Origin of the sequence: Heliobacterium mobile (assembly GCF_009720735.1) — a bacterium.
GTDB classification, from domain to species: domain Bacteria; phylum Bacillota; class Desulfitobacteriia; order Heliobacteriales; family Heliobacteriaceae; genus Heliobacterium; species Heliobacterium mobile.
Genome location: NZ_WNKU01000021.1, coordinates 1 through 57,671 on the forward strand (window position 1 = coordinate 1; position 57,671 = coordinate 57,671).

Annotated in this window: 57 protein-coding genes and 1 riboswitch; of the genes, 4 read left to right on the forward strand and 53 right to left on the reverse strand. The window is 50.6% G+C overall.

The annotated features are described in order from the left end of the window. Positions 1-229: hypothetical protein (locus GJ688_RS20765; RefSeq protein ID WP_235911008.1), on the forward strand; the 229-nt coding region annotated here is incomplete at its 5' end. Between the two features lie 13 nt (positions 230-242). On the opposite strand, the gene GJ688_RS20770 is transcribed toward GJ688_RS20765, so the two are convergent. The 5 genes from GJ688_RS20770 to GJ688_RS14665 form a co-directional block, all read right to left on the reverse strand. Then, positions 243-422, reverse strand: a complete 180-nt coding sequence (locus GJ688_RS20770) for a helix-turn-helix domain-containing protein (RefSeq protein ID WP_235911009.1) — start codon at positions 420-422, stop codon at positions 243-245. A 373-nt stretch (positions 423-795) separates the two neighbouring features. Next, positions 796-1,623 (reverse strand): methyl-accepting chemotaxis protein, encoded by an 828-nt coding sequence (locus GJ688_RS14650; protein ID WP_170292027.1) that lies wholly within the window; start codon positions 1,621-1,623, stop codon positions 796-798. 416 nt (positions 1,624-2,039) lie between these two features. After that, the gene (locus GJ688_RS14655) at positions 2,040-3,476 is read right to left on the reverse strand and encodes an ATP-binding protein (protein ID WP_155477308.1); all 1,437 of its coding nucleotides are present in this window, start codon (positions 3,474-3,476) and stop codon (positions 2,040-2,042) included. A 246-nt stretch (positions 3,477-3,722) separates the two neighbouring features. Next, positions 3,723-5,420, reverse strand: a complete 1,698-nt coding sequence (locus GJ688_RS14660; RefSeq protein ID WP_155477309.1) for a methyl-accepting chemotaxis protein — start codon at positions 5,418-5,420, stop codon at positions 3,723-3,725. Positions 5,421-5,693: 273 nt separating this feature from the next. After that, positions 5,694-6,863 carry a hypothetical protein gene (locus GJ688_RS14665; protein WP_155477310.1) on the reverse strand — a complete coding sequence of 390 codons (1,170 nt, stop codon included), beginning with the start codon at positions 6,861-6,863 and terminating at the stop codon, positions 5,694-5,696. Between the two features lie 247 nt (positions 6,864-7,110). Here GJ688_RS14665 and GJ688_RS14670 point away from each other — a divergent pair, with 247 nt between their 5' ends. After that, entirely contained in the window at positions 7,111-8,373 is a 1,263-nt protein-coding gene (locus tag GJ688_RS14670) for an Nramp family divalent metal transporter (RefSeq protein ID WP_155477311.1), read from the forward strand. An 87-nt stretch (positions 8,374-8,460) separates the two neighbouring features. Here the strand turns inward: GJ688_RS14670 and GJ688_RS14675 are convergent, their stop codons facing one another. The 15 genes from GJ688_RS14675 to cobU all read right to left on the reverse strand — a co-directional run bounded on the left by GJ688_RS14675 (position 8,461) and on the right by cobU (position 23,532). Beyond that, entirely contained in the window at positions 8,461-10,227 is a 1,767-nt protein-coding gene (locus GJ688_RS14675) for a ribonuclease J (RefSeq protein WP_155477312.1), read from the reverse strand. Positions 10,228-10,501: 274 nt separating this feature from the next. Continuing rightward, positions 10,502-11,317, reverse strand: a complete 816-nt coding sequence (locus GJ688_RS14680; protein ID WP_170292028.1) for a Cof-type HAD-IIB family hydrolase — start codon at positions 11,315-11,317, stop codon at positions 10,502-10,504. Further along, positions 11,314-11,679 carry a hypothetical protein gene (locus GJ688_RS14685; RefSeq protein WP_155477314.1) on the reverse strand — a complete coding sequence of 122 codons (366 nt, stop codon included), beginning with the start codon at positions 11,677-11,679 and terminating at the stop codon, positions 11,314-11,316. Before GJ688_RS14685 ends, GJ688_RS14680 begins: the two co-directional genes overlap by 4 nt. A 15-nt stretch (positions 11,680-11,694) precedes the next feature. Next, on the reverse strand, positions 11,695-13,137 hold the full coding sequence (guaB, locus tag GJ688_RS14690) for an IMP dehydrogenase (protein ID WP_155477364.1): 1,443 nt from the start codon (positions 13,135-13,137) through the stop codon (positions 11,695-11,697). Positions 13,138-13,290: 153 nt separating this feature from the next. Then, positions 13,291-13,542, reverse strand: a complete 252-nt coding sequence (locus GJ688_RS14695) for a YkvA family protein (RefSeq protein ID WP_207708824.1) — start codon at positions 13,540-13,542, stop codon at positions 13,291-13,293. A 73-nt stretch (positions 13,543-13,615) separates the two neighbouring features. Further along, on the reverse strand, positions 13,616-14,257 hold the full coding sequence (gene cobC / locus GJ688_RS14700; protein ID WP_155477315.1) for an alpha-ribazole phosphatase: 642 nt from the start codon (positions 14,255-14,257) through the stop codon (positions 13,616-13,618). Then, on the reverse strand, positions 14,254-15,378 hold the full coding sequence (locus tag GJ688_RS14705; protein ID WP_170292029.1) for a pyridoxal phosphate-dependent aminotransferase: 1,125 nt from the start codon (positions 15,376-15,378) through the stop codon (positions 14,254-14,256). The genes cobC and GJ688_RS14705 overlap by 4 nt, the downstream gene beginning before the upstream one ends. Then, positions 15,375-16,286 carry a GHMP family kinase ATP-binding protein gene (locus tag GJ688_RS14710; RefSeq protein WP_170292030.1) on the reverse strand — a complete coding sequence of 304 codons (912 nt, stop codon included), beginning with the start codon at positions 16,284-16,286 and terminating at the stop codon, positions 15,375-15,377. Before GJ688_RS14710 ends, GJ688_RS14705 begins: the two co-directional genes overlap by 4 nt. A 29-nt stretch (positions 16,287-16,315) precedes the next feature. Then, a complete protein-coding gene (locus GJ688_RS14715; protein ID WP_155477318.1) occupies positions 16,316-17,173 on the reverse strand; it encodes an adenosylcobinamide-GDP ribazoletransferase in 858 nt (285 codons plus the stop codon). Between the two features lie 2 nt (positions 17,174-17,175). Beyond that, positions 17,176-18,231 carry a nicotinate-nucleotide--dimethylbenzimidazole phosphoribosyltransferase gene (cobT, locus tag GJ688_RS14720; RefSeq protein ID WP_155477319.1) on the reverse strand — a complete coding sequence of 352 codons (1,056 nt, stop codon included), beginning with the start codon at positions 18,229-18,231 and terminating at the stop codon, positions 17,176-17,178. Between the two features lie 13 nt (positions 18,232-18,244). Next, positions 18,245-18,820, reverse strand: coding sequence for a cob(I)yrinic acid a,c-diamide adenosyltransferase (locus GJ688_RS14725; protein WP_155477320.1), 576 nt, complete (start codon positions 18,818-18,820; stop codon positions 18,245-18,247). Next, positions 18,802-20,295 (reverse strand): cobyrinate a,c-diamide synthase, encoded by a 1,494-nt coding sequence (locus GJ688_RS14730; protein ID WP_155477321.1) that lies wholly within the window; start codon positions 20,293-20,295, stop codon positions 18,802-18,804. Before GJ688_RS14730 ends, GJ688_RS14725 begins: the two co-directional genes overlap by 19 nt. Next, positions 20,292-21,356 (reverse strand): adenosylcobinamide-phosphate synthase CbiB, encoded by a 1,065-nt coding sequence (cbiB, locus tag GJ688_RS14735; RefSeq protein WP_235911010.1) that lies wholly within the window; start codon positions 21,354-21,356, stop codon positions 20,292-20,294. Before cbiB ends, GJ688_RS14730 begins: the two co-directional genes overlap by 4 nt. Next, positions 21,353-22,927 (reverse strand): cobyric acid synthase, encoded by a 1,575-nt coding sequence (locus GJ688_RS14740; protein WP_155477322.1) that lies wholly within the window; start codon positions 22,925-22,927, stop codon positions 21,353-21,355. The genes cbiB and GJ688_RS14740 overlap by 4 nt, the downstream gene beginning before the upstream one ends. Further along, a complete protein-coding gene (cobU, locus tag GJ688_RS14745) occupies positions 22,927-23,532 on the reverse strand; it encodes a bifunctional adenosylcobinamide kinase/adenosylcobinamide-phosphate guanylyltransferase (RefSeq protein WP_155477323.1) in 606 nt (201 codons plus the stop codon). Before cobU ends, GJ688_RS14740 begins: the two co-directional genes overlap by 1 nt. A 49-nt stretch (positions 23,533-23,581) precedes the next feature. On the opposite strand from cobU, the gene GJ688_RS14750 reads away from it, so the two are divergent. Further along, positions 23,582-24,124 (forward strand): HD domain-containing protein, encoded by a 543-nt coding sequence (locus GJ688_RS14750; RefSeq protein ID WP_155477324.1) that lies wholly within the window; start codon positions 23,582-23,584, stop codon positions 24,122-24,124. Here the strand turns inward: GJ688_RS14750 and GJ688_RS14755 are convergent. The 30 genes from GJ688_RS14755 to GJ688_RS14900 form a co-directional block, all read right to left on the reverse strand. Continuing rightward, positions 24,121-24,741 (reverse strand): precorrin-8X methylmutase, encoded by a 621-nt coding sequence (locus tag GJ688_RS14755; protein WP_155477325.1) that lies wholly within the window; start codon positions 24,739-24,741, stop codon positions 24,121-24,123. The two genes, GJ688_RS14750 and GJ688_RS14755, sit on opposite strands and share 4 nt — an antisense overlap. Next, a complete protein-coding gene (locus GJ688_RS14760; RefSeq protein ID WP_155477326.1) occupies positions 24,741-25,106 on the reverse strand; it encodes a sirohydrochlorin chelatase in 366 nt (121 codons plus the stop codon). The genes GJ688_RS14755 and GJ688_RS14760 overlap by 1 nt, the downstream gene beginning before the upstream one ends. A gap of 153 nt (positions 25,107-25,259) precedes the next feature. Further along, positions 25,260-26,072, reverse strand: a complete 813-nt coding sequence (gene cobK / locus GJ688_RS14765) for a precorrin-6A reductase (protein WP_170292031.1) — start codon at positions 26,070-26,072, stop codon at positions 25,260-25,262. Further along, complete coding sequence (gene cobJ, locus GJ688_RS14770) at positions 26,069-26,791, reverse strand: precorrin-3B C(17)-methyltransferase (protein WP_328597379.1); 723 nt, start codon at positions 26,789-26,791, stop codon at positions 26,069-26,071. The genes cobK and cobJ overlap by 4 nt, the downstream gene beginning before the upstream one ends. After that, positions 26,779-27,918 (reverse strand): cobalt-precorrin 5A hydrolase, encoded by a 1,140-nt coding sequence (locus tag GJ688_RS14775; protein ID WP_155477329.1) that lies wholly within the window; start codon positions 27,916-27,918, stop codon positions 26,779-26,781. Before GJ688_RS14775 ends, cobJ begins: the two co-directional genes overlap by 13 nt. Beyond that, positions 27,915-28,682, reverse strand: a complete 768-nt coding sequence (gene cobM, locus GJ688_RS14780; protein WP_155477330.1) for a precorrin-4 C(11)-methyltransferase — start codon at positions 28,680-28,682, stop codon at positions 27,915-27,917. The genes GJ688_RS14775 and cobM overlap by 4 nt, the downstream gene beginning before the upstream one ends. Further along, positions 28,679-29,395 (reverse strand): precorrin-2 C(20)-methyltransferase, encoded by a 717-nt coding sequence (gene cobI / locus GJ688_RS14785; RefSeq protein WP_155477331.1) that lies wholly within the window; start codon positions 29,393-29,395, stop codon positions 28,679-28,681. The genes cobM and cobI overlap by 4 nt, the downstream gene beginning before the upstream one ends. After that, complete coding sequence (gene cbiE / locus GJ688_RS14790; RefSeq protein ID WP_155477332.1) at positions 29,395-30,717, reverse strand: precorrin-6y C5,15-methyltransferase (decarboxylating) subunit CbiE; 1,323 nt, start codon at positions 30,715-30,717, stop codon at positions 29,395-29,397. The genes cobI and cbiE overlap by 1 nt, the downstream gene beginning before the upstream one ends. Next, positions 30,663-31,802, reverse strand: coding sequence for a cobalt-precorrin-5B (C(1))-methyltransferase CbiD (cbiD, locus tag GJ688_RS14795; protein ID WP_155477333.1), 1,140 nt, complete (start codon positions 31,800-31,802; stop codon positions 30,663-30,665). The genes cbiE and cbiD overlap by 55 nt, the downstream gene beginning before the upstream one ends. A gap of 94 nt (positions 31,803-31,896) precedes the next feature. Further along, positions 31,897-32,077, reverse strand: a riboswitch (cobalamin riboswitch). Further along, entirely contained in the window at positions 32,074-32,349 is a 276-nt protein-coding gene (locus tag GJ688_RS14800; protein ID WP_155477334.1) for an SAM-dependent methyltransferase, read from the reverse strand. (Overlaps the previous riboswitch by 4 nt.) Before the next feature lie 70 nt (positions 32,350-32,419). Next, the gene (locus tag GJ688_RS14805; protein ID WP_170292038.1) at positions 32,420-33,595 is read right to left on the reverse strand and encodes an LL-diaminopimelate aminotransferase; all 1,176 of its coding nucleotides are present in this window, start codon (positions 33,593-33,595) and stop codon (positions 32,420-32,422) included. A 483-nt stretch (positions 33,596-34,078) separates the two neighbouring features. Continuing rightward, positions 34,079-35,044, reverse strand: a complete 966-nt coding sequence (locus GJ688_RS14810; RefSeq protein WP_155477336.1) for a dipeptidase — start codon at positions 35,042-35,044, stop codon at positions 34,079-34,081. 85 nt (positions 35,045-35,129) lie between these two features. Beyond that, a complete protein-coding gene (gene spoVS, locus GJ688_RS14815; protein ID WP_012283429.1) occupies positions 35,130-35,390 on the reverse strand; it encodes a stage V sporulation protein SpoVS in 261 nt (86 codons plus the stop codon). A 160-nt stretch (positions 35,391-35,550) separates the two neighbouring features. After that, complete coding sequence (locus GJ688_RS14820; protein ID WP_155477337.1) at positions 35,551-36,333, reverse strand: TIGR00282 family metallophosphoesterase; 783 nt, start codon at positions 36,331-36,333, stop codon at positions 35,551-35,553. 107 nt (positions 36,334-36,440) lie between these two features. After that, entirely contained in the window at positions 36,441-36,962 is a 522-nt protein-coding gene (locus tag GJ688_RS14825) for a hypothetical protein (protein WP_155477338.1), read from the reverse strand. A 152-nt stretch (positions 36,963-37,114) separates the two neighbouring features. Then, positions 37,115-38,644: a ribonuclease Y gene (rny, locus tag GJ688_RS14830; protein WP_155477339.1), complete on the reverse strand. Its 1,530-nt coding sequence runs from the start codon at positions 38,642-38,644 to the stop codon at positions 37,115-37,117. 338 nt (positions 38,645-38,982) lie between these two features. Further along, on the reverse strand, positions 38,983-39,516 hold the full coding sequence (locus GJ688_RS14835) for a regulatory protein RecX (RefSeq protein ID WP_155477340.1): 534 nt from the start codon (positions 39,514-39,516) through the stop codon (positions 38,983-38,985). A gap of 8 nt (positions 39,517-39,524) precedes the next feature. Then, positions 39,525-40,559, reverse strand: a complete 1,035-nt coding sequence (gene recA, locus GJ688_RS14840) for a recombinase RecA (RefSeq protein WP_155477341.1) — start codon at positions 40,557-40,559, stop codon at positions 39,525-39,527. 108 nt (positions 40,560-40,667) lie between these two features. Beyond that, positions 40,668-41,552: a DUF881 domain-containing protein gene (locus GJ688_RS14845; RefSeq protein WP_155477342.1), complete on the reverse strand. Its 885-nt coding sequence runs from the start codon at positions 41,550-41,552 to the stop codon at positions 40,668-40,670. Continuing rightward, the gene (locus GJ688_RS14850) at positions 41,549-42,307 is read right to left on the reverse strand and encodes a DUF881 domain-containing protein (RefSeq protein ID WP_155477343.1); all 759 of its coding nucleotides are present in this window, start codon (positions 42,305-42,307) and stop codon (positions 41,549-41,551) included. Before GJ688_RS14850 ends, GJ688_RS14845 begins: the two co-directional genes overlap by 4 nt. Before the next feature lie 32 nt (positions 42,308-42,339). Further along, the gene (locus tag GJ688_RS14855; protein WP_155477344.1) at positions 42,340-43,953 is read right to left on the reverse strand and encodes a DEAD/DEAH box helicase; all 1,614 of its coding nucleotides are present in this window, start codon (positions 43,951-43,953) and stop codon (positions 42,340-42,342) included. Positions 43,954-43,981: 28 nt separating this feature from the next. Further along, positions 43,982-45,238, reverse strand: a complete 1,257-nt coding sequence (locus GJ688_RS14860; protein WP_155477367.1) for a competence/damage-inducible protein A — start codon at positions 45,236-45,238, stop codon at positions 43,982-43,984. 188 nt (positions 45,239-45,426) lie between these two features. After that, positions 45,427-46,926: an AAA family ATPase gene (locus GJ688_RS14865; RefSeq protein ID WP_155477345.1), complete on the reverse strand. Its 1,500-nt coding sequence runs from the start codon at positions 46,924-46,926 to the stop codon at positions 45,427-45,429. Continuing rightward, the gene (locus tag GJ688_RS14870; protein WP_155477346.1) at positions 46,923-47,447 is read right to left on the reverse strand and encodes a hypothetical protein; all 525 of its coding nucleotides are present in this window, start codon (positions 47,445-47,447) and stop codon (positions 46,923-46,925) included. Before GJ688_RS14870 ends, GJ688_RS14865 begins: the two co-directional genes overlap by 4 nt. A 141-nt stretch (positions 47,448-47,588) precedes the next feature. Next, positions 47,589-48,140 carry a CDP-diacylglycerol--glycerol-3-phosphate 3-phosphatidyltransferase gene (gene pgsA, locus GJ688_RS14875; RefSeq protein WP_155477347.1) on the reverse strand — a complete coding sequence of 184 codons (552 nt, stop codon included), beginning with the start codon at positions 48,138-48,140 and terminating at the stop codon, positions 47,589-47,591. After that, positions 48,127-49,461 carry a 30S ribosomal protein S12 methylthiotransferase RimO gene (gene rimO / locus GJ688_RS14880; RefSeq protein WP_155477348.1) on the reverse strand — a complete coding sequence of 445 codons (1,335 nt, stop codon included), beginning with the start codon at positions 49,459-49,461 and terminating at the stop codon, positions 48,127-48,129. The genes pgsA and rimO overlap by 14 nt, the downstream gene beginning before the upstream one ends. Positions 49,462-49,568: 107 nt before the next feature. Then, a complete protein-coding gene (locus tag GJ688_RS14885) occupies positions 49,569-51,506 on the reverse strand; it encodes a YgiQ family radical SAM protein (protein ID WP_155477349.1) in 1,938 nt (645 codons plus the stop codon). Between the two features lie 69 nt (positions 51,507-51,575). Then, entirely contained in the window at positions 51,576-52,748 is a 1,173-nt protein-coding gene (locus GJ688_RS14890) for an acetoin utilization protein AcuC (protein WP_155477350.1), read from the reverse strand. After that, a complete protein-coding gene (locus GJ688_RS14895) occupies positions 52,745-53,389 on the reverse strand; it encodes a CBS and ACT domain-containing protein (RefSeq protein ID WP_155477351.1) in 645 nt (214 codons plus the stop codon). Before GJ688_RS14895 ends, GJ688_RS14890 begins: the two co-directional genes overlap by 4 nt. Positions 53,390-53,418: 29 nt before the next feature. Then, positions 53,419-54,057 (reverse strand): GNAT family N-acetyltransferase, encoded by a 639-nt coding sequence (locus tag GJ688_RS14900; RefSeq protein WP_235911011.1) that lies wholly within the window; start codon positions 54,055-54,057, stop codon positions 53,419-53,421. 274 nt (positions 54,058-54,331) lie between these two features. Here GJ688_RS14900 and GJ688_RS14905 point away from each other — a divergent pair, with 274 nt between their 5' ends. Then, positions 54,332-54,991, forward strand: a complete 660-nt coding sequence (locus GJ688_RS14905) for a hypothetical protein (protein ID WP_170292032.1) — start codon at positions 54,332-54,334, stop codon at positions 54,989-54,991. Positions 54,992-55,037: 46 nt separating this feature from the next. On the opposite strand, the gene GJ688_RS14910 is transcribed toward GJ688_RS14905, so the two are convergent. The 3 genes from GJ688_RS14910 to GJ688_RS14920 all read right to left on the reverse strand — a co-directional run bounded on the left by GJ688_RS14910 (position 55,038) and on the right by GJ688_RS14920 (position 57,448). Next, complete coding sequence (locus GJ688_RS14910; RefSeq protein WP_170292033.1) at positions 55,038-56,222, reverse strand: PP2C family protein-serine/threonine phosphatase; 1,185 nt, start codon at positions 56,220-56,222, stop codon at positions 55,038-55,040. Between the two features lie 136 nt (positions 56,223-56,358). Further along, a complete protein-coding gene (locus GJ688_RS14915; protein ID WP_155477354.1) occupies positions 56,359-56,580 on the reverse strand; it encodes a hypothetical protein in 222 nt (73 codons plus the stop codon). A 73-nt stretch (positions 56,581-56,653) separates the two neighbouring features. Further along, entirely contained in the window at positions 56,654-57,448 is a 795-nt protein-coding gene (locus GJ688_RS14920; RefSeq protein WP_155477355.1) for a polysaccharide deacetylase family protein, read from the reverse strand. Positions 57,449-57,671 lie beyond the last annotated feature (223 nt).

Below are 57,671 nucleotides of genomic sequence, written 5' to 3' on the forward strand. Positions count from 1 at the left end.
TCCTATATCCATTCGACATAAAATGGAAAAATCCTTTAAAGGTTCATTGCTTTATGGGTGGCTTTTTAGACAGACTCTAATAGCAAAATTGAGAATACATGAGTGGAGTTTCGTTGCTACGTCGGCAGGCTTCGTAGTATTCGCTCCAAAGGAGGCTAAGGGTTACTCCGCTTTTTGCCATTTCTTTATGGAGATACTCGCAGTCCGGGTATTTCCGTTTAGAGGGTAATGTAGACTCTGGATTAAAGATTTTGTGTAACTCGCCATTTGTCATTTCTGGTGTTAACGGCCGTTACATCGACTTCCTGAGCCCGTTTTAGGACTTTTGAAACCGTGTTGCGTGAGCATTCGCAGCTCACTGAGATGCTTCTTTGACTGATTCCTTGGCTGTTTAGCCGTAGAATCTCTCGATAATTGGTCATTCGATGACCTCCTTGGAAGTATTCACACTCTTCTTGAGTGCAGTAATACATTCTACCAAGAAGATCAATCGAGTGGCTCTCTTTCCGGAGAGGTGGCTCAAATAAACCGGAACACTGGCTCTCACTTTCCGGAATAGATGCTCATTTTACTCCGGATTACAGGGGAAACCGACAGAGGCAGTGTGCTGACGGCGGTTTTTTTGCGTTTCCGTTAAGATGATTTTACGGTGAGGGTTATGGTTGTTTAACAAGGCCTATACGGGCCTTGCTTCCTCCCCATTGCCGACAGGGCAAAAGAAATAAGCGTCTTGGCAGTTAGGGGGCCAGACGCTTTCTTCTTAGCAATTCTTTTACGCAGGTATAATGGATAATGTTATAGCCAGTCATCTCCGGCGATACGTTGCATCATTTTTGTATTGTCTAACAAGTTATCTGCATTTGCTGTTAATTCTTCCGTCGCTGAAGCAATCTCTTGCGTAATACCAAACAATTCTTCAGTCCTTCCTCCAGCAATACCAACTTCTCTAACCATACGTTCAAGTCCCGTTTTGATATCGTTTGCTCCAGATTTTACGGTATCAGATAACTTGTGAATTTCTTCAGCGACAACGGTAAAAGTCCTTCCGTAATTACCCACCCTTGCCGCTTCGATAGACGCATTGATGCCTAATATCTGTGTTTGCATCGCAATGTTCCCAATTAGGTTGTTTGCTCTGTCAACTACATTCATGCTTTCAATGATTTGATCTCTTGCCTTCATTGTAACGTTTGCGTTTTCCAACATCTTTTCGTTAAGAAGCACTAATGCATTCGCCATTTGTAGCAAATCACTAGATGCTTGCTCCACTTCCCTTGATAGTTCTCTTAACAGTTCCTCTTTATCTATCATGGTAGTAAATGAAAATGCTCCTACCACCTGATTGTCTTCAAATAATGGTATTGATATTGCACGATAGGCAATACATATAATTGAATCTTTCTTAGAGACTTGTTTTTTGAAGACTCTCCCATTTTTTATCGCTTCGTATGTAATTAAACCAGGAGTAACGATATCCCCAACTTTGAATCCCAGATCAACATGTTTTCCTTTAAGTAAATGGATATATCTCTCCGTGTCTGAAACTCCAATATAGGGATTCTCACCTAAAGCTTTATGGAAAACTTCAGACATTAAGACAGCTGACTTCAAAATGTTACGCATACCAGCATCTCCCATTTCACCAAAATTTTGCATAGAACTATTATGATTTAATTGTAACACATTGGGATTGTAATAGGTAACAAAAACCGTCCACTGGCACAATGGCCTTTAGACGGTTTCTATATTAGAGATTGATTTTTCTTACGCCTGTCTATTCGAGCAATCCAGTGGCGTACGTAAGTCCAGCGAGTGAACAATCAATGGAACTTTGTGGCTAGTCTACTTCAAAGCCAGTAACTCCCCTACCCTCATCCCAGTTCCCAATAATAACTTGAAGGCGAATTAAAATTATCCGTAGGCTTTTACTTTTAATTCACAATTGACTTTTGGTAATCAAATTTTAAGGGATGGCTAGTAATGAACGACGAAATTCAGTTCCCTCTCGTTTATAAACGTCGATATTTCGTTTGAAAAATTTACAATTCAGACTTCCTAAATCGAACGAAAAAGGTTGTTCCTTTAGGACTCGTTTCGACTTGAATTGAAGCGTTATTTCTCTCGGCAATGCTATAACAAATGGCCAGACCTAATCCCGTTCCAGTATCTTTCGATGTAATAAACGGAGTACCTAACTTGTCTAATATTTCTTCTTTTATTCCAGTGCCTTGATCTTTAATTTCAAGAACCAATTCTTTTCCTTCTATTCTCGTCTTTAGCATGAGTACGCCGCTTCGCATCGCTTCAAAACCATTACGCACTAAATTAAGAATCAGTTGTTTTATTTCTCTTTCGTCTACTATGATATCGAAACAATCATCGCAAAGTTCAAATAGTACATCATTATTTGACTGAAAAGCGTCAGAGCTAATAAGAGCTTTTAGGGATAATAATATAGAATTTAAAGATTCTGATTTTTTTCGGACTGTTTTCGTTTTAGAAAGAGAAAGAAAATCACTTATGATTTGATTTGCTCTATCAAGTTCTTGGATCATTATACTCAGGTATTCCCCATAATTAGCAAACTCATCTTTATTCTGAAATATTTGAAGAAAACCTCTTACACTTGTTAAAGGGTTGCGTATCTCATGTCCAATCCCTGCTGCTAATTGACCAATCAAGTTTAACCTGTCTAAACGAAGCACTTCTTTTTCCAGGAACTTTCTTTCAGTAATATCATTAACTTGTACTAAATGACAAGGGGTTTGACATATTATTACGCTTTCAGCAGATAATAAGACGGTAATAATTTTCTTAGACTTGGTTCTAACGTTTACTTCATAATTATGAACCCGACCTGCTTGACGTAAATTATAGAAAATCTTACTTCGTTCTTGCATATCCTCGTAAAAATTCAACGTTTTTGAATTGTTCCCTATAATCTCTTCACGTTTGTATTCAAGCGTAATGCAAAATCTTTCATTAACATCAATAATGGTTTCATTTAAAGTGTCGATGATAGCCATTGGAATAGGACTTGAACTAAAAACCCTTTGAAATTTTTCTTCGGAAATTCGGTAAGAGTCTTCAGCTGCCTTTTGTTCGGATTTGTCTCTCCAAGAGATGGCTAAAGCTTCACCGTATTTAACAATTCGTAGCTTACTTACTAATTTAAGACCAAGATAGTTTACCGACTCTAATGTATCAACAGTAAAAGGCTCTCCGGTCCGCATTACGTCACATAATGTAGTAAAGAAGTTCGTTTTGTTAAATACAGGGATTAAATCGGACATTTTCTTCCCTATAATCTTTTCCTTATCGATTGCAATAAAATAAGTAGCCGACTGATTTAAATATTCAACAATAAAATCATCGATATTGTTGTGCTCGTTAAAAATTGGCTTGTAAATGCCAAAACAGTCGACCAAGTTGTCTAATAAATGAAACGTTTCTTCTGGGAGGATATCCATATTCATTTTACTTCTTACCTCCCCCCTCTTTGGCTAAATGTTAGCAAAATTCTACAAAGATAACAATTATCCTTCAATATTTTTCAAGTGAGTTAAAAAACAGTGATGGATCTCGGTTCGGTTAGCTGATTGACAACAGACGGGCTCGCCTAAACCGCCTCTCATCTTGTGAGGCGGTTCGTCCGTGGTTGATATTCGAATTACGATGAAAATAGGATTCCTTGTTTGGAAATATTGAAGAAGGCCTTAGAATTAAACTCGGAAAGCGGCTACCATATGTTGCAGTTTCTCAACGCTTTCTCTGGCAGTATCTGTAACGTTTCGTAGTTGAGATGACATTTCTAAAATAATGCTGCTCTCGTTAGCAATATTCTGGGTTCCCCCTGCCGCTTGAACTGTTGATGTAGATATTTGCTCGATGGCTACCCTTATCTTCTCAGCGGAATCACTCAGTTGTTGAGCAGTAGAACGAAAGTCGGACACAAGGTTTTCTACGGCTTCTGCATCTTGATAATATTGCTCGGCCGTTTTTTCCATTGACTTGTAGTCATTGATCACTTGGCTGCTGATGAATTGGAGAACTTGGTCTGCGCTTTGGGACAAAAATTCCACGGAAGAGAGTACGACTTGCGTCGTGTTTTGAATTTCTGAGATGATATTCGTGGAGTCTTCGGCAAGCTTCCGGATCTCATCTGCCACAACGGAAAAACCCCTGCCAGCCTCACCCGCTCTTGCGGCTTCAATAGCCGCATTTAAGGCAAGTAAGTTCGTTTGGGAAGTGATTTGTATGATCGCATCGGAAAGAACATTGATTTTCTCCGCAGCTCTCGATTGCTCTAAAGCATCTAGGAGTTTCTTTTCAATTTTTAAATGAGCATCGATGGCCTGATGCTGCGAAGACATGGTATCGCATCTCATTTTTTCGGCACGCTGTCTTATTTCGCCAACCGATAGGGTTCCCTTTTCTGCTATTTCTGAGATAATGGCAACATCTTGGGCCATTCGATTGGATGTGCTGTGAATATTTTCGGCAGATGCCGCAGTCTCTTCCATTCCCGCAGCTAATTCTTCTGTGGTAGCCGAAATCCCTTCAATTTGCAAAGACAAGTCATGGGCATGACGATTCGTTTTGGTCATGATGTCATCGATTGACGTTGTTTCGTCTTTAATACTTCCAATCATTTGTGCAAAAGTCGTTTGTATTGCATTCAGCGCTTTTGCCAGCTCCCCAATCTCATCTCTACTAGAAAAATTGATCTGTTTAGTCAAATCCCCTTTGCTGTTGGCGATATCTTGTAACTTCAAAAGCACATCCCCAAGGGGGCGAATCACCTTTCTCGTGAGATAGAGCCATGCAAGCAGCGCAGTAACTAAACTTATAATCATAGAAAAAACTAAAATCGTTCGCGATCTTACTGTTGAATCTTCAATGATTTTGATACTATCATTTATATCTTCATAGGCATGTACCTTGAACTGATCCACTTTGTCATTAATCTTTTCCGCAACCATATCAAATTCTTCCATTATTTGATTTCCCTGTTCATGGCCGCCTTGTATGTAAGCATTCGCCATCTTTTTACCCGTTTTATAATAGGGTTCAAAAGCCTCAGCGATTGCCACGAGCTCATCTTTTCCATCGGGATTTAATTCAATAAGCTCTGTTATGAGTTGTCTCACATTTTTGGCGTGTTCTTCTGCTTCCTTAAAACCATCATCAAAGCCCTCGGCGGCTCTTGTAGCACTGATGTCAGTAAGCCACTGCTGAACTTGAACTACATGCAGCTTGAGTTCCTCAGACTTTGTTTGCGTTAAAAAGTCTCTTTCGTGCATCCTTTTGACGCGGTCATAGTTCTGGTTTAAGGAAATGAATTCATTGATCATTACCCCCGAAAAGAGTAAAACGATTGCTATGATCGGTAAAAATAGTTTGGCTCGAATACTCGCCATAGTTGTAGCCTCCTTCCTATTGGTGAGTTCTTAGTACGAATGAGAAACCGTCCCTCCTTACTGGTCTTCCAATAACGTGGCTATTGATAAGGCTGAGAGCTGACGGTTGTATGGTTATTCTTACCCCAAAGAATATTTCTTCTTTTAGTTAAAAATATTAGCAACCGATATATTCGATAATTTAACTAAAAAACCTTCTGGATTTAGAAAAAACCACCCTCTGTCAACAATAAAAGCAGCCGACCATTGGTCGGACTGCTCGCACTCAGTATTCTAAAGTTTTGGATGGACATAATCACGAAGCAAATCCACCGTCTTAGGTTTTAGTCTTGGAAAGGGCATCCCAGATGTGTCACGATTTGCTTCAAGATAAGTGAACAGGTATGATTTACGTTGAGTTAGCCATTCGAATGTAGCCGGATAGGCCATACGCAGGGTTAAAAAATGTGTTAGGGTTTTTGTGGCAATATTTTCAAAATCGTCTTCGTCCTTTGGCTCAGAAGGATCATAGTCCAAAAGCCGCCACATACTGTATAGGCATTGCTGTTCAACACGATCCTCGTCCCAGGATTTTTTCCACTCCTTTCGTTGGAGTACAGTTTCTAATTCAACTAATTCCCCTGAGTACTTGGACTCGCCATGTCCACCTCCTGTGCCTCGCTCTGCAGTACCTGGAACTTTGTTACGAATACTAAGTATGGTATCAATACATTCACCGATTTTCTCAGCGTCATCAGCATTTGTTTTAAGAGTCGAAATAGTACTTTTGATATAAGGAATCAAATATTGAGCTGACTTCAACTTCATACCTGGTAGTTCTGATATATTATTCAATATTTCTACAAGTGCTGCGGCTGCACCAGGAACATCCTTATCCCGAACATTGTTAAGAATCATGTCCTCAAAAGTTACATACGCTGTTAAATGCTGCCCTTGCGTTCCACTCAAATTAGATGTTGGACGGGATGGAAAATTAGACACACCGCTAATAGTCTTATTTTCTTTACGCAGGTTTAGCTTGGCACATTGTACTATTTCCTTTTTTTGAGTTTGGGCAAAGTCCATCTGATTTTGTATAACGGGCTGTTTTAGTTGCGGTACGAACTGCAAAGCCTTTGCTCCCATCACATCGGCTTCCTGTTCAAGCGAAGGATCATCGTTGATGGGTACAGTCTCAAACTTGCCTTGTACAGGTTCCTCTTCTTCCTCTTTAACTTGTTCAACGGCTTGAACCGGCTTCTGTGTCAACAGCTGAAGAACCGCTCTATTACCGATAGTCCGCTGAAGTTGAAGAATATGCTGAGGTGTTAATAAATTCGGATTGAAGCTCGCCATCTGTATAATCCCGTTAATATTCGTCTGACGATTTTGAGTAACATAATTATCCGATTTTACACTCGGTTTCGCTTCCGAGCTTTTTTTTACGCTCTCTAATTCAGACATGGCTATCCCTCCTTACATATTCGTCTTCGGATCTTTTATTACACCTTTTGTCACAACAATCACATGCTAAAGTAATAGTACCAACTTTAATTATTTTCTGTCAATCAATAACAGACCAAGTTTTTTCAGCGATAAAATTCACGTAAGATAAATTTGCCAGTTCAGATGAGCAAGTGATTGTGAAGGAAATCTTTTGTTTTTGCCGAAGATGAATACATCAAATTAAAAACCATATAGGAGTGCGCCTATGAATTGGCTTAAGCAACAGTTGAGTACAAAACTACATAATCCCATACTGGGCATGAAGGAGATCATCAGATATATCGGCCCGGGTCTGTTGGTTACCGTTGGTTTTATTGACCCGGGAAACTGGGCATCTAACATCACCGCTGGTTCTGATTACGGTTATAAACTGCTTTGGATAGTTACCCTCTCGACGATCATGCTGATCATCTTACAGCACAATGTAGCTCATTTAGGGATTGTAACCGGCAATTGCTTAGCGGAAGCGGCCTCCAAACACTTGAACCAAACCCTTTCCCGAATTGTGCTTTCCACGGCTGTCATGGCTACAATCTCTACTGCGTTGGCAGAAATATTAGGGGGCGCTATCGCCTTGCGATTGTTGTTCAATATCCCCTTAAAATTTAGCGCGGTAATGTTATTTGCTTTTGTATTGTGGATGCTCTTTTCCAACTCCTACCGGCGTTTGGAAAAGTGGATTATCGGCTTTGTTTCTATTATTGGAGTATCCTTTGTTTATGAACTGAGTATTGTCGGAGTGAACTGGGCGGAAGCCGTGAACGGATGGATAACCCCCACTTTTCCAGAGGGATCCATGCCGATCATTATGGCCATTTTAGGTGCTGTCGTCATGCCCCATAATTTATTCCTTCATTCAGAAATCATCCAAAGCCGAGAATGGAATAAAGAGGATCCAGAGATCATAAAAAAACAGCTACAATATGAGTTTACCGATACGCTGCTATCTATGGGGATCGGGTGGGCAATTAACAGTGCCATGATTATCTTGGCAGCTGCGACCTTTTTTCAAAATCAGATACAAGTCTCTGAACTTGAACAGGCTCAACAGATGTTGGTGCCCATACTGGGGAAGAGTTCTGCGATTGTCTTTAGTATAGCACTGCTCTTCGCTGGTATCTCTTCCACGACCACTGCCGCTATCGCCGGGGGAAGCATAGTGGCGGGAATGTTTAAAGAGCCTTATGATATCAAGGACCCCCATACAAAGCTAGGGGTCGCAGGGATATTGGGTCTGGCCACGTTGCTGATCTTTGTCATTGACGATCCTTTTAAAGGGCTCATCTATTCACAGGTATTTTTAAGTATTCAACTGCCGATTACAGTATTGTTACAGATATATCTGACATCATCCAAACGAGTAATGGGAGAATATAAGAATTCCTGCGTCCATAATAGTGTATTATGGCTAATTGGAGTTATCGTTTCTGTATTGAATATAATGTTATTGTTCAGCTTCTTGAACTAATCGAAACCCCTTAAGCATTGCTGCAGTAACAACATAAACAAAACCCCTCTCCAGTTAGCTTCTGTTAACGAGAGAGGGGTTTTTACGTCATATTTCCATGATAATCGGCAGAACGATCGGTCTTCTTTTAGTTTTCTGATAGAAGAATTCATTGAGCGTATCGCGAATCAAATTCTTCAGTACAGACCATTCGGTCGTACCCGTATTGCGAGAAGTCAACGCTTCTTTGACCCGCGTCTTCGCTTCACCGAGCATATCTCCGGCTTCTCGGACGAAGACAAAGCCCCTTGATACCAGATCCGGTCCGGCCAGCACGTTGCCGTTTTCTTTGTCGATAGTTACGACAGCGATCACGACGCCGTCTTGGGCTAAGTGGTGGCGGTCCCGTAGTACGATATTACCCACGTCGCCGACACCGATGCCGTCGACAAAGACGCTTCCAGATTCTACAGTGCCTGTAATCTGCCCCAATTCATCGTTTACTTCGATCCGGTCGCCGATGTTGCAACGAATAATATTTTCTTCCGGGATGCCCATGGTCTTCCCTAACTTGGCAAAGGTGGCTTGATGGCGGTATTCACCGTGGAAGGGGATGACGAACTTCGGCTTTAAGAAGTTCAACATGAGCTTGATTTCCTGCTGGGCTGCGTGTCCAGACACGTGAACATTGGCCACATCTTTATAGATGACATCGGCTCCGATACGGAAAAGGTTGTCGATGGTGCGGGCCACCAGCTTTTCGTTCCCGGGAATCGGAGTGGCTGAGATGACCACCGTATCGCCTTGGCGGATTGCTACTTGACGGTGGTTATTGGTGGCCATCCGGGTGAGGGCGGCCATTGGTTCCCCTTGAGAGCCTGTCGTGATGATCGTCACCTGGTTGTCGGGCAGACGGTCCACTTCTTCCGCCTCGATGAGCATCCCTTTGGGCACATTTAAATAGCCCAGTTGCTGAGACACATCGACTACGGTGACCATGCTCCGGCCCACAACGGCTACCTTACGGTTGAACTCGGCGGCGGTATCGATGACTTGTTGAATCCGGTGAACGTTAGAGGCAAAGGTGGCGATGATGATTCGGCTGTCCGTCTGGGCGAAGACGGAACGGAAAGTCTCCCCGACGGTGCGCTCGGACGGAGTGTATCCCGGCCGCTCTACGTTCGTAGAATCGCAGATAAAGAGCAGAACCCCTTCGTCGCCATAGCGAGCCAGTTTATTGAATTCCAGGACCTTATCATCGACAGGGGTTTGGTCGAGCTTAAAGTCACCGGAGTGGACGATCAGCCCAGCTGGCGTGCGGATGGCGATTCCAATCCCGTCTGGAATGGAATGGTTGACCCGAAAGAATTCCACTTGAAAGGGGCCCGTGTTGATCACATCGTCAGCGGTGATCTCATGCAGCTCCGCTTCCCGGATCAGCCCGTGTTCGGTCAGCTTGTTCTTTACCAAGCCAAGCGTGAGCCGAGTGCCGTAGACAGGCACTTGAATCTGTTTGAGTACGAAAGGCAGACTGCCGATATGGTCCTCATGACCGTGCGTTAAAAAAATGCCCCGAATCTTATCGACATTTTCTATGAGATAGGTGATGTCGGGGATGACGAGATCGATACCCAGCAATTCTTCGCCAGGAAATTTAACACCTGCGTCGATGACGATTATATCATCGCCATATTCGATGACACACATGTTCTTGCCGACTTCACCGACACCGCCGAGTGGGATGACGGACACCGTCGGCAGTGTCGATTGTGTTTTCGGTTTTGGCTTGCTCCGGCGAGGGCGATAGCCTTTTTTGGCCCGGGCAGCATGAAGTTTGGGGGTCGTGTTCGGAGTCGATTCCGGTGTCGTATTCATGGTTACTCCTCTAATCAACGGAATACATTCTTAAGTGGATAGTAATAATTAAAGTTTTTGATCAAAAAGTCCCAAATATCCATCAATTTTTCATAAGGCCGCCATCTTTAATCGAAAGACATCTCGAATCGACCTGCGACGGCCCCCATGTACAAAATCCCGAAGGGTCTGTACTTCAGATGGATGGTAAGTGCAAGGGACATTTTTCCATTATTTCGTGTTTCGACGATATCTATTCATTTCCTGCTTGTCACTATGATTGTCCCGATGGGTTTTAGTCAAAATAACGGTTTAAGGCTTCCAGCACGCCCCAGGAGCGAGAAGCTGATGTGACCCAATCGGCATCGCCTCGAATCTCTTGAGGAGAATTGGCCACTAACACCCCTTGACCAGCCCAGCGGATCATGCTCAGGTCGTTACGGTTGTCACCGATGGCCATGACTGATTCCCTGGGAATGGATAAGGATGCAGCTAGTTGAGCTAAGGCCTCACCTTTGGTAGCTTTGGGGTGAAGGATCTCCACAAAATAATCATGGGAGTTTGTGATGAAGATCGAATCGCCCAGTTTTTCAGCGATCTCCGCCGTTAAGGGATGAGTGATCGCCGGATCGGTCATCAAGACGAGCATCGTGGGATGCTCGTCCGGTGTCTGTAAGAGGTGTTCGCTCAGATCGGCTACATTCGAAAAGGACACACCCAATCCTTGCTGATAATTTTCCGTCTGTTCATGAGGCGTGTCAGTGAGCACTTCGTCGCCATAAAAGGAAAACCGCAATGCATCATGGCCACGGTCCTTCAACAAACGGAGAACCTCGAGAGCCAACTCCCGGTTCAGGGTGAGATGATGAAGCATGCGGTCTTCCAATATATCGCGTATCATGGCGCCGTTACAGACGATGATCGGCGTATGCAAGGACAATTGCCGGGCATAGCGAATCGCCGAAGGGAAGAGCCTACCTGTGGCCAGAGTGAATAAAACACCCTTTTGCTGAAGTTCATTGATCCGTTGGCGTACCGGTTCTGGAACGGTACGCTTTTCATCGAGAAGAGTGCCGTCCAAGTCCATGACCACCAGCCGGATCGAACTCATGCCGGCCTCCATGACCATGTATAACCTTGAAAGATAATCGATAACTCACGAGGGTACTCTTCGACAGCGATAAACTGGTCGACAGGGAAGGTGATTTCCCAATTCCCCTGCCCCGGAGCCGTTTCTTGGGAAAGCATTTGAAAAGCCACTTGATCCACGGTCAAGTGTCCCTCTTCGATCCGTTCTTCCCGGCGTACAATTCGTTCTACCGTGCATATGCCCCGCCAGATGGATGTATGCTGTCCCGTTTTAAGGCTAAAGGAACCCCGGCGCCCCACTAGGGGCGCCAAGGCCTCGGCCAAAATCATTTCTTTTGGATCCGATGTGACATATTCTGTTCCAGCCAGGTAATAATTTCCCATCTATTTATTCCTTTACTATAGGCTGTAGTTCGGTGCTTCTTTGGTGATGGTCACATCATGGGGATGGCTTTCCCGCAGACCGGCAGCGGTGATGCGGATAAATTGGGTTCTCGTCATCAATTCATCGATGTTCCGGCAACCGCAGTATCCCATGCCCGAGCGAAGTCCACCGATGAGTTGGAAGACCGTGTCAGAGAGGGAGCCTTTGTAGGGTACGCGGCCTTCGATGCCCTCAGGGACGAGCTTCTTGTCATCTTCCTGGAAGTAACGGTCTTTAGAACCTTCTTTCATCGCGCCGAGGGACCCCATGCCGCGGTACACTTTAAAGCTCCGGCCTTGGTAGATTTCGATGTCTCCAGGGCTTTCTTCAGTACCGGCGAGCAAGCTGCCGATCATGACCACATTGGCACCGGCGGCAATGGCTTTGACAACATCACCGGAGAATTTGATGCCTCCATCGCCGATGATGGGAACATTCTTCTCTCGGGCAGCACGGGCACAGTCGGCAATCGCTGTAATCTGGGGAACGCCGATACCAGCGACAACGCGGGTGGTGCAGATAGAGCCCGGTCCGATGCCGACTTTGACACAGTCGGCACCTGCATTGATCAAATCGATGGTCGCTTCATAAGTGGCTACGTTGCCGGCAATGATATCGACCTGCGGGAATTCCCCTTTCAGTTTTTCGACCGCATTCAACACTCCCCGGGAATGACCGTGGGCAGTGTCGACGACGAGAGCATCCACGCCGGCAGCGACGAGAGCCCGAGCCCGCTCCATCGTATCTACCGTGACGCCTACAGCCGCACAAGCGCGCAAACGTCCCCGCTCATCTTTCGTGGAGTTGGGGAACTGGCGGGCTTTTTGTATATCTTTAATGGTAATCAGGCCCTTTAAATGTCCCTCTACGTCAACGATGGGCAGTTTCTCTACTTTGTGATTGCGCAGAATATCTTTCGCTTCTTTCAAAGAAGTCCCTATAGGAGCGGTGACCAGATTGTCTTTTGTCATGACATCGCTGATGGGGCGGCTGAATTCGGTTTCAAAGCGCAGATCCCGGTTCGTCAAAATACCGACGAGCTTGCCCTCCTCATCGGCGATCGGCACACCGGAGATATGGTAGCGCTCCATGATGGCCAGTGCGTCATTGATTTTATGTTTCGGCGTTAAGTAGATGGGATCGGTGATGACCCCATGTTCTGAACGCTTGACCCGATCCACTTCATGAGCCTGTTGATCGATGGTCATGTTTTTGTGGATGACACCGATACCGCCTTCCCGCGCCATGGCGATCGCCATACGAGAGTCGGTCACCGTGTCCATACCCGCAGACATGAGGGGGATATTCAAACGGATCCGCCGCGTCAGCCACGTAGAGGTTTCAACCTCCCGAGGCAATATCTCTGATTTAGCAGGGACCAGTAAAACGTCATCAAATGTTAGTCCTTCTCGAATCATTCCTAAGTCACGCAAAACTGCGACATCTCCTTTCCAAAGATACCCTTCATCTTTGACCATCATTTTACCACAAAAAACACGGTCATAGAAATTTTTTGTCGTCAATGGGAAAAACCTTCTGGTGCACAGTTCTGCAATCAGAAGGTTTTTTCTTCATTGGAACCGATCCAGGTATTCCTGAACTACGTAATTCGGTGCCGACGCGACAAACCGATCGACCAGGAAGAGGATGATCGTCAGGTCATCTAACTCACCGATCAAGGGAATCATGTCCGGCAGCACGTCCAGGGGCCATATGAGATAAAGCAATCCCAAACCGGTAAAGAGGGCTTTGTTGATCAGCGGGACCCGACCGTCTCGCAGCAGACCGTAGACGAGACGACCAGACCGGGGCAAGTTCAGCAAGAGCCGCATCCTTTGCCAAAGACTTGGCGATTGAAGGGATGGCAGAAGAATCCCCCCATTCATTGAATTACCTTTATTTTACCCCGCTTTCGCTTTCGGGAAAAGCCCCTGGAAGCAGATGGGTTACATCGTTGATTCGCTCGATGATCCCTTTGCCATCGTAAAAGTCGATAACGTTGAGGGCTGTGTTGTCTTGACGAAACTGCCAAGCTCGATCGAGATCGACATCCAAAATTGCGCAGAGCAACGTGCGGATGGTGCCGCCGTGGGCGACGATGGCAATATTTTCGCCGTCATGCTTGGCGATCAGTTCCTGTAAGGCCGCAAAAGCACGCTGCTGGACGATGGGAAAACTCTCCCCACCGGGCAGGCAGACTTTAGCTGGTGTGCGGTTCCAAATCTTAATCTCTTCCGGATAAGCTTTTTCAATCTCTGGAAAGGTCAATCCTTCCCAGGCACCGAAGTTGCATTCCCGAAAACGAGCGTCTAAGACCACTTCGATCCCTTTGGCTTCGGCGACCGCTCTGGCCGTTTCAACGGCACGGCTTAAGTCGCTGGCATGGACACGGTCAACCTTTTCTTTGGCCATTCGCTTTACCAGTCGTTGTGCCTGCTCTCTCCCTCGATCGCTGAGGGCTACGTCGCTATGTCCCTGGTAGCGCCGGATCTGATTCCACTCTGTTTCGCCATGCCGTATCAGATAGACTCGGGTCAAGCCAGTCCTTCCTCCTTCATGATCACCTGCATCGCCTGAATTAATCGTTCTGTCGCCGAGCTGTCCCGAACAGCAAAGCGCAGATACCGTTCTCCCAAGGCTGCGAAGGTATTGCAATTTCGCACTAATATCCCCCGGCGGCGCAGCTTTTCCGTCCATGTCGTCGACGAAAGCCCCGTGTCCGCCATATGGGCCAACACGAAGTTGGCTGTCGAAGAAATCGGTTTAACGCCAGGGAGGCGAGACAATTGCCCGATCAAAAACTCCCGCTCCTGAGGCAGTTGCTCCCAAGTGCGTTTATGATAATCTAAATCAGCCAGTGCGGCAACCCCGGCCACCTGGGCCAGGTGATTCACCACCCATGGATCGCGGTGGGCGATGATGTCTTTGATGATGTCCCGTTGAGCGATCAATGCACCGAGGCGGATTCCCGGGATAGCAAAAAATTTCGTCAACGAATAGAGAACCGCGATCTGCCGGTGTTTCACGGCGAGGGCGCAGCAACTCTGTTCACGGCCGTCCGGCAGAAAGTCTAGAAAAGACTCGTCGACGAGTACATGTATATGATGCTTCTCGACGAGATTGACGATCGCCTCTCTCTCTTTGTCGCTCCAGACCCAACCGACAGGGTTGTGGGGAGAACAGATGATGGCGGCGTCACATTTCTCGTCGAGAAGCTTCTTTTCCCACTGAACGATATCTAATCGAAAATGCTCTTGCTCGTCTAAACGGATAGGGACGGCTTGTCCCCCCTGGGCATGGACGGCACGAAAATACTGACCGAAGCCGGGATCACAGATCAAGACCCGTTTTGCCTGCACCTGCCGCAGCCAGTGATCGAGCAGGTCCACAGCACCGTTTCCGGCGCAGATAGCCTCCTCTTCGACCTGGAGATGCTGGGCAAGGGCAGAAATCAACTGGCTGCATTTTGGATCGGGATAATGGACGATATGGTCTATGTTTTCGACGATCGCTGCTTTGACTCTCGCCGATAAGCCTAAAAAGTTAATATTGGCGCTCAGATCGAGAATTTTTTCGAGTGCTTTTCCACTTCCCCCGGAGGCGGACCAGACGTCACCACCATGGGGAAAGGATTGTCTGTTTTGTTCGTTTTGCTTCAAATCGCCCATCCCTCCCCGCTCTGTTCATGATAACGTGGACCGCCGCCGACAAGCTGATAAGAGCCGAGGGGAGTCCATTTGGGGAAGCGGCTTTCTGTCCACTTGATGACACTTTCGATACGACTTCGATGTTTGTAGGGGAGCAACAGTCCCAGCGCGGTGCCGCTATGAGCGATGTTGACGCCGACTGTGCCAAGAGAACTGACGCCTCCGATCAGTTCTTCCAAGGCTTCTTTGTGCAAAATTTCTTGATTCGCTCGGGCACTCAAGGTCGCACCTGCACCGATAGAAGCGGGATTGCCCGAACGGATCCCCTTGATGATCTGGGCAAAAGCTTGACGGACCAAGGACTCTTTTTGCCGGTTCGCCTCGATAATGTCGTGCCGTCGGTTGAACTCGACCGTGTTTACTTCGCCGCCCAGGTCATAAGCAAGGACAAATAAAGGAGGAACAGGAGGCTGCCCCACCGTTGTTCCCCAGGAGCCCTTACGGTGGTCAAATACAGCGATACCGGGATAAAAGAGACCGTCTGACGGCTCTACAGCAATAGCGATCCGAGCTAACGTGTTCACTGATAAATCCCGTCCCAGTGCCTGAGCGACAGCGAAGCAGCAGGCGCTGATATCGGCCGTGCTGGACGCCAACCCTTTGCCGAGGGGAAGAGGATTCGTCAAAGTGACGCACACATCGAAACGTTCTGTTACGTTCCATTCGTCGAGCATACGGGATACTGCCCTTCGGGCCTTCGGCCGGTCATCGAGACCGGTGATACGTCCCGAACCGGCCGTCAGAGAGGCGCTGGCGGTAACCCAGGCATCGATAGGGCATGTAATATGCAAAAAACGGTCTCCAATCAGTCCCTGTGCCAGTTCTCCGCATGTTCCCGGTACCTGAGCCCAACCGTACACGCCTCTCACCTCTCCCATTCTAGCTAGAGTCAACCCTTCTGTAAGAACACCAATAGTAACAAGCAAAGCACCTCGACCATTTCACAAGTGGCCCCATAAATATCGCCAGTCAAGCCACCTAAAAAGCGGGTCATTTTTTTTCCCCAGCGATCGACGAAGAGCCTGACCAGAACCATCATGAACAAACCGTAGACCCCAGCCATGATCAGGGCCATGATCAATGTGACCCATTCAGCGACCCTCAAAACCTTTTCATCGATATACTTGTTGAACAGGGTCGCCATTCCCTGCTGGCGGGCATAAGGAAAGCGGCCTGCCCCATAGGCGATGGCCCAACGACCGACCATGGGGATCCAGAACAAGGACAAGTATAGCGGATTGACCCCGTTCGAGTTGTAAAATCCGCTTTCCCACCGCCAAAGGGTGATCCAGTGGAGTACCGTTTCCAAGGTGGCCCCTTGCAGTGACGCTGCCGGTTGATACAACGAATAGAGAGCGCCCGCCTTCGTCAGCAGCAGCACGATCACCGACAGGACGGCATGAGCGCCGACGCGGGAATCCCGCATGATCTCCAGAACCCGCTCGGGCTTTCGCGCCGAAAAGACACCGTCAAAGGTATCCATAAAACCGTCCATGTGAATGCCGCCGGTGATATAAATTTGCATGGCGAGAAGCAGCGGCACAAAGACGGCTGGCGGAAATAAGAATTGCAAGAGCGGTGTAAGTAAACTTATGACGATTCCGATCGTCAAGCCGACGAAGGGAAGATAGATAAAAGAGCGGCCAAAATCTTCGTCATTCCCGTTGCTTACATCCCCCGTCGGCAAGCGGGTGAAAAAGGACAGGGCCATCCGAAAACGCAGCCACTGCAGGGCAAGAAATTTCACCGTTATTCCAAGGCCTCGCTGACACCGGCGCTGGAGAAGGTGGCCATTTCATTGTAGATTTTAACCGCTCCGTCGATCATGGTCATCGCTAAAGCAGCTCCGGTGCCTTCGCCCAAGCGGAAATTCATCATCAGCATCGGTTTAATACCCACGTATTCCAGCATGAACTTATGGCCCGGTTCAACGGATAGGTGAGAACCGATCATGTAGGGGCGAGCTTGCGGGCAGATCGCTCCGGCGATAACAGCGGCCGCTCCGGAGATGAATCCGTCAATGACGACGGGAATGCCCTGCGCTGCCGCACCGAGGCAAACGCCGGCTAATCCGGCGATCTCTAAACCGCCTATCTTCGCCAGCACATCGATGGCATCGTCCCGATTCGGTTGGTTGATCTCGATGGCCTTCTTAATGGCACTGATTTTGACATCAAGCTGTTTATCGTTGATGCCGGTTCCCCGTCCAACAACCTGTTCAATAGGGAGATTGCCCATGACCAAGATGATGGCTGCCGAAGGGGTCGTGTTGCCAATACCCATTTCACCTGTTCCGACGACGCGAATCCCTCTGCCATAGGCATCAGCAACGACTTCGGCGCCGACCAGTATGGCTTGAATCGCTTCGTCCCGGGTCATGGCTGGACCTTTGGCCATGTTCTTCGTTCCATAGGCTACTTTTTTCTTGATCAGACCAGGCAGGTCATCCATATCGACAGCTACGCCCACGTCGACGCAAACCAGTTCCGCGCCGGCATGGCGAGCCAAAACATTCGATCCCGCACCGCCATGGATGAAGTTGATGATCATCTGAGGAGTCACTTCCTGAGGAAATGCACTGACGCCCTCTTCGACGACACCATGATCGCCAGCCATCAAGATGATCGCTTTTTGGGGAATTTCTTTTGGAACCTCTCCATAGATACCCGCCAGTTGTTTGGCGATGTCCTCAAGGACACCTAAACTACCTTGCGGTTTAGTGAGGTCATCAAGGTGGGCCTGAGCTTTCTCCATGGCTTCCTCGTTCAGTGGTTTGATTTGTTGAAGCAATGATTCTAGAGACATCTTTGTATCCTCCTTAATATTCAATCCCTCGTCGTGAGGAGGTGATTCCGTCGACTAGGGGATGTTTCGTCACCGTCATCTCCGTCACCAGGTGAGCTTCATCGATGATTTCCTGGGGCATTCTCCGCCCCGTTAACACAACTTCCACATGAGCGGGTCGCTGCCGCAGCGTGTCAAGGACCTTCTCCACTGGCACATAGCCGCGAGACATAATATAACTCACTTCATCGAGAACGACCAGATCGACCTTACCTGCTTGTAATACCTGCTCGGCGTATTGAAAGCCCATGGCGGGCCAAGGATTATCGGTTTCGCGGTTTCGCCGGAAACATTCGCCGCATTGGATACAATGGGCCATCCCTGACCGGATCATCGCTGACCGGGGGCAACCCCATCCGAACTGAGTGATATGTATCTGCGGCAACCGTTGCAAGGCGAACAATTCTCCCATGTAGGCGCTGCCTTTTTGAAATTGGATAAACTCCACCTGCATGCCGTGGCCAGCCGCTCGCAAGCATAGACCCAGCGCTGCCGTGGTTTTCCCTTTTCCGTCACCGGTGTAGACTTGAATCAACCCTTGCTGGGGCATGCTAGACCACTCCGTACAGATGCTTCTTCGAGACAATGGAGAAAACGTTTCATCGATGACGGAAAAGCGGAGAAATGAAAATGGAAATAAGACGCCGTCAACGAACCCGAACTATACCCTTCGGGGCGAAACGCTTCTGTCCCTCCCAAGGGGTCTGTCTTTCCTAAGGAAAAAGCAGGCCGCATATTTTCTTCGGGAGAGAAGTACACATCGGAATAATGAAATTCATGGCCTCGGAGCCGATCTCCCCGGCGGCCCAGAAGAGTGTCGTGGTCGATCTGTGCGGTCACATAACCGAGGGCTCGCCGTTTGGTTCCCATACGGCAATCTGCCGGGACAAGACCGGCAAGTTCATAGCTTTGTCCGTCATTCGTCGTGATCGACCGGCATAAGGTCATAAAGCCGCCGCATTCGGCGTAGATGGGCATCCCCTGCTGGTGCAAGTAGCGCAGTTCTTGAAAAAAGGAGCTGTTCGCCGAGAGGCTTTCGAGATGCAGTTCCGGGTATCCGCCTCCCAGGTAGAGACCTGCCACCTTTAATGGAATGGACTCTCCACGAACCGGTTGAAAAGGGACCCATTCGATGCCCAAGTCTTCCAAGTCCCGCAGGGCATCTTCGTAGTAAAAATGAAAAGCTTCATCACGAGCGATGGCCACGGGAATTTTTTGAGCGAACCGAGGGGTCTGTTTCGTTAACTGGTTTTTTTCCAAGTTCTCCGCTAGATGCTCCGCTAGGTTCTCCTTTTTCTTTTCCAGCTTTATTTCTAGCTTTTCTGTCGAAAAAGAGGAAGCCACTTCGAGCAGTCGGTTTACGTCGACGTAACGTTCCATCACGTCGGCCAACTGCTGCCAGTAGGATTCCAGCTCCCGGCTCGACTCGATGGCAGAAACAAGGCCGAGATGCCGTTCCGGCATGGGCCGAACAGCATCGCGAGGGAGGCAGCCTAAAACAGGCACGCAACAGGTTTCTTCTACAGCTCGCCGGGCCATTAAGCCGTGCCGTTCCGAGCCGACTCGATTGATGATGACGCCAGCCACGGTCAGGTCCCGCTGTAACGTGCAAAAGCCGTGGACCGTGGCGGCTATGCTCTGAGCGGCCGATCGAGCATCGACCACCAGGATGACAGGCTTGTTGACGATTTGAGCCAGATCAGCGGTGCTGCCTTTGCCACCGGGCTTTTCTCCAGCGGCGCCGTCGAAAAGACCCATGACCCCTTCGATGACAGCCATTTGAGCTCCTTCTATCGCCCGCTGGTATAAGCGAAGGATCGTCTCTCGGTCCATCATCCAACTGTCTAAATTGGAACAGGTTCTCCCGGTGATCAGCTTGTGAAAGGTCGGATCAATATAATCGGGGCCTGTCTTAAAACTTTGCACCGTCATGCCCCGCCGGCGTAGAGCGGCGAGGATTCCCATGGTGACAGTTGTCTTTCCGGCACCGCTGTGAGTTCCGGCGATTACAACAGCTGGTATCATCGTAACCACGTTCCTATTCCATATAAAATGGCACCGCCGGCCAGGCTGTACAGGATGGCCGTCACAGCCATAATTCGCACCACTTCTCCAATATGGCGTGCCTCTAAGGTCACCAAAGGTTGTCCCATGGTGGCTCTACGGGAAGGGACTCCTCCGTAGTAATTGAGACCGCCCAATTGGACACCTAATGCGCCGGCTACGACCGATTCGGGGATACCGCTGTTGGGACTGGGATGCTTTGGGGCGTCAGTTACCCATGTTTGGATCATCCGCCCTGCCGGATAGCCTAGTAAGGTTCCGGCAAGGATCATGACCACTCCGGTCAATCGAGCCGGCAAAAAATTAGCCACGTCGTCCATTCGGGCAGCGAACCGGCCGAACCAGAGGTAACGATCATTGCGATAGCCGATCATGGAGTCGAGCGTGTTTACGGCTTTATAGGCATAGGCACCGGGGACGCCGAGCAAAAAGGCGTAAAAAAGAGGACTTGTGATGCCGTCGACGGTGTTTTCGGCGACCGTTTCCACGGTAGCTCGGACGATTTCACTCTCATCGAGCTGTTCTGTATCGCGCCCTACGATCCAGGAAAGCTTTCGCCGGGCTTCTACGATTTCTCCCGCTTCGAGAAGATCTTTGATCTCGAAAGCCGCTTCAGCTAAACATCGACCGGCCAAGGCAATCCCTAAGAGTATGCCGCCGCCCAAGGCTTGTACAATTCCTGAGCCGATGAAGATACCCTTATCCAGGAAGTGGACAGTTCCAGACTGCTTCACAGGAACAAATTCTAGATTCGCCCACTGGACAAGAGCCATGACAGCCGCCGAAACGGCAAAGGTGATGCCCACCGTAAGCAGCGACAAGACCATCCCGCGAAACAACAGCGACCGCTCAGCCCTTTTCCCCGCCCCGTACAACCGCTTTTCCAACGTGGATATGATCTTCCCGATCCCGATGACCGGGTGAGGCAGCCAGCGGGGATCTCCCACCAGTGCATCATAGAGCAGGGCGATGACGATCGTGAGCATGCTTAAAGAAAAGATATCTGTAAACATCTCTATCATGGCGCAGGAACGGTCTCCGATTCAGGGGAGTTCTTTGGCCCTTCGATGCCGACGATATCATAGAGGAGATCCATTTTTAAGCTCAGGCGGACGATGTCGGCCAAGCGGTTGTAGTCTTGTTCTTTCCGCTCTGCTACCGATGCGGCAGAGGCAAAATTGATCGGTTCAAGACCTTTTTTCCGGCGCAAGGTGTTGAGCAGATGATGCCGTAAGGAGTCGTTGTCAAAGATGCCGTGCAAATAGGAACCGATGACCAAACCGTCGGCGTCCACAATCCCGTCGATGACATCGACGAGTTCCTCTCCCCGTCGTTCGATCCGGCAGAAAGGTTTCGCTTCTGACGAGGCTACGCTCTGTCCCATGTGAATTTCGTAGCCTTGCACGGAAAGACCCTGCAGGGGACCTAGATAGGGTCCGTGACCGCAGATCGTAGCTGATGCTAATTGGGTCACCTTTTCTGCTTCCATCGTGGTCACCATGTCCAACAGTCCCAGACCTGCAACGACGGGAACGGAGCTTTCTACGCCTTGCGGATCCTGTATCTCTTTACCTAAGATCTGATATCCGCCGCATATGCCCCAGACTAAGATGCCCTTTTCGGCGACGGCTCTGATCTCTTCGGTTAAGCCTGTCTTTTGCAGCCATAACATGTCTTCGATCGTGTTTTTGGTACCGGGAATGATGACCATATCGGGCCGGCCCAGTCGACCAGGCGCTTCTACATAACGGACCTGGGCAGCACCTTCGGTGCTCAAGGCATCAAAGTCGGTGAAGTTGGAGATGCGGGGCAGGCGGATGACGGCGATATCGAGCATTTCCCCCGTAGGCACTTCGGTGATCGGTTTTTCCAGAGCTACCGAATCTTCCTCTTGAATGTGCACCCCTTTGAAATAGGGGACGACACCGACAACCGGCTTTTTCGTATACTCTTCTAAAAAGTCGATGGCTGGTTGAAGTAAGCTGATGTCACCGCGAAACTTATTGATGACGATGCCTTTGATCCGCTCTTGCTCATCAGGGTCCAAAAGAGCCAGTGTCCCCACGACCGACGCGAGCGCACCCCCGCGGTCGATGTCAGCGACTAACAGCACAGGGGCGTCAGCCATCTTGGCCACACGCATATTGGCGATATCGCGCGCTTTTAAGTTGACTTCAGCAGGAGAACCGGCACCTTCGATGACGATGACGTCATACTGTTCATGAAACTCATCGAGACAGGCTTGGATCGTGTCGACGGCTTGGGTTGCATATTCTAAGTGATACTGGCGGGCGCTGATGTTGCCCACTGGTCGACCGAGCACGATCACTTGGGATGATGCTTGTCCGGTCGGCTTTAGAAGGATGGGGTTCATCTTCACATGGGGATCCAGTCCGGCTGCTTCCGCTTGCACGACCTGGGCCCGGCCCATCTCTCCCCCGTCACGGGTCACATAGGAATTGAGGGCCATGTTCTGCGATTTGAAGGGGACCACTTTTTGGCCGTCCTGAAGAAATATGCGGCATAAGGCCGTCGCCAAGACGCTCTTGCCGACGTTAGAACTGGTTCCTTGCAACATAATTGCCTTGGCCATTATAATCTCCCTCCTTGCCTTGACCCGTTAGGGTCGGGTCCTTTGATCTGCATTGGGCATCCGCTGACGGTGAGATAGACCCGATGGGCCTGCCGGGCGACTTCCTGCTGAACCCATCCGGCCACATCCCGGAAAATCCGGCTGAGCGGATCGAGGGGAACAATGCCCCAGCCCACTTCATTGCCGACGGCGATCACCGTCGCCTCCGATTCCCGTGCCATCTGGGAGACCTGCCGGGCCTGTTCGACGATCAACTGTTCTTTTTCTGTATTCCACTCGCCCGGTTCGTAAAGGGGAAGGAGCATGTTCGTCGTCCACAAGGTTAAACAATCGATGAGCAAGACGTTTCCCTTCCGGCCCCACTCACGCAGCACCTTGTCCAACTGGGTCGATTCCTCTACCGTTTTCCAGATGGAGGGACGACGCTGCTGATGTATCGTCACCCTGCGCCGCATCTCATCATCATAAACTCCCGCCGTTGCTACATAGATGACCTGTTCCGGGTGGTCGCCGCCAGCTTCTGCGGCTAGTTCTTCGGCCCAGGCGCTTTTACCGCTGCGAGACCCGCCGGTGACCAGGACTAATTCTCCTGCTTGAATTCGCATTGCAGCCACGCCTCTTCGTCAATATTTGCCTACATGTTATACTGTGAGTATGAGTAAAAAGACAAGCTTCGCCAGAATTAAATATCGCGTCCAACAGGTCGGCCGCGCCTTACTGCCTACCTTTACCAGAGAGGAGCTACAGTGGGCCGCATCGTTCCTTTCGGCAGAAGAACATGAAGTCTTTCGGGAAATGGCACCGGCTGACCGGCGGCACTGCCTTGACGTCGCTCATATCTGCCGCTCCATGGCCGAACAGCTAGCGCCGGATCAGCGACGACTGCTGCTCACCGCCGCTTTGCTCCACGACATGGGAAAACGGCAAGGTGCGATCCGGTTGGGACACCGCATTTTTTTTGTGCTCTTAGGTTCTCGCCGCTCTCGGATCGTTCCTTTTAAACGGTGGCCCCTTGTCGGGCGTCCACTGCATGTGATCGCCCGGCACGCCCGGTTGGGCGCTGCCGAGGCGAAAAAACGCAATTGGGCGCCGGACCTGGTGGCGTTGATCCGCCACCATCATGATCAATCCGGCTCTATGTCTGATGAGAACCGACGCCTTTTGCAGATGCTCCAACGGGCCGACAATCTCTGCTAAGGCATCTGTAACAGCATGGCGTTGACGATGGACGCCGCCACTGTGCTGCCGCCTTTATTGCCGACTACGGTGATGTAGGGGATGTCCGCTTGGACGAGCGCTTCTTTCGATTCAGCAGCCCCCACAAATCCGACCGGTGTACCTACCACCAAGGCAGGACGGCAACGGCCTCCTTCGATCAAACTAAGCAGGTGAAACAGGGCTGTCGGTGCATTACCGATAGCGATGACAGCACCATTCATCTCGTCAGCCAGTAGTTCAAAAGCGGTCATGGCTCGCGTATTCCCCGTCTTTTTCGCCTCTTCGACGACACGAGGGTCACTGATGCTGCAGACGGCTGAAGCGCCTTTGCTGGTGAGCAGGCGCTGGTTTACGCCTACCCTCACCATGTTCACATCGGTATAAACACTGGCACCCTCCGCTAATGCTTTGATGCCGATGTCTACAGCACCGGGGCTCCAGCGAACAAGCTTCGCAAACTCTGGGTCACCGGTCGTGTGGACGACCCGTTTGACCACTTTTCGCTCTTCCGGCGATATGGGCAGCGGTCCAAGCAGCTCGTCAATGATGGCCATACTCTTGTCTTCAATGGCCCTCGGATCGGTAATGTAGTCCATCAGCCGACCTCCTGAATGCGTTCGAAGATCAATTGGGCAATCCGTTCATCAGCGCCGAGCGGCCGTCCCATCGTAAAGCGCAGTTGGGGATGGGCTTTGCCGATTTCCTCTAATTCTTCGGGAATATCTTTTTGAATATGTACGCCGTTATATAAGAACAGAGGGATGACTTTAACTTCGTCAACACCTAAGGCGACTAGTTCTTCGATACCTTCGGCCAGGTTTGGCTTGGCGTTCTCCATAAAGCAGACGACGAGCGGGTCGATTTGATGAAATTTCCGTACCATGTTACCGATGTTCACAGCATGGCTGTTCGCTTCAGCCAACCGGCTTCCGTGTGCGACGAGCAAAACACCTGTTTTCATAGTCTCTTCTCCTTCTATCAATAAAGTTAAATATTCAAACAGGATTGCTGCACCTGATAGCAAATCTGGGGTGTGATGACAGAGTGAGCGATTTGGGCGGAGCGGCGTCGAGAGCGAGAGTTGTGAAGCGGTTAAGCGCGCCACGGTTCACATTCAGAATAACCCAGAGGTTTGGCATGCGAGCGGAACAACCGAGCGAACAGCCGCCCATCCAACAGCCGTCGACACATCCTGTGTCAAGGCCGGGTACTCCAAGGCAGGTCGAGTAAGCACAATCAACCCCATACCTAGTTCCATAGCTGCACTCATCTTTTCATCGGCACCGCCAACGGTGCCGCTTTCTTTTGTAACCAGCCACTGTGCACCAGTTTGCAAAAACATAGCCCGGTTGAGTTCGTAACTAAAAGGTCCCTGCATGGCTATGATCTGATTCGGTGTTAAGCCCAGATCGAGGCACCGCTGAATTTCTTGCGGATCAGGTAAAATCCGTACAATCGGATACAACCCTTTATCCAACAGAATTGGAACCAACTTCGGCAAGGCACGGCTCCCTGTGGCCAAAAAAACCCTGCTCCCGGTCGGAGCCTCTTGCAGCGTCAGCAGGGTTTGGCTCCAGTCGCTGATCGAGGTTAGTTTTTCATAGGCGGGAAGTGCGCTCTCAGGGCGTTCATACCGTAAGTAAGGGATACCCCTCTTACAGCTAAGTTCGATGAGATTTTCCGAAGCAACCCGGGCGTAGGGATGACTGGCGTCGATGACGGCGTTTACGTTATGGTTTTGAACAAAGGTCTCCATAGACAGAAGATCCATGGCCCCTCGTTGCACATGGAGGGCTCCACTAAACTGTTCTCTCAGGATCTGTTCGCCATATTCAGTGACGACAGAAGCTATAACCGGTAATTTCTTCTCCAGTAAGGCCTCAATCAACAACCGGGCATCTTTGGTTCCAGCGACAACCCAAATCACCAGCGATAACCCCTCGGCGTGATCATCCAACCGTCTTTGGTATAAGTCTGGGAATTGCCGATGATCAACACAGTGAACATGTCGATGTCATGATTCAGAAATTCACCCAGCGTAGAGACGGTTTTTTCCTCACCAGCCCGCCGGGCATTGCGAACGATGCCGACCGGTGTGGAAGCGGGACGATGCTTTAATAGCAGTTGTTGCACTTCTTCGATTTGGTGAACCCGTTTCGTGCTTTTCGGGTTGTACAAGGCGATAACAAAGTCAGCCGTCGCTGCATTCTCTACCCGGCGGAGGATTAAATCCCACGGCGTCAGCAGATCGCTCAAAGAGATGATGGCAAAGTCATGCATCAGCGGTGCACCGAGGGCAGCCGCAGCAGCCGTGGCCGAGGTGACGCCGGGGATGACTTCCACGTTCACCTTCTCCTGAGCTTGGCGAAGCTGTACTGCTTCCAGGATGACCCCAGCCATGCCGTAAACGCCAGGATCGCCGCTCGATATGACTGCCACCTTATGTCCTTCGATTGCGAGGTCAACAGCCAGGTAGGCCCGATCCACCTCTTTGCGCATACCGGAGGCACGTACATCTTTATGAGCGATTAAGTCTTCCACCAGTTTCAGATAGGTGTGATAACCTACGATGATATCGGATTCTTCGATAGCCTGCAAAGCCCGGCCTGTCATCTGATCCCGGTTACCCGGTCCTAATCCGATAATGGCCAAGGTACCTCGGCTAAAGCTACCGTCACTGATTCCAGAACCCTTTTCTTCAATAGCAATCGCGCCCGGCGATGAGCCAATAGGGCTGTCGGTTCGCATACCGCTTTCACTCCAATCTTTTGCGCCACAAAGTCCGAGCCGGGGATGTCATCCCGATGCCGGGTACAGCACTCTTCAATTTCATCTGATTTATAGGTTTGAAAGGGAACCTTTCGTATACGGGCCGTTTCTAAAAAGGCCCTTTCTTCCGCTTTGACCCAAGCACTGGCGATAGACAGCAGACAATCGGGATGGATGCCGACTTGTTGAAAAGCTTGATCGATCGCCCCCATCACCGTTTCCGTAGGGACGCCTTTCCGGCAGCCGAGCCCGGCTACGATAAAGCGGGGCCGCAGTCGAAGTGTGGCCGAGTCATTGCCGACTCGGTGGGTGAGCAATACCTTTAGCGCCTCTTCCTGGGGAAGAGCAGACTCCACCGTCGACACCACTACCGTTTCCCTTTCGTCTTTTCGCTTTGCTGTCTCAGCGGGATCCCATAGCTTCCATGGGTACGTCCTGTTCTGTTTCACTAAGGCATCATAAAATTGATGATCGCACAGCCATTCGATCGGGGCGCCCCGGAGCATGGCAGAAGAGATCTTTTTTACATTTGACCAAGGTTCAGGGACTGCACCGATATGGCGGGCAAAGGTATCTACTGCCGGCAAGCCGACTACATCGGTCGCCGTCGTGATCACCGGCGTCGCACCGATCTGACGGCTGATCTCGAGGGCCAAGTCGTTGGCTCCCCCCCAGTGACCAGACAAGACGCTGATGACAAACTGTCCCGCTTCATCGACAACGACGACCGGTGGGTCCGTCCGCTTATCTACCAGAAAGGGTGCTGCCATTCGAACGAGAATGCCGAGGGCACCAATGAAGACGAGTGGTTGACCACTCGTAAATAGCCGTTCGAAGGTTTCTCTCAACGGAGGCTGCCAGCACTGGTCGGCCCTACTGATGCAGCTTTCAAGGTTCGACGTCGGCGATATCTTTGCTGGAAGCCAGAGTACCGCTTCCGGCAGGGCTACGCCAATTCGCCGGGCTAGGTCGGCTCCCCCTGGCGTCAAGGCCAGGACGTTCACTCTTCCGTTCCCTTCTTCCCTTGGCGGTAACCGTGAGTGAACGTAGGATCATATAGCAGTGAACGATCATAAGGACCTTCGAGAAAACGACCTACCATGATCATGGCCGTACGAGAAATTCGGGCTCCGCTCACTTTTTGAGCGATGTCGCCGAGTGTGCCTAGGACCGTCTTCTCATCAGGCCATGAGGCTTTATAGACAACAGCCACCGGCGTATCTTCCTCGTATCCTCCTTGAATCAGTTCCTGGCTCACTTCGGAGAGGAGATGGGTGCTCAAAAAGATACATAAGGAAGCTCGATGCTGAGCCAAGCTGGCGAGAGATTCTTTCTCCGGCACCGGCGTCCTTCCAGCCAGCCGGGTGATGATTACCGTCTGGGAAACGCCAGGCAAGGTAAACTCCTTTTTTACAGCTGCCGCCGCTGCCAGGAAGGAGCTCACACCGGGGACGATCTCGTAGGCGATGCCCATCTCGTCCAAGGCGTCCATCTGTTCCCGGTGAGCTCCATATATGCTCGGGTCGCCCGTATGGACTCGTGCGACCCCTTTGCCTTCTCCGACTGCCCGCTTCATGACAGCCAACACTTCTTCTAAGGACATGGAAGCGCTGTTATGGATCTCCGCATCAGGGCGGCACCAGCTCAGGATCTCGGGGTTGACAAGTGAACCGGCGTAGATGACTACGTCAGCCTCAGCTAAGCGCTTTTGCCCTTTCACCGTAATCAGTTCGGGATCACCGGGGCCGGCGCCAATAAAACTAATCAAATCTCTTCCCCCTTCTGCTTCACCAACAACAAGCTGAGATAATCCAGCTTTTGCCCGACGAGGCGGGACAGATCTTTTTCAATCTTTTCTTCCGCTGTCCCGCACCGGGAAATAAACAGGGACGATTTGTCTCGGCCTTCCTCTTTGAGCAAGTCGTAGACTCCATCGAAGCGGGAAGCGACTTTCATCAAGACGAGGTTAGGGAACTGACGTAATAAGGGTCGCAGTTCCTCGGGGTCACGCAGGGCCGGGACGATGAGCAACGGTTCCTCTCCTTCGGCCAAGGGAATATTGACTCGCGACGCAGCAGCGCAAAAGGAGGTGATTCCCGGTACGCTTTCGACTTCTATTTCAGGATTGATCTTCTGTAATGACTTTAGCAAATACCCGTATGTTGAAAAGAGCAGGCAGTCGCCGATGGTGATAAAGGCCGCCTCTCGACCGGAAGCGAGCACCTCGTAAATTTGCCGGGCTGCCTCATCCCAGGCTTCCTGCAGACGGCTTTCGTCGCCGGTCATGGGCAAGTGTAACGAAACCACCTGCGTCTCAGCGGGTAAAACATCGCGGATGATTGTCGTAGCGACGCCTTCTCCGCCGCCTTTACCCTGGGGGGTAAAAATGACCGGGACTTTCTGCAGCAGTTGAACCGCCCGGCAAGTGAGCAGACCGGGATCTCCAGGCCCGACACCGATGCCGTAGAAGCGACCAAGCATTACACATCCTCCTTATGAGCCCACAGGATCGTGACAGGGTTATGGCTTTTCCACAAGTGATAAGCCCCTGCCTTTTCCAACCGTTGTACATGAAGCTGAGTGGCTTGAAAGGGAATCTGTTTTTCTTCCATCCAAGCGACGACAGCGCCGAGAGTTTCCACAGTGATGGCATTAACCACGATCGAACCGCCCGCTTTCAGGCGGTTCCAGCACAAATCGAGAATCGATGCTAAGTTGCCGCCGGAACCGCCGATGATCACTCTATCGGGATCGGGCAATGAATCGAGCACATCCGGTGCCATCCCGGGAACCACCTGCAGGTTCGATAAGCCAAAAGCGAATCCATTCGCAGCGATGAGTTCACAACCCTCTGGGTTTCGTTCCACCGCGTATACCTGACCTCGGTGGGCCAAACGGGCCGCTTCTACGCTGATCGAGCCTGTTCCCGCTCCTATATCCCAAACGACGTCCTTTGGTTCGATTTGAGATCTCACCAGGGTCAATGCCCGAACGTCCGATTTAGTCATCGGTACTTGACCTCGTTGGAACACTTCGTCAGGTAACCCAATCGTCGTGCTTTTTCGATAAGGGGCCTCACGGTTACAGCTATCCTGAGATTTTTCTGGATTTTCCCCGTTACGTTCTGCTCTCTTACCGCCTTCGACGATCAACAGTGCCGGACGGTAAGCAATAGATTTCACTTGCGCAATGTCGCTTATGAAAGCGGAACTTACTGCCTCTGTTTCATAGCCTAGGTCGCGAGTCACGAAAGCCCGGCGCCATCCCTGCTGATGGTCAACCAAATGCTGCGCGATCGCTTCCGGCGAATGATCCGGATCGGTTAAAAAAGCGACCCATCCCTCATGGCTTAGCAGCTTCAGGGCATCGTCCATAGGACGTCCGTGCATGCTTTGCCAACGAGCCTCCTGCCAAGGCAAACCCAGCCGGGAAAAAGCCATTTGAAAGGAACTCAGCCCGGGGATGACCTCAATTTGATCGACTCCAAGCGACTTGACTAGGCGCGGCAATAAGCTGTAAAAGCCGGGATCTCCCGACACGAGTACAGCCACACGGCGTTGCAACCGCTCAACTGCTATAAATTCTACCAAGCGATCCAAATGGCGGTCAATGGTACGAGTTGGCTTGTCAAGATAGGCAAAGAGTTCAAGTGCCCTCGGCCCTCCGACGAGCAGGTCCGCTTGTTCCACCGCCCGCAGTGCTTTGGGAACCAAATAGTCCTTTGTTCCGGGACCGATGCCGACGACCACTAGGGGGTAACCGGATTCCACATTTTGATCACGTTCTTTGCTCGCTGGCTCCAACCTAGAGGCTCTCCCTTCAAATCTGTAAATACCACCGAAACCGGTCGAGGGAATCGCTCCATAGCTTTTATCGCCGCTACCTCGGCCAGTTCGTCAAAAAGTTCCCGGTATCCCGCCTCGGTGAGGATATGTACCGTTTCTTCGGCCGTATTTGCCTCCAACAAGGCCTTGACGAGCGGAAGCGGGTAACCTCGAACCGCTGCGTGGGCAGCGATGATCTCTCTCCGTCCGTCGGCAACTTTGCTGTGAGTGTGAAAAATCCCTCCGGCCACTTTGACTAGTTTGCCAACATGCCCCCAAAGAAGTATTTCTTCTACACCTCTTTTGCTGCAGGCATCGAGCATATGACCGATAAAGTTGCTCGTGAGCACCACCGCCTCTGAAGGTACACCTTGGCGCTGCAAACCCCGTTGCCCCATATTGCCCGGCGTTAAAGCGAGTGAGCGATGTCCGGCTGCCAGGGCCACATCGATTTGCGGTTCCAGGCTGTCCTTAAAGGCTTCTTCCGACATGGGCTTTACAATACCCGTCGTGCCCAAAATGGAGATGCCGCCGACGATACCTAATCTCGGGTTCAGTGTAGACGGTCCCACCTTTTCCCCGTCAGGCACCCAAACGACGATCGAAACACCACCATCGTCCGGGAGCACCTCTTTGACCGCCTCAAGAATCATCGATCGTGGAACAGGGTTGATGGCCGGTTCGCCAACGGGTACGGCTAGTCCTGGCTTAGTCACCCTGCCGACACCGATTCCTCCACCGATCTCAATGCCTTTTTCAATGGCGAAGACGGAGACCCGTATAGTCAATCCATGGGTAGCATCAGGGTCGTCTCCGCCGTCTTTGATGACTTGACAAGTCACTGCCTTAACCTGCGGAGGAAGTGAGGGTTCTGGCTCATCGATCTGAGCGACAGGGATCGGTAACCGCCCGCCTTGGGGTAAGGGAATTTCGATAAATCCGGTACCTTCTGTCCATGTTTCGTAGAGGATGCCTGTCGCCGCCTTGGCCGCTGCAGCTGCACAGGATCCGGTTGTATAGCCCTTGCGCAGTCTTCCATTCCCCCTACCCAAAGAAACACCCATATCCCGGCATGCGAGATATGGGTGTACAGATGCAAATGAAAATCTAGGGAACCTAATCTTCCCCAGTCTTTCACCTCCCCCGTGGCTCGCGGGTTTACCGGTGCGGGGACAGGCAGGTTTCCTGGCTCAGGTTCATCGCAACGCTTCGCCTTCCCGGTTACCCGGTGGCCTGATGAAGCGGACTCCCCTTTCACAGTGGCGGCACCGCGTCGGAATTACACCGACTTCCCTAATGTCTCTGACCCCAACTATAAAACTGTCTTACGTTAAATTATTCGCCACCCTTTGCATCATTCCTGCAAATCCAAAGAACTTTTCTGTCGTCACTGCGGAAAATCTGCCGATGGTCCCTGACTGTCCGATGCATTCGTTTTAGCCGGCGATTTTCAGCTTCCAAGCGGGCGATGGCGTCTCGTCGCTCCGAGTCTATCGTCTCCAATAAGGCCATCAAGACACGGCGGCTGACCCGCAATTGGTTTAGGCGAGAACGCAGATAGGTCACTTGGTCTTTTAAGGTGTCGATCGAATCGCGCTTTGATTCTTCCATGGACATGCCCTCCTGTCCATCTCTTGACACCATTTTATGTAAAAGGCAGGCGAATTATCCCAATGCTTATCTAGGAGCGAGCTAAACCGTCCCAATGGGCAATCCGGTCGATCGCTTCTTCGATGCGTTTCTCCGGTACCACCAAGGCGATGCGTACGAAACCTTCCCCTGAATCACCGAAAGCATTTCCTGGAACGACCAATACTCCCGTCTCTCGCAAGAACTTTTCGGCGAACTCAAAAGAGGAAGCAAAACCTGCAGGGATCGGCGCCCAGACGAACATGGAAGCCTTCGGTTTATCCATCTTCCAGCCGATCCGTCCCAGTCCGTCTACAAGGACATCTCGCCGCTTTTGATAGTTCATCGCATTTTGTCGGACGATGTCCTGAGGGCCTCGTAAAGCGGCTACGGCAGCCCATTGAACCGCTTTAAACACCCCGTAATCGATATTTGATTTTAACTTGGCCAAGGCGTCGATAACAGCCTTATTTCCGACGGCCATCCCGAGCCGGCAGCCGGCTAAATTATAAGACTTAGAAACGGAATGCAGTTCGATGCCCACTTCTTTGGCACCGGGGGCTTGGAGAAAACTGACCGGTTTATATCCATCGTAGGCCAACTCCGAATAAGCCACGTCATGGAGCACGATGATGTCGTAGCGCCGGGCAAAATCTACGACCTTTTCAAAAAAATCTAGTTCTGCCGTAGCCGCCACAGGATTGCTGGGATAATTCAGCACCATCATCCGGGCTTTTCGAGCGACTTCTTCAGGAATCGCCTCTAAGTCGGGAAGATAGTGATTTTCTTTTTTCAAGGGTACATAATGAGGCACCCCTTCCGCTAAGAGGAGCCCGGCTGTGTAAATCGGATAGCCGGGGTCCGGGATCAAGGCTGTCTCTCCGGGATCGATGAGCGAAAGAAAGATATGACCTAATCCGTCTTGGGAACCCATCAGTGATAAGACTTCCTCTTTGGGGTTCAGTTCCACGTTGAAACGTTGGAGATACCACTCTGCCACAGCCTCTTTGAACTCAGGAAGTCCCTCCGTAAGGGCATATCCAAAAGCATCATCCCGTTGCAAGGCATCCAATAAGGCTTGACGGACATGAGGCGCAGGAGGTTGATCAGGGCTGCCGATACCCAAATTGATTACATCGGTTCCATTCTCTTCGACTTCCCTGCGAAGTGCATCCATCTGTGAAAACATGGCTGACGTGAGTCCGGCCATACGGCGTGCTGTTTTTATCTGCTTCATTCTTTTGTAACCCCTTTTACGTGAAAATGCCTATAATCAATCATTTTATTCCCCTTATTTCTCAGAATCAACAAATCGTTCAGATAAAAATTCGAGCCTTCCACAAAGTGGCTAGTTCCTTTCAAGAAGTACGATCCGAATGTAGGGTCGAAGTGAAAGATCTATATGAAACGAGTCGATACCACGAGAAAAGGCGCCTTCATCAGCGCCTTAGTTTTAACCCATTCATAATAATAACCGAGAGCATCTATTACTTACGATGCTACCAATCTCTCGCGTTAGAGACTTCGTCGAATTCACTGCCATCGACACATTCTTTGCAAGGAAGGCAATCACCATAACTTTCCGCATACTTGCAACCAGCACAATGATTCTCGCTGTCCAGAAAAACTCCCCCTTCCGGTAGTCCATTCCCTCTTTTTTACTATTGTCCCATCCTAAGGAGTTACCATTCATGGACCGCACCACAATTTTTTACGGAACAGAGACTGGACAATCAGGACTAGACGGCAATTGAAGAGTGAGCAGCCGTAAAAAATTATCTCCGGCAATCGCCTTGATCTGTTCTTTTTGATATCCCTTTTGACTTAGCGCATCCCATAAACGTGGGTAGGCGGCCGCTGTTTCTAAGCCGCGAGGAGTCTTTTCGATACCGTCAAAATCGCTGCCGATCCCCACATGTTCATAGGTTCCCGCTACTTGGCAGGCATGGTCGATATGTTCGACGACTCGTTCCAGGTTCGCCATCCCTGCCGCAAGAAAGTCCGGGCAAAAATTGATCCCCATGACGCCGCCCTGCTCAGCGAGCGCCCGGATCTGCCGGTCGTCCAGATTGCGCGGGTGTTCCCGTATGCGTCGGCAGTTGCTGTGAGATACGATAACAGGCTTCGTAGACACTTCGAGGACATCCCAAAAACCAGTCGGTGAGATATGGGCTAGATCGACGAGCATACCTATCTGTTGCATTGCTTCTACCACTTGTCGACCAAACCGCGTCAGCCCGCTTTTGCTGCCCTCTTCCCAACTGCCGTCGGCTAAAAGATTCCGTTGATTCCAGGTTAGTCCGATCGAGCGCACGCCGAGGCGAAAAAGAACGTGCAGTACATCGAGGGAGCCTTCCAATGCTTCTGCACCTTCAACCGTCAAGAGCGCGCCAATCCGCCTATCCAATTCATTCAGATCTTCTTTCCATAGGACCTTCCGTAGGCCCAGCGAATGTTCTTCTGTTAGGCTATGGAAGCGATGTATCAATTCAAGAGCTTGCCGCAGGCTTCCATAGGGTTTATGAGCTTCATCAATATATGCGGCGAAGAACTGTACCTTGACAAAACCTCTTGCCAAGGTCTCCTTCGTAATCGGGCCAGGACCTGAAGAGTAATCGAATTTTTCCTTCCCTAGACGACTGAGGGTGTCACAGTGGGCGTCCACGACTGGATACATACCGAATCATCTCCAAAAAAATAATACCTGCTCATTCAATATGAGCAGGTATCTACAGTATGTCAATTCTATGAAAACTGATGAATTACCGAGGTTCCACAATCAATTTAATGGCAGTACGCTCTTCACCATCGATTTGGATATCCGTGAAGGCGGGGATGCAAATCAGGTCTACGCCACGAGGAGCTTCAAAGCCGCGAGCTATAGCCACTGCTTTCACTGCCTGGTTCAATGCACCCGCTCCGATGGCTTGGATTTCGGCGCCACCCCTTTCTCGTAATACTCCTGCTAAAGCGCCTGCCACTCGGTTTGGGCTGGATTTAGCTGATACTTTGAGAACTTCCATGTAAACGGCCTCCTTGAATGTTATAATTTTCTTCTATTTCCACCATTGCTTAATTCTACAGTAAATCAAAAATTCCTTTTTTTCAGATAATAAAAAATATCCAATTCTTCTCAAATTCTTAGTTATAACATTCTTAGCTCCCGAAAAAGGGAAGAACGGGTTATGGATCGACGATCACATTCACCCGTTCGATAGCGGTAGCCGTTCCATTGTCGCCTAAACTGATGATTACCCCGTTTAACTGAAGGGGTCCAGCGGCTGTTTCAAAACGTACCGGTAAGCCGGTGATAAACTTACGCAAAATGGCTTCTTTTTTTACGCCGAGCACGGAATCTCTCGGCCCTGTCATTCCTGCATCACTGATATAGGCTGTACCGCCAGGCAGGACCCGCTCATCAGCCGTCTGCACGTGCGTATGAGTTCCCACCATGGCTGCTGCCCGCCCGGCCAGATGCCAGCCAAAAGCGACCTTTTCCGATGTGGCCTCGGCGTGAAAATCGACGAAGACATAATCGGCTTGCCCACGGAGTGATTCTAGTATGGGACCGACTCCATTAAATGGACAGTCTAAATTATCGAGAAAAACACGACCGCAAAAATTGGCGACGGCCAGCTTTTTTCCATTCGGCAGAGTAAAGAGCCCCCAGCCTCTACCCGGTGTTCCCATGGGATAATTAGCTGGTCGAATCAACCGAGATTCGCTGTCGATAAAGTCAAAGATCTCTCGTTTATCCCAAACGTGATTGCCCATGGTCAGCACATGGACACCACGATCAAACAATTCGTACGTGATCTCCCGGGTAATTCCGTTTCCGCCTGCCGCGTTCTCCCCGTTGGCGATGACGAAGTCAATCGACTGTTCTTTGATCAACTTCGGAAGGATTAACTCAATCGCTCTACGACCAGGCCGGCCAACGATGTCCCCGATAAATAAGATCCGCAATGATTCCGTCCTCCAGTCAAATTCTTACTCTCCCAAATATGAAGCAAACTGTGGCTGATGTCAACCACAGTTTCCCCTAGAAATTCATATCCTTATCAACGGGACGATCACTTGTTATAAACCATGACTCGGCCTTCTTCCCGAAAGGCATAGACCTGTTGATCATAGCTTCCGCTTCGTAAACTGTCGAGCATATGGGAAATCAATTCTTCTTGCCACAGTTTTTCGTCTTCCTGCAGTCCTTCTACGTACTCCTCCGACAAAATCACCTGACCAGCCTGTTGATTTAAAAGATCAATAAGTAAGGTGATTTCGCTCAGGCTCAGCGTCTCTACGTCCCGGAAGACTTCCAAACTGCACAAGCCCTCGTCATAGTGAGACTCTACCGATACGGTCTGGGGATGGAGTCCCTCCAGATCGTGAAAAACCTCCAGAGCCGATTGAATCGACTGAGCTATTTGGGGCAGTTTGGTTTTTCCGCTTTCCTGCTGTAAGAGAAAAGTAAATTTAATAACCCGACGGTCGGGGTCATAGTTCACGGTACCGACTTCCGGATAACGGACCAGGATGGAGATCAGCAGACCCATGCTGCCGTTCACTTCCGCTCCCTGCTTAAACTTCAAGCTCAATCTAGGGCCACCTTCCTCGCACCTTCGGATGTGAACAGTTTCTACAAAGACGGTCAAAATCCTCCCCCAACCATTCCCGTTGGATGTTGAAAAGTAACGGAAAAACAGGAAGGCCGACCCTGGTTGAGGTCGGCCTTCTCTTGGTTAACGGTTTACTTAGCGTAGTCAACAGCTCTCGTTTCGCGGATGACTACGACTTTGATTTGACCGGGATATTCCAGTTCAGATTCAATTCGTTTGACAATTTCCCGGGCAACGCGGAGCGATTCAGCATCGTCTACCTTGTCCGGTTTGACCATAATCCGAATCTCACGGCCAGCCTGAATCGCAAAAGCTTTCTCAACGCCTTCAAAGGAGTCAGCGATCTCTTCAAGCTTTTGCAGGCGTTTGATGTAGGATTCCAGAGTCTCTCTCCGGGCTCCCGGACGTGCGGCCGATACAGCGTCAGCTGCTGCGACCAATACGGCCTCTACAGTGCGCGCTTCTTCATCGCCGTGGTGAGCAGCGATGCAGTGAATCACTTCTCGAGACTCACGGTATTTTTTGCACAAGTCGACACCGATGCTGACGTGGTTACCTTCCATCTCATGGTCAACGGCTTTGCCGATGTCATGCAGCAAACCTGCACGGCGTGCCAGCATAGGATCGGCGCCCAGTTCTGCCGCCATCAGACCGGCTAAGTGGGCCACTTCAATCGAGTGTTTCAGCACGTTTTGACCGTAGGAAGTGCGCCAGCGCAATCGACCTAACAGCTTGATTAATTCGGGATGGAGACCGTGGATACCCGTTTCGAAGGTAGCTTGTTCACCTTCCTCACGGATCCGCTGTTCCACCTCTTTTTGGGCTTTCTCGACCATTTCCTCGATCCGGGCTGGATGAATACGGCCATCGAGAATCAGTTTCTCCAGGGCAATCCGAGCCACTTCACGACGGATGGGGTCAAAGCCCGAAAGAATGACCGCTTCTGGTGTATCATCGATGATCAGGTCAATCCCCGTCAGGGTTTCAAGTGTGCGGATGTTGCGTCCTTCCCGACCGATAATCCGCCCTTTCATCTCATCATTGGGCAGGGCGACCACCGATACGGTGGATTCAGCGACATGGTCGGCAGCGCAACGCTGGATAGCCAGCGAGATTACCTCACGAGCCCGTTTCTCCGCTTCTTCTTTGGCCTGATGCTCAATGTTTTTGATCATCATCGCCGCTTCATGTTTCACTTCGTCCTCAATGTTGGACAGTAACAGTGTCCGGGCCTCTTCCGAGGTCAAACCAGACAAACGTTCCAGTTCAGCCACCTGCTTGTGCAGGGTTTCGGCCAATCCGGATCTCAGTTTTTCAATTTCATCCTCTCGGCGCTGAAGATTTTCTTCTTTGCGCTCCATGGACTCCATTTTTCTGTCCAAGGACTCTTCCTTTTGTAACAAGCGGCGTTCCAGACGTTGAAGTTCATTACGCCGTTCACGGTTTTCCCGCTCGGCTTCAGTACGCATCTGGTGTACTTCATCCTTGGCGGCTAAGACGGATTCACGGCGCTTCGCTTCTGCCTCTTTCACGGCATCGTCTACAATGTGACGAGCTCGTTCTTCAGCAGAACCGATTTTCCCTTCCGCAATCGACTTGCGGTAAAAAATGCCGGCTCCAAAGCCAACTACGGCTAGTAATATAGCAATGATCCATTCCAAAGAATTATTTCACCTCCTCACTTTATTACGTCAAAAACAAATAATTTACTGACAAAAATAGAAAAAACCGAGCAGAAACTCGGTTTCGGGAGATTCATTCCACATGTGCTTGTGGCAGATGATCGACAGCCAGCCCTAGTCGCTGACGCCTATTTCCCTATATGCCAATCACAGCACCCAACAAGGGTCAAAAATCTGTCAAAAGCCTAGCTGGTGGGGGTTCGCTGTTGAATGATATATATAAGAACCGCCTATACAAGTGGCGTGAACGCTCCACGTAAACAAGTTTCCGTCCCTTGCATATTTTATTATTTTTCAGATTTCCTGTCAAGTTGTCGCTAATTCTCCGAATCAGGAGGATCAAGCGATCTGTCTCTTGCCAACTCATCAAGCAATCGATAGATGCAATCTAAAGGAAATCCTTTTTGCTGCAAGTGACGACCGAGGCGGCTTCCCATGGCTTCCGTTTTGCCGGCTTTTGTCCATTCTCGAATCTTTTTCTCTGCAATCCGACGAGCCCGTTCCACTTCCCTATCTTCCGGCAGCAACTCTTTGACCACTTGACGGGCTTCATCCTGTTCGATTCCCCGCAAGGAAAGATCCCGCATCAACCGTAAAGAGCCATTCGTCGTCGTTTCCGTGCGGTAGCGGACAAAGCTGCGGACAAAGCGCTCGTCATTGAGGTAGCCATATTCGAAGAGCTTTTGAATGACCGCTTCCACAGTCTCCTCGTCGGCACCGATACGATAGAGGCGTTTTTCGACGTCAAATCGGCTTAAGGAAGATCGAGAAAGCCAGAGGATGGCCTTAGACCAGGCCTCCTCTGGCGTTGGCGGTACTGTCGGGGGTCGTTTGTTTCTTGACCAGCTCATTCGTATGACTATTCGCTGTCTCCGGCAGCGGGCGATGCCATAGCCGCTGCGCGAGCACTTTCCGCTCGGTTACGGATGATGTTCTCAATATCAGCGGCAAGCTCCGGTCGATTGCGCAGGAACTCTTTGACGTTTTCCCGGCCTTGACCGAGCCGTTCTCCTTTGTAGGAGTACCAGGCACCGCTCTTTTCGACGATGTTCATGTCAACAGCCAGATCGACTAAGCTGCCTTCCCGGGAGATACCTTCCCCGTACATGATATCGAAGTCGGCCTGTTTGAAGGGAGGGGCCACTTTGTTCTTGACGACTTTCACCCGCGTGCGGGAGCCGATCATGTCGGAACCTTGCTTCAAGGTATCGACGCGCCGCACTTCCAAGCGAACGGAACTGTAAAACTTCAGGGCTCGACCACCGGGAGTCGTTTCGGGGTTGCCGAACATAACCCCTACTTTTTCCCGGATCTGGTTGATGAAGACGCAGCAAGTCTTCGACTTCGAGACGACACCAGTCAACTTCCGCAGGGCCTGAGACATTAAACGGGCTTGCAGACCCACATGGGCATCGCCCATTTCCCCGTCGATTTCCGCTTTGGGAACTAAAGCGGCGACGGAGTCGATGACGACGATGTCGATGGCACCGGAGCGGACTAAGGCCTCACAGATTTCCAGGGCCTGTTCACCCGTATCAGGCTGTGATACGAGCAGGTTGTCAATGTCGACGCCGAGTTTGCGGGCGTAGACCGGATCCAGGGCATGTTCAGCATCGATGAAAGCAGCTAACCCGCCTAAACGCTGTGCTTCGGCGATGATATGTAAGGCCACGGTCGTCTTACCGGAAGATTCCGGGCCGTAGACTTCCACAATCCGGCCGCGGGGCACACCGCCTACACCCAAAGCCATATCCAGAGCGATAGAGCCTGTCGGAATGACTTCCACCGACAGCTTCGCCGTCACTTCACCGAGTCGCATGATGGAGCCTTTACCAAAGGCTTTTTCGATCTGATTCAGCGCCTGTTGCAAAGCTTGTAATTTGTCTGCAGCCATTGTGATCCCCCTTTTTCATTTCAAGCATTGTCCGAATATGTCGAGTTGATTTGAATATACTTTTATTTCCACACTTTGTCAATATAAACAAAATACGGTGCATACTGTTTATTGTGACTTGCTTTCACTGACAGGACGACTCTGATTGACGGCATTGTTTGGAACTGCTTTATCGCCGGAAGCAGGCACAGTTGCGTTGCCGGCTCCAGTCCCTTTGGCCCCGCTTCCATTGCTGTTCCGGATAGCTCTCGTCGATTCTGTCGGCTTGTCAGGTAAAGGCTTCGCGAAACGAAACTTTTGCGTGTCTGTATAGGCGGGAATCACAATTTTGTTCTGCTTGACAATCTTTACATCGATCTTGCTTTCTCTCAGGCTGATGATCTTCCCGTCGGTCACCTGCAAAACCCGTGATAGTTCATCAGCTGGGCCGATGGCATCAATGATGAAGATATGTTCTCGATCACTGCTGACAGGGGTTTTGTTGATCAATGTGTTTCTTCCAGATACATAGATCTCCGAATTGGCTACGATGCGCTGACCGTTGACGGCAATGGCCTCAGCACCGGCGTAACGGAGAATGTTGACGATATCCATCAAATCGAGGATATCCAAGGGCGCATTAGGCACGAGGTGATCGTCTAAGGTGACTTGGATGCCTGGACCCGCCACGGGATAGTATCCGGTCATAATACGCAAACGATCGATCTCGTCGGAGAGCCCGGAGCCCACATCTCCTTTGGCGACCTTTTCATATTTGTCCAGTTCCGCCTTGAGAAGGGCCACCTCTTTTTCCTTGCTCTCTTGTTCTTCATTCGATCGTTCCAGGATGTTTTCGAGAGACTTGATCCGATCCTGAACTTGTGAACGGCCTTGGGCGATGACGGTAGCTGTGTTAAATTGCGTCACCAACAGTATTCCCAGCGTCAAGGCAACGATCGTAGCGGCGACTTGCCACTTCTTCCACTTCATCCTCATTTTCATGTTCATATTCATGGCTTTGTCTCCACAGCTTCATCACCGGTCACGACGTGGGCATACTGGAATTTGATATCTCCCTTGTAGTTCGGAATCTGGACTTTGTCGCCGGCAACAGGATCAAAGACGATGCCGAACTGTTGTCGATATCCTTTCAGAACGAGTGATGTGGTGACCATGTTGACAGAGGCCATCAGTGTTTTTGGATCGCCCACAGCCCGGATGATAAAAGGCGGTGTAACCAGTTCACGGTTGACGAAAATCGTCGTACCACCGCAAAAAATCTCCGAAGTGCTGACTAAACGCTGGTTGTTGATACTGACGGCCTCGGCACCGCCTGTCCAAAGAGCATTCACCAAATCCCTGAGGTAGGAGTCATGGATATAGTATTGATTCGGGTCGTTTTTCCGAATGGTATCCAGTTGTTGAGCCAAGGGACTGTCGTCTAAGGTGATGATCACACCAGGTCCTTCGACGGCCATCAGACCTGCTGCCAGACGTGTTTTCTCCAACGTCTGCTGCAAGGTCTGCTTCGAGTTTTCCCCTTCTCGATACTTGTCCAACTGAGAACGCAAATCATCAATCTGTGTCGTCAATGCTTCTTTAGAACGTTCTGTCTGGATCAAGGTCGTTGTAAGCTCGTCGACGGAAGTGGCGGATGCCATGCGGTTGATTTCGGTTTGTGTTCGCCATTGTACGGTGATCGATAATCCGATGAAAAAGCAAACGAGAGTAACCACGGTGATCGCCTGACTCCGCTTATCCCACTCCAAGCTTATCCCCCCTTTGCCCCAGGTCCGGTTTTTTACCGGGCTTTGGCAGGCTCGACGCTGATCTTCCGGCCTTTGATCATGTTCTGGTGCATGACACCCATGACTCGACCGGCTACATCTTCCGGTACTTCTACGAAGGTAAACTTGTCATAGATGTTGATGACGCCGATAACATTGCCAGGAATCCCTGCTTCTTCAGCGACAGCACGGACGATATCTTGCGGACGAATCCCTTGGGCCCGGCCGATGTTGATAAACAGACGGACCATGCCTGGCTCAGCGCCTGTGTTGCCAAACTCGGAGACTTCTTCTTTTTCTTTTTCTGCTTCAGGTCCTTCGATCAGGAGTTTCAAGGTGGCGGCAGCGATTTCTAAGGGATCGAACTCGTCGGCCAGTTCGCTGATGATACTCTTGTATTCGCCATAGTGGCCGCCTTCGAGAACCTTAAGGATTCTGTTTTTATGAGCATCTTTTTGCCGTTCCACGATATCGGCCAGAGAGGGCAGGTCACGCCGTTGGATCCGGGCTTTGGTGATCCGCTCGATGAGCTTCAGTTGGCGATATTCCCGGTAGTTGATCAGGGTGATGGCGATGCCTTTCCGTCCAGCACGACCGGTCCGGCCGATGCGGTGTACATAAGACTCGGGATCTTGAGGAATGTCGTAGTTGATGACATGGGTTACGTTTTCCACATCGAGACCGCGAGCCGCTACGTCTGTGGCGATCAGCAGTTCCACTTTGCCGTCGCGGAACTTTTTCATCACTCGATCCCGCTGCGCTTGCGTCAAATCGCCATGCAGTCCTTCGGCGAAATAGCCTCGTGTTTCCAGAGCGGCCACCAATTCGTCGACACCTCGTTTGGTACGACAGAAGATGATCGATGCGCCGATCTCTTCCATGTCGAGGATGCGGCAGAGGGCGTCCACCTTTTGGGACTCTTTACACTCATAATAGACTTGTTCGATCAGAGGAACCGTCAATTTGTCCCGAGAGATGGTCACGAACTCCGGTGTCTTCATGTATTTCCGGGCCAATTGTTGGATCGGTCCGGGCATGGTCGCTGAAAAGAGCAGCGTCTGCCGTTCTTCCGGGATTTCTTTGATGATGGATTCGATGTCTTCGATAAAGCCCATATCGAGCATTTCGTCGGCTTCATCGAGGACGACCATGCGCACATTGTTCAAACGCAAGGTTTTCCGGCTCAAGTGATCGAGAATCCGTCCCGGCGTACCGATGACGACCTGTACGCCATAGCGAAGAGCCCGGATCTGCCGATCGATCGATTGACCGCCGTAGACAGGCAGCGCTTTCAAATCACTAAAACGTCCGATCTTGCCGATTTCCTGGGCAACCTGGATCGCCAGTTCCCGCGTCGGGCACAGAACTAATGCTTGTACGCGCCCATCGCGAGCATTTAGCATTTCAGCCATGGGTATCCCGAAGGTGGCCGTTTTACCGGTACCGGTCTGGGCTTGGCCGATCAGATCTTTTCCGTCCATGACGATGGGAATGGCCTTTGCCTGAATCGGCGACGGTTCCTCAAAGCCCATATCGGATATGGCACGGGCGACTTTGGGACTCAGGCTGATTTCACCGAATTTCACTTTTTCTTGCTCTTGTTCTGTAGGTATGTTGTTTTCTACCATATTGGCACCCCTTCTAAAATTGTATCTCTTACGGCCGGGCCTCTTCTGTCAGGTATACCCGCAATCGATTGAGGACCGCGTAAGTGGTCTTCTCCTTAATCGTCACCCGATCTCCAAACAGCTGCAGTTTCTCAACTTCCTCTTTGTCGCCGGCTACAAAGGCGGCATAAACCAAGCCGACCGGTTTTTCCTCCGTCCCTCCACCAGGACCGGCGATTCCCGTTACCGCCGCTGCGATATCGGAACCGGCCAACCGGCGCACGCCTCTCGCCATGGCCAGCGCCGTTTCCGGGCTGACAGCTCCATAAGTGCGCAGCGTCTCTTCATCTACAGCCAGCACATTCTCTTTCGCGCTGTTGGCGTAGGAAGCGACGCCGAGGAGAAAATAGTCTGACGACCCCGGTACATTGGTTATCTGATGGGCAATGTATCCTCCAGTGCAGGATTCAGCGATAGCCAGCTTGAGATTCCGTTCATTCAACAAAGCGCCAACCACCGAAGCGAGGCTTTCTTCGTCAACGCCGTAAACATAGGGATGTAAGCGCTGACGGATTTCCGCTTCCAGTTCTCCCATCAGTGCCGCCGCTTCTGTCTCTGTTCTTGCCCGGGCGGTGAGACGTACATGGACCTCTGCCGTCTTGGCCAGCAAGGCAATAGTGGGATTGGATTGAACCGTCAGCAAATCCCGCAGGCGGTTTTCGATCACCGATTCCCCTGGACCAACGACCTTCAATGTCCGGGAATGGAGCACTCCCGGATTGATCTTCGTCTTGGCCGCTAGATAGGGAATCACAGTTTCTTCAAACATCGGTCTCATCTCGAAGGGAGGACCGGGCAAGAGGATGACGACCTTATCATCCTGTTCCACAATGACGCCTGGGGCTGTTCCGAGATGATTCGGAATCGCTTGAGAACCTGCCGGCAGCATGGCCTGCTTTTTGTTGTTTTCGGGCATCTTTCGACCCCGGCGCTGAAAAAACGCCTCGATTTTAGCCAAATGGTCTGGATGCATTTCCATAGGCAATCCAAAAAGATCGGCCACAACTTCTTTCGTCAAATCATCCATGGTCGGTCCTAAGCCGCCCGTGGTGATGACGATGTCGGCACGATTCAAGGCGTTTTCAATGACTTGACCGATACGATCGGCGTTGTCACCCACAGTTGTCTGGTAATAGCAATAAACGCCCAGTGCAGCCAGACGTTCGGCGATATACTGGGCATTAGTGTTTAGCGTATGACCCAGCAGCAGTTCGGTTCCAGTGGACACGATTTCGGCGCTTATCATCATAACACCCACTTCACTCTTTTTCAACGGAAGCATATGAAAAAGGAACGTTTAAGCTCTTGGAGAAGCCTTGTGTTCGTAGTATTTGTCACCTGCTCCGTTTCCAATTATATCTTTTTTTGAGGCATTGGGAAAGGGCGCCCGGCCTTAGGTATGAAAAAGCCCTGGCGATTAAGCCAGGGCTAGTTTTATGCAGATAACCGATATTGGTTCATCTGCTCCCGGAATTCGTCACCGGAGAGGGTTTCTTTTTCCCGGAGGTATTTGGCGATATTTACGAGGAGATCTTTGTTTTGCTCCAATGTTTCCCGGACATGCTCCTGTTCGCTCGTCATGATTTTTTGCAGTTCCCGGAAGCGGATGGTTTCGGGGATTTCGACGGCGTCAACGGGACCCAGTTCGGAGAGCCCGGACATGATGATCCGGCGGACAAGGTGAGAGGCGTTTTGCAAGTCCTGACCGGCACCGGTAGAACCTTGCTCGAAGACGAGTTGTTCCGCCACAAGGCCGGCCAAGGCAACACGGATGCCGCCGATGAGGTCTTTCTCGGTCTCTAATACTTTTTCTTCCGGAGGCACTTGGCGGAGGTAGCCTAATGCCCGTCCCCGGGGAGCGATGGTCAACCGAGCTACCGAACCGGGCCGTTCCCATTCACTGAACAGTGCGTGGGCTGTTTCGTGGATGGCTACACGCCACAGTTCTTCCTCCAAGGCTTTACGGTCTCCCGCTTCGCCTAAAAGTACTTTTTCGATCGAGTTTTTCATCTGTTCAAAATGAATCTCTTTTTCTCCAGCCCGCAGCGCCAAGATGGCTGCCTCGTTGGCCACGCTCTCCAGTTGGGCTCCCGAAAAACCGATCGTTTCTTTGGCAATGGTCTCCAGGTCCACGTCTTCAGCGATCGGTTTTTTCCGCGTATGGATTTCGAGGATGTGTTTGCGCCCTTCCCGGTCAGGCAGGTCCACTTGAATCTGGCGGTCAAAACGACCGGGACGCAGCAACGCCGCATCTAAGAGATCGGGGCGGTTCGTGGCACCCATCAAAAGGACCCGGCAAGGATCGTCGGCTTTCAATCCGTCCATCTCCACGAGCAAGGCGTTCAAGGTTTGCTCATATTCGAGATGGCCTCGGTCGCCGCCTCGTTTGGCACCGAGGACATCGATTTCATCGATAAAGATGATGGCACCGTTTTTTCCTTGCTTCTTCGCTTGTTCCCGAGCTCGCTTAAAGAGGCTCCGCACGCGGCCTGCACCGACGCCGGCATAGACTTCGATAAAATCGCTCCCGGAACAGGTCAAATAGACACTGTCCGTATAGGTGGCAGCCGCTTTCGCGAGCAGGGTTTTACCGGTGCCTGGCGGTCCACAGAGCAGGATGCCTTTTAGCGGCCGAATCCCGAGTTCGACTGCTTCAGCACTCCGGGCCATAAAGTCGAGGGCCTCGATCAATTCCCGTTTGGCGACGGCTTGCCCGCCGATGTCTTCAAAGGAAAAAGCGACAGGCGCCTCGTAATCGCCAAAGCCCTGCCCCATTCCTTGCCGTTCCAGCAGGAAGTAGGCGAGAAAACCACCGGAAGCGGCGATAAACAGGGGCAGTGGATTCATCAGCTTATAGGACAGAAAAATGACCAAGGCGACGACGAGACCTAAAAGGGCTTCCAGCCATGCGTACCGTTTATCAGACCGGTTCATCGCTGCTCACCCCGTTTCTCCCCTGAAATGATGCGGTACATATAGTGATTGCCCTTTTCGATCTGCACGTAAATATTGTCATGATCAATAGACAGCCTCACGGTGACTCCATTGGATTTCTGGACAATCTCATCGGTCTGTTTTTTCATCTCACCATAATTTCCTGTGGCCAGACCTTGATAAATGGGAAACTGCACTTGTTCCCAGAGTTGGCGGCATTGTTCGTCGGGATCGTCAAGCAAGCGGACTTGAACATCTTCACCCAAGCGCTCTTGAGCCGACTTCAAGACCTGCCGGTAAGCGTCTCCCAAATCGCTCACTGGAACCGGTCCCACTTCGACGACGGTCTGTCCCGATTCTTTATGTGTAAAAACAGCCGATTCCGGTATGACAGCGGCGATAGCTTGATGCAAGGGCTGCTCCACAGCTAGGCGGGCGTAAGCCTCCTGGCCCCCCCATAACATAGCCAGTCCGACGATGGCAAAAGCGATAACACGAAACGGTTTAATCCCTTGTAACATGACCTTCCTCCTCCCTATGGCAGAGAAAAAACAAAGGCCCTAGAAAAGGCCTCTATTTACACTATGCGTATAATGATTATACAAAACAATGTGCACCTTTTCACTAGGTAACCCGTGGGAATGAAAAACCGCCGGAAACGGTCACGTCTCCAGGCGGTTTTTTAACACAGCCTTGGCTTTGACAAAATAGTCGATACCCGACCAAAGGGTGAAAAAGACAGCCAAGTACAAAATAATCTGTGAAATGCGCAGGGGGATGACAAACTGCAATGCTTCGTCGATCAAAATGACGACGATCGTTACGATCTGGAAAACTGTTTTTAGTTTTCCCAGCTTGCTGGCGGCGACCGTATGTCCTTCCGCTGCCAAGATCGTGCGTAAGCCCGTTACGGCAAATTCCCGACCGATGATGATTACAGCCACCCAAGCGGAGATTTTGCCCAATTCGACGAGAGAAATCAATGCCGCCGAAACGAGCAGCTTGTCGGCTAAGGGATCTAAAAAGGTTCCAAAGCGGGTGATCTGTTTTCGTGATCGGGCGATGTAGCCGTCTAAGCCGTCCGTACTGGCCGCCAGAATAAAGATAAAAGCGGCCAAGTACTGCCGATAGGGTACTTCCGGAATGAGCAGAATGATCATGAACAACGGGACAAAGAGGATCCTCGTCAAGGTCACTTTATTAGCCAGGTTCATTGATCTCTTCCCCCATCAGGTCATAGTCATCTGCCGCTGTGATTTTGACCTTGGCCCACTGGCCGGACATCAGATCTTTTCCTTTTAATTCGATAAACCCGTCAACTTCTGGCGCTTCCCGTTCACTCCGTCCTCGATATAGACCGGGACTGACTTCCTCTTCCACGAGTACGGGAATCGTCCGTCCCACCCACTCCTGCTGAATCGACCGGGAGATGGCTTGTTGGAGAGCCATGGCTCGATGAAAGCGTTCTTCTTTCACTTCGTCAGGCACTTGGTCTCGGAGTCGGCCGGCTGGTGTGTCTTCTTCCCGGGAATATGTAAATACACCTACCCGGTCAAAGCGCATTTCCTCAAGGAAGTCTAAAAGTCGTTGGAATTTTTCTTCTGTCTCTCCGGGAAGTCCTACGATGAAGGAACTGCGAATCGCCATGCCCGGGAGGTTGGCTCGCAGGTCCTTAACTAATTGGCGGATCTCAGCGACGCTCGATCGGCGGTTCATCGATCGCAACAGTTCGTCATCGGCGTGTTGCAAGGGGAGATCGACGTAACGGCATACCTTCGGTTCCGCGGCCATCGCTTCGATCAGTTCCGGTGTGAAATGAGCCGGGTAGCAATACATGAGGCGGAGCCATTTCAAACCGTCGACGGGAGCGAGCCGGCGAATCAATTGAGGTAATCTGAATTCTCCATACCGGTCCAGGCCGTAGCGGGTCGTATCCTGAGCGATAAGCAGAATTTCCTGTATTCCCCGTTCTGTGAGCGATTGCACCTCTTGGAAGACCGAGTCTTCCTCACGGGAACGAAAGGGTCCCCGCAAGTTCGGGATCATGCAAAAACCGCAGCGATTGTCGCAACCGTCAGCCACTTTCACATAGGCATAATGAAAAGGGGTGGACAAAACGCGAGGCATCGTGTGGTCGTAAAGAAAGTCAGGTTGGCCTACCTGGATAGTCTTTTTCCCTTGTAACACATTCGCCACGATCGATGCAACTTTCGGAACTTCACCAGGCCCTAAGAAGCCGTCCACTTCCGGCAGTTCCTTGGCTAGATCATCGGAATATCCTTGGGACAGACAGCCAGCGACGAGCAAAGCCTGGCATTTTCCCGTTTCCTTAAACCGGACCAGTTCAAGGATCGTATTGATGGACTCTTCCTTAGCGGGGAGGATAAAACCGCAGGTATTGACGATCAGGACATGGGCGTCTTCTTCACGGTGTGTAATTTCGTACCCGGCATCGCGCAAAAGACCCAACATCACTTCTGTGTCGACCCGGTTTTTCGCGCAACCCAAGCTGGTTATATTTACTTTCACGGTCAAAGCCTTTCCGCCCTTTCCCCCGCAAACAAATAATACGTCTCTGCGCCTTATGGGCAAGATGACGGTCTTTCACTAATATACTAGTATAATCTAAAGTTTTTGTGATGTCAAAAAGGCTTACGTCCTTTTCCTTGTTTCTTGGGGGCGCTTTTTTTACCTTTTTTATCGTCCCATCCCATTTCCCGCTCATTTTTTCCGGCTCCGGGACGAGGCGGACGAAGGAGCGTCTTCGGACCATGGCCGACCAAATCCATGCGTCCCGCTGCACGTAAGGCCTGGTAGACGAGAGGATAATTTTCGGGACGGCGAAACTGGAGCAGTGCCCGCTGCCGTGTTTTTTCCTGAGCCGACCGGGGGACGTAGACGGGCTTCATTGTCCGGGGGTCGATTCCGGTGTAGTAAATACAGGTGGAAAGGCTCCCCGGCGTAGGGATAAAATCTTGCACCTGTTCCGGGTTATAGCCCCAGTCGCGGATCGTTTCAGCCAGTTCGATCGCTTCCCGGATTCCCGAACCGGGATGGCTCGATACCAAGTAGGGGACCAGGTACTGCTCCTTACCGGCCTCCTTGTTGGCCCGCTCATATTCCTTTTTAAACGATTCGTACACATCGATTCCCGGTTTGCCCATACAGCGCAGCACCTGCGGGGAGGCATGTTCCGGCGCCACTTTCAGTTGTCCGCTCACATGGTGTTGACAGAGTTCTTTTAAAAACTCCCGCCGTTGGGCCGGTTTATCAGCCATCAGATAATCATAACGCAGGCCGGAACGGATAAAGATCTTCTTTACGCCTTCCAACCGGCGCATTTTGCGCAGCAATTCCAGCAAGTCCTGATGATCCACGTCCAGATTGGGACATGGTTTGGGATGAAGACATTGACGCTCCTTACAAGCTCCAGCCTTTAATTGTTTTTTACAAGCGGGCTGTCGAAAGTTGGCCGTAGGGCCGCCTACATCGTGAATATAGCCTTTGAAATTGGGCGCAGCGATCAGCTTTTTCGCTTCCCGCAACAGCGATTCATGACTGCGGCCTTGGATGATCCTTCCTTGATGGAAGGTTAAGGCGCAGAAAGAGCAACCGCCGAAACAGCCCCGTTGCGCCGTCAAACTAAACTCCACTTCTTCCAAAGCTGGCACGCCGCCCAGATGGTCATACGCGGGATGAGGTCGGCGAGCAAAGGGCAAATCGTAGACGGCGTCCAGTTCCTCGGTGGTGACCGGCTTTGAGGGCCGATTCTGGACTAAGTACAAATCTCCATGTGGCTGGATGAGAATTTTTCCGGCAAAAGGATTCTGTTCTTCTTCTTGAACCTTGAAGGCTTTAGCAAAAAGAACCTTGTCTTCAGCGACTTTTTCGTAGGAGGGTAAAAGGAGACGTTCTTGCTCCGGTATGGTCGAAATGTCCTGGGTCAAATAACATACGCCTTGAGCTTTTGCGCCAAGGGGGTAATCGAAAGATTGTCCTTCCGATTTCCCTTCCCGTCGTTGAACCAATTCTTGGGCGATTTCGATGATGGCCGACTCGCCCATACCGAAGATGATCACATCGGCTTTGGCATCGATCAATACGGAACGACGAACCTTGTCCTCCCAATAATCATAGTGGGCAAAGCGCCGCAAACTGGCTTCAATGCCGCCTAAGATCACCGGAGGTTCCTTATACGCCTCACGGCACCGGTGGGCATAGACCAAAGAGGCCCGGTCTGGACGAAGCCCCCTGCGGCCTCCTGGTGAATAGGCGTCTTCGGAGCGGCGCTTTTTGGCCGCCGTGTAATGGTTGACCATGGAATCGAGATTGCCGGCGGTCACGAGCCATCCGAGACGAGGTCTCCCGAGTGCTTTAAAATTCCTCGTATCTCGCCAGTCCGGTTGGCTGAGTATGCCCACTCGGTATCCCTGCTTTTCCAGGACCCGCCCGATGATGGCGGCGCCGAAACTTGGATGATCGACATAAGCATCTCCGGTGACTAGAATAAAATCACAGGAGTCCCATCCCAACTGGTTCATCTCGTCTTTTGACATAGGTAGAAAAGGTGCTGCTGCCATGGAACGACCTCCTTTTCGAATAGTTTGTCCGCCTGGCGAGCAAACAAAGCCGGCAGTGGGCCGGCTTCTTTAAAGTCCGCTGCGGGATTCTATCAGTTCGACGGCGTCGCGCATGACCCGCTGTAGCGTCACTCGGTTTTTATCCTCGATAATGGCCCGGCGAGGAATCGGCGGAAATTCACCGTCGCCGTCTCGCATCCGCGTCGGCAACGATACGGGACTGAGCTTCTGCCACCGCTGCAGCCAGATGGAAGGGATCTCATCAGGCACTTCTCGATCATTCATCTCAGCCCACAGCAGGGTCCAGGCGCGAGGTACGACGCGCCAGTGATCATATCCGCCTCCGCCGAGAGCGAGCCAACGTCCTTGGCAATAGGTGTGAGCAAGACGGTGCGCCAAGCGGGGGATGGCCTCATAGGTACGGGTCGTAAGGGCCAAATGGGTCAAGGGATCCAGATAGTGAGCATCACAGCCGTTTTGGGTAATGATAAAATCCGGTTGAAATGCTTTCACCAGAGGTTCGACAGACCGCTCGTAGAGATCGATGAAAGAATCGTCCTCCGTATAAGGTTCTAAAGGAACATTGATGGAAAAACCGTAGCCGTCAAAGCGGCCTCTTTCTTCGGCGTTTCCCGTTCCCGGAAAGAGATAGCGGCCTGTTTCATGGATCGATATGGTCAAGACCATGGGATCATCGTAAAAGATCGACTGGACACCGTCGCCATGGTGGGCGTCCGTATCGATATACAAGACCCGGATGCCGTATTTACGTTGCAGATAGGCGATGGCCACAGCGGCGTCATTGAAGACACAAAAGCCGGAAGCTCGGTTACGGTGGGCATGGTGCAAACCGCCGGCGATCTGGAAGACATGGTCTGCCTTGCCTTCCATGATCAACTTGGCCCCCTGCATGGTAGCGCCGACAACCAGCCGGGTCGCTTCGTCCATACCGGGAAAGGGTGGTGTATCGTCCGTATCTAATCCGTACGTTTTCAACAAACTTGTCGGTGCTTCTTGACGGCTGGCTTGCTCGATCGCGTCGATAAACCCTTCTGCATGTACCGGTAGCAGATCATCGCGGGTACACATTTCCGGATCGACAATCTGCTCCGGCTCCACGATTCCCGTCTGGCCGATGAGATCGACCGTTACGTCGAGACGGAGCGGATGAAAGGGATGTTCCGGGCCGAATTGATAGGCGTGGAACTCAGGCGAGTAAATCAACAGGGATTGTTTACTCATGTTAGGGCCCCTCCGAGGCTCATCGGAAATAGGACCGGATAGCCGGCGGATTTGATTTGTTCGATAATCCGTCGGGGATCAAAGGTGGCAATTCGCAATGAAACAACCCGTTTTTCCATGTGTTTATCGGGGTTGATGTAGATGCTGATGATGTTTATTTCATTATCTTTGATGATCCGAGCGATGTCCAACAACGCTCCCGGCTGATCGGGGACTTCTATTTCGAGGTGAGATCCCGGTTGGCCCATCCCCATCAGGTCGACGAGCGCATGGAGCAGATCCGATGTAGTGACGATACCCACTAGTTTACCCTCTTGCACCACCGGCAGGCAACCCACCCGGTGTTCGTAAATCATGCGGGCTGCATCTTCGATAGCGTCCAGGGGATGAACTGTGACTACCTGTGTATGCATGATATCTTTGACATAAGTGCCTGTCAAAATGTCTAATTTTTCAGAACATAGAACCGATGGTTTTACATCACGCAAATCCCGATCCGATATGATGCCGATCACTTCATCTTCTGCTACCACTGGAAGATGACGAACCCGCTTTTTTTCCGCCAGTGTCAAGGCATCGAAGACTGACGTATCCGCTTTGACGACAGAGACATCGCGGATCATGATTTCCTCAACAAGCATTTTCTTCCGCCTCCTGCTGCAGCCTGCCCTTAAAACATCCAGCGATTTTGATAGAGCGATTCCTCAAACAAGAGCAGTCGATCTTGAGGAACCTTTTTTCCGATACGAACCATCAGCATATTGGCCGGGTGTGCCAATATGTCCGGTTCATCGGTACCGATCCGCTTAAAATCGACTCGACCAAAGTGTTGTTCCAAGAAGCGCTGGTATTCCCAAACAGAAAAGCCTTTCCCCTTCAAATCCCAATGCCAATAATATTCGGTGGCGATAATGATCGATTCGTCAAAAAAATCTTCTGAGAAAGCGACTTCAAGCAGGTTCGAACTGATGCTCATTCCTCGCCAGTGCCGGCTCACTTCGATAGCGCCCATCTCCAACATGCCGGGAACCTGGCTTTTCGCCCAGCGGGCAAACTCTTCCGGTGGATGGATGGTGATATAGCCGACGATTCGGTCATTCCAAGTGGCCAAGAAAATTAATCCCTTTGGTAGATCGGCGATTTCCAGGAGCGCTTCTTTTTGTTCCTTCGGCGGCCGGAATGCGCACAAACCTTCATCCATCTCGAATTGTTTAATTTCCCCGGCAGGGATGGGGCCATGGATCTGCACCATACCTCGTTCTGTTGTAAGTTTCCGGGAACTTCGAGGAACCTTGAGTTCGTTGGTCAATGGACATCCCACCTTTTTTAATTACCTGCGAAACACACTGGGGAACTTGAACTTGAGCAGGAGTTTTCACACAATACAGCGAAAATGATGTACCATGTGACAAGCCTCGACACTATTGGAGGTGAATCTTCTGCCACAGGTTCAGCGTCGTTCTTCTCCTCGCTCCCGTCGGCGTTACAAACGCCGCCGGAAAATTCTGGACCCTCTGCGGCTGCTTTTGACCTTGTTATCAATCGGGTTGTTTATCGGGATTCTGATCTCGGGCGGTGTCTATATGTACGTTCGTCCGTCGGCGACGGCCGTTCCGACCTACTGGGAAACCTTGGGAAGCTATTATTATAGGCAACTGATTTGGACCTTCTTCGTCGCCTTTTTGGCTGCCATCACTCTGCTGGCACTGCGGGTCAGCTATCAACTGGCATCCAAACGACCACCTATGGACGACAAAGGCTTTTGGCGTGTTAAAGGAATCCTGCTTGGGCTGACCGGTCTATTTTTTGTCGAACTCTTTGGATTGGCTGTGCAGTCTCTCGACGCCTATTACGCTTATTACGATGCGGCTCACCCCGCACAAGGGGAAGGGAAGTACTTGAAAGGGGTTACCGAAGGGGGCAAAAGAGAGATCAGCTTAGACATAAACAACGAAGTCAAAACCTTGCGGGCGCCCTTGGATGACGGCTGGAAAGCAATAAAATGGAACGAACCGGTCCTGTTCCAATATGGTGAGAAAACCGGTTACTTGGCAACGATAGAAGTTGCTCCTGTTCCTGAAACCCCATCGCCAGAACAACAACCGGTGGAACCACCTGTTGAAAAACCAACTGTTTCCTCAGCATCAACAACGACACCGGCAAAAGCGACTTCCAAAGCGGTTTCGAAACCGACGACCCCGGCAAAACCTGCCGCTTCCCAAGGACAAAAAAGCAACCATTAGAAGAAACTCAAAAGTGGCATCCCCCAGCAGGGTTGCCACTCTTTTTTTATCGCAAGTGCTCAATCACCATGAGACAGATGTCGTCAGGCTGTGGCGCATTTTGGGCGAAGACGGAAATGCGAGCTAAGATCTCTTTGGCCATCTCTTTCGCCGGTAAATGCCTCAACTCCTCGACGAGTGCAACAAAGCGGCTTAATCCAAAGAGTTCTTTTTGTTCATCAACCACATCATAAATCCCGTCCGTATAGAGGACGAGTTTATCTCCCGGTTTGATGTCTATTTCTCTAGACTCGTATTGAGCTGTATCGAAAAGCCCCAGAGGGAAGCCTTCTGTGTCCAGTTTTTCAACAATATCTACGTCTCCCCGGAGAAGCAGGGGACTCGGATGACCGGCATTCGCATACTGGATGCGACCGGTCGATTGATTGATGACAACGGAAAAAGCAGTTACAAAAGTGCCTGTCAGTTCCCCTTCGACCATCTTGCCAAACTGTCGGTTCAACTGATCCAAGACGACACCAGGTTCATGGGCCTCTTGGGTGATGGAGCGCATCATCGTGCTGATCACCATAGTCAACATGGCGGCAGAAACACCATGACCAGACACATCAGACAAAAAGATGCCGATCTCATCGTCGCTGACGGGAATGAAGTCGTAAAAATCACCGCCGATCTCTATGGTCGGTCGATAGGTGACTTCAAAAGCGAGTTTATTCATATTCGGAAATTCCGCAGGCAGCAAGTGTTGTTGCACATGGCGCGCCATGCGAAGTTCCTCCGTCAAGATCGCATTTTTCGCTTCGATTTCTTGATAACTTTTTTCCAATTGGCGGTATAACTTGCGAATGCGTAAAAGCGATTTCACCCGCGTGAGCAGTTCAACGCGGTTGAAGGGCTTACTGATGAAATCATCGGCACCCGCTTCAATGCCTTTAATGCGGTCCTCGACCTCATGAAGGGCCGTTACCAAAACGACGGGAATCAGTTGGGTATGAGGGTCCTCTTTCAGTTTGGCGCATACCTCAAATCCATTCATCCCAGGCATCATGACATCAAGAAGTATTAAATCAGGCAATGTCTTTTTTATTGTCTCAAGGGCTTGTTCTCCATTGAAGGCCGTGACGACTTGATATCCGGCGCGAGTCAACTGAAGCCGCATCAGCTCAACGTTGGTCACAACGTCATCGACGACCAGGATTTGAGCACCCGATTCCCAGGACTCCTCAAACACCACTATGCCCTCCCCCAAAGGCGATTCTTCCTGCATTATACCACATTTGTAAACTTATCTGCTATGCGCCCAAATACCTAAAACTTTAAAAATCATAAGCACCGGCTGGCGACGAATGCCGTTCCGGTGCTTATCCTCAATGATCGCCTGTTTTTCTATCGGGGTGTAACCGCTTGGGACTACCCGTATTGGTGCCTTGTACAAAAGGGGCCACATCCGTCGAAGGTCCGTTCTGCGCCACCTCTCGCCAGTACCTTTCGGCGCGATTCTCATGCTGATCAGACAATTCAGCGCTGATCTCGTTCCATCGGTCTGTGGGTCGCTTGGCCTTTTCACTTGAAATGATATCCTTGTCCAAGAATACCTCCTGCCTTTCTACCTACTCTTACCTACAGGATGTAGTATTCCTGAACCGTTGCGCCCCATACGAGCTATTGATACATCGCAATAATGGGATGGGGAATCTCATCGAGAGACTTAAAGACAAAACCCTGCACTTTTAGATCCTCAATAATGGACGGAAGCGCTACCGGCAAGGTGTTTTTACCGGCGCCATCGTGAAAAAGTATAACAACGCTATTTTTGTTTGCCGTCTGCCTGGATACCTGTCCACGAATCCTATCTGCCGACACGACGGGAGCTGAGGAGTCCTTAGAATCGACATTCCAATCATGGATCAAGTACCCTTGTTCGAGTAACTTCTTGGCTAAAGCCTCGCTAAAGTTGCCCCGTGTTCCCCCAGGCGCTCGAATCACTTTTGGTTTTATCCCGATGGTGTTGTTGAGGACCTCTTCGGCGTGATAGAGATCTTCGAAGAATGACTCCGGACTGGAATAGATGTATTTGTATTTATGAGAATAGGTATGATTGCCAACGAGGTGACCTTCAGAGACGATACGTTTGACCAGTTCAGGGTAAGCTTCAACCCTATTGCCGATCACAAAGAAAGTGGCCTTAATATTGTGTTGTTTTAGAATATCTAACACCATCGGGGTAATCTCGCTGGGACCATCATCGAAGGTTAAGTAAGCAACCTTTTTCGCTTCGCTATTATTTTTTGGCAGGGTCGCCGTCTCTTCACTGGAGGACTCTGCTGGTTTGATCTTTTCTGGCGGGGGTGTTGTTTCGGCTATTTTTTCCTCTTTTTCGGCCATTCCTTCCGGTAAGTTAGTTGATTGGGCCGAGATATCATGAGTTGAAGCCTCTTGTAACGGTTCTCCCGCCATAGCTACCACACCATGAGTACTGAACCAGGGTAAGAAGTTAATAAGCAGAAGCTCCCTTTTCTGGGGAGAGACACTTTGGAAATATAATCCTATTTGGATCAAAAAGAAAAAACAAAAGGAAACGATAAACAGTGTTATCAACGGAACGGCAAGGTTCCGCGGTTTTTGTCCCACTATCAAGCCCCCTTCCTTCTTCTATATTTTAAGTCATCGACTGAAATAA

Bases quoted from the DNA above. Each gene is read 5' to 3' on its own strand.
- spoVS (WP_012283429.1), bottom strand. From the start codon at position 35,390: ATGGAAGTTCTCAAAGTATCAGCTAAATCCAGCCCAAACCGAGTGGCA.
- GJ688_RS14680 (WP_170292028.1), bottom strand. From the start codon at position 11,317: ATGAGTTCGATCCGGCTGGTGGTCATGGACTTGGACGGCACTCTTCTC.
- GJ688_RS14655 (WP_155477308.1), bottom strand. From the start codon at position 3,476: ATGAATATGGATATCCTCCCAGAAGAAACGTTTCATTTATTAGACAAC.
- GJ688_RS20770 (WP_235911009.1), bottom strand. From the start codon at position 422: ATGACCAATTATCGAGAGATTCTACGGCTAAACAGCCAAGGAATCAGT.
- guaB (WP_155477364.1), bottom strand. From the start codon at position 13,137: ATGATTCGAGAAGGACTAACATTTGATGACGTTTTACTGGTCCCTGCT.
- GJ688_RS14895 (WP_155477351.1), bottom strand. From the start codon at position 53,389: ATGCTTGTTGAGGAAATCATGATCCGCGATGTCTCTGTCGTCAAAGCG.
- GJ688_RS14725 (WP_155477320.1), bottom strand. From the start codon at position 18,820: ATGCCCCAGCAAGGGTTGATTCAAGTCTACACCGGTGACGGAAAAGGG.
- GJ688_RS14885 (WP_155477349.1), bottom strand. From the start codon at position 51,506: ATGGCAGCAGCACCTTTTCTACCTATGTCAAAAGACGAGATGAACCAG.
- cobU (WP_155477323.1), bottom strand. From the start codon at position 23,532: ATGCGAATTCAAGCAGGAGAATTAGTCCTGGTCACCGGCGGGTCTCGC.
- GJ688_RS14675 (WP_155477312.1), bottom strand. From the start codon at position 10,227: ATGAATACGACACCGGAATCGACTCCGAACACGACCCCCAAACTTCAT.
- GJ688_RS14665 (WP_155477310.1), bottom strand. From the start codon at position 6,863: ATGTCTGAATTAGAGAGCGTAAAAAAAAGCTCGGAAGCGAAACCGAGT.
- GJ688_RS14890 (WP_155477350.1), bottom strand. From the start codon at position 52,748: ATGAGTAAACAATCCCTGTTGATTTACTCGCCTGAGTTCCACGCCTAT.
- recA (WP_155477341.1), bottom strand. From the start codon at position 40,559: ATGGCTGCAGACAAATTACAAGCTTTGCAACAGGCGCTGAATCAGATC.
- GJ688_RS14905 (WP_170292032.1), top strand. From the start codon at position 54,332: ATGTACGTTCGTCCGTCGGCGACGGCCGTTCCGACCTACTGGGAAACC.
- GJ688_RS14845 (WP_155477342.1), bottom strand. From the start codon at position 41,552: ATGAATATGAACATGAAAATGAGGATGAAGTGGAAGAAGTGGCAAGTC.
- GJ688_RS14650 (WP_170292027.1), bottom strand. From the start codon at position 1,623: ATGCGTAACATTTTGAAGTCAGCTGTCTTAATGTCTGAAGTTTTCCAT.
- GJ688_RS14810 (WP_155477336.1), bottom strand. From the start codon at position 35,044: ATGTATCCAGTCGTGGACGCCCACTGTGACACCCTCAGTCGTCTAGGG.
- GJ688_RS14660 (WP_155477309.1), bottom strand. From the start codon at position 5,420: ATGGCGAGTATTCGAGCCAAACTATTTTTACCGATCATAGCAATCGTT.
- GJ688_RS14860 (WP_155477367.1), bottom strand. From the start codon at position 45,238: ATGATAAGCGCCGAAATCGTGTCCACTGGAACCGAACTGCTGCTGGGT.
- GJ688_RS14855 (WP_155477344.1), bottom strand. From the start codon at position 43,953: ATGGTAGAAAACAACATACCTACAGAACAAGAGCAAGAAAAAGTGAAA.
- cbiB (WP_235911010.1), bottom strand. From the start codon at position 21,356: ATGATAGAGATGTTTACAGATATCTTTTCTTTAAGCATGCTCACGATC.
- cbiD (WP_155477333.1), bottom strand. From the start codon at position 31,802: ATGGGTGTTTCTTTGGGTAGGGGGAATGGAAGACTGCGCAAGGGCTAT.
- GJ688_RS14870 (WP_155477346.1), bottom strand. From the start codon at position 47,447: ATGTTACAAGGGATTAAACCGTTTCGTGTTATCGCTTTTGCCATCGTC.
- GJ688_RS14835 (WP_155477340.1), bottom strand. From the start codon at position 39,516: ATGAGCTGGTCAAGAAACAAACGACCCCCGACAGTACCGCCAACGCCA.
- cobT (WP_155477319.1), bottom strand. From the start codon at position 18,231: ATGTCTCTAGAATCATTGCTTCAACAAATCAAACCACTGAACGAGGAA.
- GJ688_RS14740 (WP_155477322.1), bottom strand. From the start codon at position 22,927: ATGGCCAAGGCAATTATGTTGCAAGGAACCAGTTCTAACGTCGGCAAG.
- GJ688_RS14755 (WP_155477325.1), bottom strand. From the start codon at position 24,741: ATGGACTACATTACCGATCCGAGGGCCATTGAAGACAAGAGTATGGCC.
- GJ688_RS14865 (WP_155477345.1), bottom strand. From the start codon at position 46,926: ATGAACCGGTCTGATAAACGGTACGCATGGCTGGAAGCCCTTTTAGGT.
- GJ688_RS14685 (WP_155477314.1), bottom strand. From the start codon at position 11,679: ATGGGAAATTATTACCTGGCTGGAACAGAATATGTCACATCGGATCCA.
- GJ688_RS14750 (WP_155477324.1), top strand. From the start codon at position 23,582: ATGAGTAAAAAGACAAGCTTCGCCAGAATTAAATATCGCGTCCAACAG.
- GJ688_RS14920 (WP_155477355.1), bottom strand. From the start codon at position 57,448: ATGGCGGGAGAACCGTTACAAGAGGCTTCAACTCATGATATCTCGGCC.
- GJ688_RS14800 (WP_155477334.1), bottom strand. From the start codon at position 32,349: ATGGAAGAATCAAAGCGCGATTCGATCGACACCTTAAAAGACCAAGTG.
- pgsA (WP_155477347.1), bottom strand. From the start codon at position 48,140: ATGAACCTGGCTAATAAAGTGACCTTGACGAGGATCCTCTTTGTCCCG.
- GJ688_RS14670 (WP_155477311.1), top strand. From the start codon at position 7,111: ATGAATTGGCTTAAGCAACAGTTGAGTACAAAACTACATAATCCCATA.
- cobI (WP_155477331.1), bottom strand. From the start codon at position 29,395: ATGCTTGGTCGCTTCTACGGCATCGGTGTCGGGCCTGGAGATCCCGGT.
- GJ688_RS14760 (WP_155477326.1), bottom strand. From the start codon at position 25,106: ATGAAAACAGGTGTTTTGCTCGTCGCACACGGAAGCCGGTTGGCTGAA.
- GJ688_RS14730 (WP_155477321.1), bottom strand. From the start codon at position 20,295: ATGATACCAGCTGTTGTAATCGCCGGAACTCACAGCGGTGCCGGAAAG.